Genomic DNA, 57,671 nt, shown 5'->3' with positions numbered 1-57,671 from the left:
TCTGAACTCCGTCTTCGTACCGCAGCTCGTGCGCGCCATGAAGGACGACGACGACGGCGGTGAGGCGTACGCGAACCGGCTGCTGACCCTCGTCATGGTCGCGCTCGCGGCGCTCACCGCGATCGCCATGTTCGCGGCGCCGCTCCTGGTGCGCGCGCTGTCGAATCCCATCGCGACCAACCCGGCAGCCAACGACGTCGCCGTCACCTTCACCCGCTACTTCCTGCCCTCCATCTTCTTCATGGGCATTCACGTGGTGATGGGGCAGATCCTCAACGCCCGCGGCAGATTCGGCGCGATGATGTGGACCCCGGTCCTGAACAACATCGTGATCATCGTGACGCTGGGGATGTTCCTCTGGGTGTACGGCACCGCCGAGCACTCCGGCCTGAGCGTCACGAACATTCCGGCGGAAGGTCAACGGCTCCTCGGTGTCGGCATCCTGCTCGGGCTCGTGGTGCAGGCCCTCGCGATGATCCCGTACCTGCACGAGACCGGGTTCCGGATGCGGCTGCGCTTCGACTGGAAGGGCCACGGCCTGGGCAAGGCCGCGATGCTCGCGAAGTGGACCATCCTGTTCGTCCTCGCCAACCAGGCGGGCGCGCTCGTCGTCACCCAGCTGGCCACCGCGGCGGTCGCCGACACCAAGATCCCCGGCACCGGCTTCAGCGCCTACGCCAACGCCCAGCTCATCTGGGGCCTCCCGCAGGCCATCATCACGGTCTCCCTGATGGCCGCCCTGCTGCCGCGGATCTCGCGCTCGGCCGCGGAGGACGACGCCGGCGCCGTGCGTGACGACATCTCGCAGGGCCTGCGCACGACAGCGGTCGCGATCGTGCCCCTCGCCTTCGGCTTCCTCGCTCTCGGCATCCCGATGTGCACGCTGATCTTCGGATCCTCCGGCACGAGCGCCGCCACGAACATGGGGTACATGCTGATGGCCTTCGGCCTCGGCCTGATCCCCTACTCGGTGCAGTACGTCGTGCTGCGCGCCTTCTACGCGTACGAGGACACCCGGACCCCCTTCTACAACACGGTCATCGTGGCGGCCGTCAACGCCGCCGCCTCGGCCGCCTGTTACATCGTGCTGCCGGCCCGCTGGGCCGTGGTCGGCATGGCCGCCGCGTACGGTCTGGCGTACTCGATCGGCGTGGGCGTCGCCTGGCGACGGCTGCGCAAGCGGCTGGGCGGGGACCTCGACGGCGGGCGCGTCCTGCGTACTTACGCCCGCCTGTGCATCGCCTCGATTCCGGCGGCCCTGCTCAGCGGCGCCGCCTGCTACGGCATCGGACACTCACTCGGTCAGGGCGCCCTCGGGTCCTTCGCAGCGCTGATCGCCGGTGGGGCGGTACTGTTCGGGATCTTCTTCCTCGCGGCTCGCAAGATGCGTATCGAGGAGCTGAACTCACTGGTCGGCATGGTCCGCGGACGGCTGGGGCGCTGAGGCGGGGGTACGCGCACAACCATCGTCCGCCACCGTGTGTCGTGCATAGCGGCGGACTGTGGGCACAATTGGTTTCTGCGTCGCACGACGCGCAATGAATGGGGAGGCAGGGAACGACGGTGGCGGAACGGAGCACGGCTGCCGTCGACGTGGCAGACAACAGCGGTGACGAGCCGCTGACCGCCAAGGCGGACCAGTCCACGGCCGACGGGGTGGCCAAGAACCGGGAGCGGGACACGGAAGACGTCGAGGCACAGGGGAGTGGCGGGACCGAGAGTTCCGGGAAGGCCTCACCGCCGGAACTGCACAGCGGACACAAACTCGCCAGACGCTACCGGCTCGAGGAGTGCGTCACCCGTCTGGACGGATTCAGCAGTTGGCGAGCCGTGGACGAGAAACTGCGTCGCGCCGTCGGCGTCCACCTCCTGCCCGCCGACCACGCACGAGCCCGTTCGGTGCTGGCCGCCGCCCGCTCCTCCGCGTTGCTGGGTGATCCCCGCTTCGTCCAAGTCCTCGACGCAGTCGAGGAGAACGACCTCGTCTACGTCGTCCACGAGTGGCTGCCCGACGCCACCGAGCTGACGACCCTGCTCGCCGCCGGCCCGCTGGAGGTGTACGACGCCTACCAGTTGGTCAGCCAGATCTCCTCCGCCATGGCCGCCGCCCACCGCGAGGGTCTGGCCCATCTGCGCCTGAACCCCAACGCCGTGCTGCGCACGTCGACCGGACAGTGGCGCATCCGCGGCCTCGCCGTGAACGCCGCCCTGCGCGGTGTCACCTCCGAAACCCCGCAGCGTACGGACACGGAGGCGATCGGCGCCCTGCTGTACGCGGCCCTCACGCAGCGCTGGCCCTACGAGAGCGACGCGTACGGCCTGTCCGGGCTGCCCAAGGACATCGGCCTCATCGCACCCGACCAGGTGCGCGCCGGGGTCCACCGCGGCCTGTCCGAGCTGTCCATGCGGGCGCTCGCCAACGACGGTGCCACGGCGTCCCGTCACGAATCCCCGTGCACCACGCCCGAGGAGCTGGTGAAAGCCATCGGCGAGATGCCCCGCATCCGCCCGCCGGAGCCGGCGTTCACCGCCCCGCCGGACTACCAGCGCACGACGTACCAGCAGGGCACGTACGGCCGGCAGTCGCCCCATCCGGGCGTCACCCAGCCGGTGCCCACTCCTCCGTCCCCGTTGGAGAGCCGCACGGGCAGGGCGTTGAAGTGGGCCGTCTCGGGCCTGCTGATCGCCGCTCTGGGCCTCGGAAGCTGGCAGTTGGCGGACGCGCTCATGGACCAGGGCGGGAAGTCCGAGGAGACCAACCAGACGCAGACGACGGACGGGGGCGACAAGGCCCCGACGAAGCCGGCGAGCGCTCCGATCGCCATCAGGAGTGCCCAGGACTTCGACCCCTTCGGCGCCGACGGGTCCGAGAAGCCCGGCGACATAGGCAAGGTCTACGACAACTCGCCCACCACGTACTGGCAGACGGACTACTACCTGAGTTCCGACTTCGGGCGGCTGAAGTCCGGCGTCGGCGTCATCCTTGACCTCGGCAAGGTCCAGGAGGTCGGGAAGGTGACGGTGTCCTTCGTGGGCAACACATCCGTGGAGCTCCGCGCCGCTTCCGGTGACGAGGGTTCTCAGCCCACGTCCTTCGACGCCTACTCCAAGGTCACCGAAGGCAGTGGCACCACCGTGGCCCTCACCCCCGACAAGTCCCTCAAGTCCCGCTACCTTCTGGTCTGGCTGACCAAACTGCCGCAGATCGACGGCGAGTGGCGAGGTCGGGTCGCGGACATCAAGGTGACCAGCTGACGACGAGGGGAGGGGGCCCGATGGCAGATGGCACCGCGTACGGCGACACGAGCGATCGGGACCTCCTGGCCCGTCACGTCGAGGGCGATCCCGACGCCTTCGGTGAGCTCGTGCGCCGGCACCGCGACCGGCTCTGGGCCGTGGCCCTGCGGACCCTGGGGGACCGCGAGGAGGCCGCTGACGCCGTCCAGGACGCCCTGGTCTCCGCCTACCGGGCCGCCCACACCTTCCGGGGCCAGTCGGCCGTCACGACGTGGCTGCACCGGATCACGGTGAACGCCTGCCTCGATCGGGCCCGCAAGGCTGCCTCCCGCAAGACGTCTCCCGTCGACGACACCGAGCGCCTGGAGCAACTCCTGGAGCCGCACGAGTCGGCCTCGGCGCCCGCGGAACGCAACGACCTCCACCGTCAGCTGCTGGAGGCGCTCGGCACCCTCCCGCCCGACCAGCGGGCAGCTCTCGTCCTCGTCGACATGCAGGGCTACCCGGTAGCCGAGGCCGCTCGGGTGCTCGACGTGCCGACCGGCACGGTGAAGAGCCGCTGTGCCCGCGGCCGCGCCAGACTCCTGCCCCTGCTCAAGCATCTGCGGCCCGAAAACAGTGGTGTCGGCAAAGAAGAGGACGCGGGGCGGAACCGGACGCAGGGGACATCCGTCCCACCCGCAGCGGGACCCCCTCGTACGGGTCCGCCGGACACAGGTCCTAGTGATTCAGCCGCAGTGAAGGGCGGAGGTGGGCGAGCGTGACATCCACGACAGACACAGCCGGGCACCCGGATGTCGCGGAGATCTCCGACCTCACCGAAGGCCTTCTCACGCCGTCCCGGACCGCGGACGTACGGCGGCATCTGGACGAGTGTGAGCTCTGCGCCGACGTCCACGCCTCGCTGGAGGAGATCAGGGGGCTGCTCGGCACTCTGCCAGGCCCCCCGCGCATGCCCGCCGACGTCGCCGGACGGATCGACGCCGCCCTCGCCGCGGAAGCCCTGCTGCACGCCACAGCACCCGACGCCGTCGATGCACCGCTGGCGTCCGTCGCCGGCCCCACGACTACGAGCGTGACCGGTACGGACGACGACGCGCGTGTTTCACGTGAAACGTCAGCGACGGCGGACCGTCCCGTGGGTCGTGCCCGCACCTCGAACACAGGACCTGGCCGAAAGGATCGCCGGAAGAGCAACCGGCGCAGGGGCGTCGTCCTGGGCGCCGTGTTCACGGCCGCCGCGCTGGGCTTCGGCTCCGTGTTGCTGTCCTCGCTCAGCGACGGCAAGCCGCCGGGACCCGAGGCGCAGGGGCAGCAGTCCACCTCTGCGGACACCTTCTCCGAAAGCACCCTGGAGAAGGAGGTCTCCGATCTCCTTGCCAAGAGCAAGAGCGCGTCGAGCGGATCCCGCTCCCCGAACAGCCTGGGTATGGAGTCCGTCCCCGGGAGCGCCGCACCGAACAACAAGGTCCTGATCGATCCCTCGGTTCCCAGCTGTGTCCAGAAGGGCACCGGCCGCAGCGATGACGCGCTCGCGACAGCAGAGGGCATCTACAAGGGAACGGCCGCCATGCTCGTGGTGCTGCCGGACAACCCCGGCGGCACTCGGGTCACCGCCTACATCATGGACAAGACGTGTGTCACCGACCGCTCCGCCGGCCCTGCCAAGGTCCTGCTGAGGCAGTCCTACACACAGTACTGAGCCCGCACGCTTCGTCTCCTTCCTGCGTGGTATCCCGTACCGTGTCGCAACCCCGTGTGCCCGGACACAGCGGGAATGCGCGCCCCTTAGGATCCGTTGGGTGGGGTGAGAGTTCTGAAAGGAGCTCCCCCGGACCTACGACGCAGTCCAGAGACGAGGAACCAAGCCGTGAGCGACGTCCGAAACGTGATCATCATCGGCTCCGGGCCCGCCGGCTACACGGCGGCGCTCTACACCGCGCGCGCGTCGCTGAAGCCGCTGGTCTTCGAGGGCGCCGTCACCGCGGGTGGCGCGCTGATGAACACCACCGAGGTGGAGAACTTCCCCGGCTTCCAGGACGGCATCATGGGCCCGGAGCTCATGGACAACATGCGGGGCCAGGCCGAGCGCTTCGGCGCCGAGCTGATCCCGGACGATGTCGTCTCCGTCGACCTGACCGGAGAGATCAAGACCGTCACCGACACCGCGGGCACCATCCACAAGGCGAAGGCCGTCATCGTCACGACCGGCTCGCAGCACCGCAAGCTCGGCCTTCCGAACGAGGACGCCCTCTCCGGCCGCGGTGTCTCCTGGTGCGCCACCTGTGACGGGTTCTTCTTCAAGGACCAGGACATCGCCGTGATCGGCGGCGGCGACACCGCGATGGAGGAGGCCACCTTCCTCTCCCGCTTCGCCAAGTCCGTGACGATCGTCCACCGCCGCGACACCCTGCGCGCCTCCAAGGCGATGCAGGAGCGTGCCTTCGCCGACCCGAAGATCAAGTTCGTGTGGGACAGCGAGGTCGCCGAGGTCCAGGGCGACCAGAAGCTGGCCGGTCTGAAGCTGCGTAACCTCAAGACCGGCGAGCTCTCGGACCTCCCGGTGACCGGCCTGTTCATCGCGATCGGCCACGACCCGCGCACCGAGCTCTTCAAGGGCCAGCTGGACCTGGACGAGGAGGGCTACCTGAAGGTGGAGGCGCCCTCCACGCGGACGAACCTGACCGGTGTCTTCGCCGCCGGTGACGTGGTCGACCACACCTACCGCCAGGCGATCACCGCGGCCGGCACCGGCTGTTCCGCCGCCCTGGACGCCGAGCGCTTCCTCGCCGCCCTCGCGGACGAGGAGCAGGCCGAGCCTGAGAAGACCTCCGTCTGATCCCCCTCCCTCCCCCTCACCGCACCAACCAGTTAAGGAGCCCGCCGTGGCCGGCACCCTCAAGAATGTCACCGACGATTCCTTCGAGCAGGACGTCCTCAAGAGCGACAAGCCCGTCCTGGTGGACTTCTGGGCCGCCTGGTGCGGCCCGTGCCGTCAGATCGCGCCGTCCCTCGAGGCGATCGCCGCCGAGTACGGCGACAAGATCGAGGTCGTCAAGCTGAACATCGACGAGAACCCGGGTACGGCCGCCAAGTACGGCGTCATGTCCATCCCGACCCTGAACGTGTACCAGCGCGGCGAGGTCGCCAAGACCATCGTCGGCGCGAAGCCGAAGGCCGCGATCGTCCGTGACCTCGAGGACTTCATCGCCGAGTGACGTTTCACGTGAAACACGAATGGGCCGGCCCTTGATGGGCCGGCCCATTCGGTTTTCTTTCCCTGCCCGTCACAACGGGCGCAGTACCGGTTCCTTCTGCACTGCGCCCAGGAGCCGGTCCAGTGCCATCTCCACGTCCTCCTTCCAGGAGAGCGTGGTTCGCAGCTCCAGCCTCAGTCGCGGATACGTGGGATGCGGCCGCACCGTCTTGAAACCCACCGCGAGAAGATGGTCGGCGGGCAGGAGACAGGCGGGCTCCTTCCAGCGCGCGTCCCCGAAAGCCTCGATCGCCTTGAACCCGCGCCGCAGCAGATCCTTGGCGACCGTCTGGACCATCACTCTGCCCAGCCCCTGCCCCTGATAGCCCGGCATGATGAACGAGGTCATCAGCTGTACGGCGTCTGGCGAGACAGGGCTGGTGGGGAACGCCGTCGAGCGGGGCACGTAGGCCGGAGGGGCATAGAGCACGAAGCCGACCGGCACCTCGTCGACGTACACGACCCTGCCGCAGGAGCCCCAGTCGAGCAGGACTGCGGAGATCCAGGCTTCCTTCTCCAGGGCAGCGGTGCCGGCTTTTACCGCTGCTTCGCCGCTGACGGGGTCCAACTCCCAGAAGACGCACGTGCGACAGCGCGTGGGAAGGTCCTGAAGGTTGTCCAGCGTGAGCGGTACGAGCCGACGCCCCATGAAGGCTGTTCCTCGCTTCCCTCGCCCGCCGCGTCGCGGGCGGCCGTCAGAGCGCTCCGTTCCCTGAGCAGGCTGCCGACGAACCCGCCGACCGCACCCAAGCCCAGGCCCGCGCTCACCATTCCGGTGCGGCTCACCGTTCGCATAGCCCCTGCCACTCCCCTCAGAGGTGCTGCCGGGTGGATGTGCGCCATACCCGATCGCATCGTATCCACGATGCGATTCGACCGATACCGCCTGAAAGCAAAGGAGCGGGCCGTGTCCGGTACCCACCGGACACGGCCCGCTCCGACAGCCGAACGAGATTGCCCCGCCTGTCGAAGGATCAGTCCTCCGACTCCTCGGGGTCATCGTCCAGAAGGCTCTTCTGCAGGACCGGTCCCTCCCCGGGAGCGAGGCTGCTGAGGATCCGCTCAAGGTCCTCCATCGAGGCGAACTCGACAGTGATCTTGCCCTTCTTCTGCCCCAGATCGACCTTCACCCGAGTCTCGAACCTGTCCGAGAGCCGGGTCGCGAGGTCGGTCAGGGCCGGTGAGACCCTGGCGCCGGCCCTCGGGCCCTTCGAACGCTGAGCCGACTGAGGCCGAGACCCCATGAGCGTCACGATCTCCTCGACAGCCCGCACCGAGAGACCCTCGGCCACGATCCGATGGGCCAGCCGGTCCTGCTCCTCCGAGTCGTCGACGGAGAGCAGCGCCCTCGCGTGTCCGGCCGAAAGGACTCCGGCGGCCACCCGCCGCTGCACCGCGGGCGAGAGCTTCAGCAGACGCAGGGTGTTGGAGACCTGCGGGCGGGACCGGCCGATGCGGTCCGCCAGCTGATCGTGCGTGCAGTTGAAGTCCTTCAGCAACTGGTCGTAGGCGGCGGCCTCTTCCAGCGGGTTCAGCTGGGCGCGGTGAAGGTTCTCCAGGAGGGCGTCCAAGAGGAGCTTCTCGTCGTCCGTGGCCCGGACGATCGCCGGGATCGCCTCCAGTCCCGCCTCCCGGCAGGCCCGCCAGCGCCGCTCACCCATGATGAGCTCGTAGCGCGCCGGACCGAGTTGCCTGACGACGACTGGCTGGAGAAGACCGACCTCCTTGATGGAGGTGACGAGCTCCTGAAGAGCGTCCTCGTCGAACACCTCGCGCGGCTGGCGCGGGTTCGGCTTGATGGAGTCAAGCGGGAGCTCCGCGAAGTAGGCACCCGGGGGAGGCGCCGGCGCCTCCGCGGCACCGTTCGTCGACGGCTCCTCGGTTTCATGTGAAACAGGCGGCAGTGTGGCCACCTTCGCCGCGGCCACCCCGCGTTCGGAGGGAAGCATCGGTACAGCCGTCGGGGACGTCGAAGCGACACCCCCCAGCCCGGCCGGAGGCACCGTCTTCTCCGTCGGGGCAGCAGGGATCAGTGCGCCGAGCCCACGGCCCAAACCCCTCCGTCGCTCACTCACTGGATCCCCTCCACCATGCTCGGGTCGCTCTGTGCGCCGATGTGCGCGTGTGTCGCGTCGTAGGAGACGCCGACACCCTTCAACGCGATTTCTCGCGCCGCCTCAAGATAGGACAGGGCACCGCTCGATCCTGGATCGTAGGTCAGCACCGTCTGCCCGTAGCTCGGCGCCTCGGAGATACGGACCGAGCGGGGAATGCTCGTCCGCAGCACCTCGTCGCCGAAGTGGGTGCGCACCTCGTCCGCGACCTGGGACGCCAGACGCGTCCGGCCGTCGTACATGGTGAGCAGGATCGTCGATACGTGGAGGACCGGGTTGAGGTGCCCCCGCACGAGGTCGACGTTGCGCAGCAGCTGGCCCAGACCCTCCAGTGCGTAGTACTCACACTGGATCGGGATGAGGACCTCCTGGCCGGCGACCAGTGCGTTGACGGTCAACAGGCCGAGTGAGGGCGGGCAGTCGATGAGGATGTAGTCCAGGGGCTGTTCGTAGGCCTGGATCGCCCGCTGGAGCCGGCTCTCTCTCGCGACCAGGGACACCAGCTCGATCTCCGCACCGGCGAGATCGATGGTGGCGGGGGCGCAGAAGAGACCCTCGACGTCGGGGACGGGTTGGACGACCTCCGAGAGAGGCCTGCTGTCGACCAGCACGTCGTAGATGGACGGGACTTCGGCGTGGTGGTCGATCCCCAGCGCGGTGGATGCGTTGCCCTGGGGGTCGAGGTCGATCACCAGGACACGGCCACCATGCAGGGCCAGCGAGGCAGCAAGGTTGACGGTCGTCGTCGTCTTGCCCACCCCGCCCTTCTGGTTGGCGACCACCATGACCCGGGTCTGGTCGGGGCGTGGCAGACCCTCGCCGGCACGCCCCAGAGCTTCCACTGCAAGTTGGGCAGCACGACCGATCGGAGTGTCGTCCATGGGGGGCGGTGTTTCACGTGAAACATCGTCCCCCATCGATTCGGTACGGGGACCGGGGACCGGATCGGTCATCGGTCCCGCGATGTTGGCGTTGGACCGCAAGGATTCACTCTCCTCGACTTCAGGCTCGCAATGAACAGAGCCTCCCATGTCTTCGGGGTCATGAACCAGTGAGGCCTGTTGTTCTGTGGAGAAATCCACCTCTGTGGACAACTCGGTTCCCTCATCGAGTGACCCGAGAGGCTTTCGGTCGCGGGGTTCGGCCGCAGCGCGGCCCCGGCTGATGATGCCGTGTAGCAGTGAGCGACGTTTCACGTGAAACACGATGCACAGGGTCGAGGGCCGAACCGTCGCGACACTCCGGCATGCGTCGGTTTGGCAGCTTGTGTGGAGTACGTCTCGTCGTCAGGACGGATCAGCGGCGGCGGCGCGCACGTCCCGTCCTGGCCGCCTTGGCCCGCTTCGCCGCGAAGCGCACACCGCCTGGGCTTTCGCCGACCTCGACGCGCACTACTGTGGACAGCGGATCCACCACGCCCTCACCGACCTGGACGATGGACGTCTCGACGGCGCCGAGTTTGGTCAGTGCCGTCGCCGCGCTCTTGAGCTCCTCCTCCGCGGTGTCGCCCTTGAGCGCGAGCATCTCCCCGTACGGGCGCAGCAGGGGAATCCCCCAGGTCGCCAGCCGGTCCAGCGGAGCCACCGCCCGTGCCGTCACCACATGGACGGGAGTGATTTTACCCATGACTTCCTCGGCCCGGCCGCGAACGACCGTCACATGGTCCAGGCCCAGCAGCTCCACGACCTCGGTGAGGAAGTTCGTGCGCCGCAGCAAGGGCTCCAGGAGAGTGATCTTGAGGTCTTCCCGGACCAGCGCCAGGGGAATGCCGGGCAGGCCCGCGCCCGAGCCGACATCACACACCGTCACGCCCTCGGGAACGACTTCCGAGAGCACCGCGCAGTTCAGCAGGTGCCGCTCCCACAGGCGGGGCACCTCGCGTGGACCGATCAGCCCGCGCTGCACGCCCGCCTCGGCGAGCAACTCCGCATAGCGGACCGCGTCCGCGAAGCGCTCACCGAACACCTCACGGGCCTGCTCGGGCGCGGGGGGAAGCTCCGCTGCCTCCGTCACGGGGGACCGTCCTTCCGTACCGCGTGGGCGCACCGGGCGCCGACGCCAGAACCACCAGTATCAGGCTGACAAAGTTCGGCCCCGCCTGCGCAACAGACGGGGCCGGAGGAACGAACGGGCCGATCAGGCGGGAAGCACGACGACGAAGCGCTGCGGCTCCTCGCCCTCGGACTCGCTGCGCAGCCCGGCTGCCTTGATCGCGTCGTGCACGACCTTGCGCTCGAACGGCGTCATCGGCTTCAGCTTCACGGACTCACCGGTGCTCTTGACCTCGGCGGCGGCCTTGGCGCCGAGCTCGGAGAGCTCGGCACGCTTCTGGGCGCGGTAGCCCGCGATGTCCAGCATCAGCCGGCTGCGGTCCCCGGTCTCCCGGTGCACCGCCAGGCGCGTGAGCTCCTGCAGGGCTTCCAGCACCTCGCCGTCGCGGCCGACCAGCTTCTGCAGGTCGCGGCCGCCCGAGTCGCTGATGATCGACACAGCGGCGCGGTCGGCCTCGACGTCCATGTCGATGTCACCGTCGAGATCGGCGATGTCGAGCAGACCCTCGAGGTAGTCCGCCGCGATCTCACCCTCCTGCTCCAGGCGGGTCAGGGTGTCTACGCCCTCGGCAGCGGCGGAGGTGGTGCCTTCCGTCACGGGATGGACTCCTTCTTACTTCTTGGACGGGGACTTGGGCCGCTGCGGGCCCTTGCGCTGTCCGGACTGGGCCTTGCTGCGGGTGGCGCCGGGCTTCTTGGCAACGGCGGGCTTGGCGTCCTCGGGCTCGTCGGACTTGGTGAGCGACGGGCCCTCGTCGGCCGCCTTGGCACTGCCGGACTGGCGCTGGGACTTGCTCTGCCGCTTGGGCTGCTGACGCTTGGGCGCGGCAGCGCTGGTCGGCGTACCGTCCTCGTTCTGCACGGCGGCCTGTGCCTCGCCCTTCACCACGGTGCCGTCGGCCTGGGCCGCGAGGCCCGCCTTGTTCAAGCCGTTGATGAACTTGCGCTCGAACTCGTTACGGTCACGGCCCTTGGCGACGATGGCCTTGACGATGGCCTTCTCACCACGGCCTCGCGTCTTGCCATGGTGCGTGACGTGCTTGTACAGACGGTCCAGGTAGGCGGCCTGCGCCTTGGAACCCGGGGTCGGGTTGTTGCGGATGACGTACATCTGCTGGCCCATGGTCCACACGTTGGTGGTCAGCCAGTAGACGAGGACACCGACCGGGAAGTTGATGCCGAAGACGGCGAACATGACCGGGAAGACGTACATCAGCATCTTCTGCTGCTGCATGAACGGCGTCTTCACCGTGGTGTCGACGTTCTTCGTCATCAGCTGGCGCTGCGTGTAGAACTGCGACGCCGACATCAGGACGATCATGACCGCGGTCACGATGCGAACGGTGGTCAGCGAGGCGTCGAGCGCGGCGACGTCCGAGGAGCTGTCGGTGAACTTCGCGGCCAGCGGGGCACCGAAGATGTGCGCCTTCTGCGCGCTCTGCAGCAGGCTCTCGTTGATGACACCGATGGTGTCGTTGTTCGCGATGCTGTTGAGCACGTGGTACAGCGCGAAGAAGAACGGGGACTGCGCCAGGATGGGAAGGCACGAGGAGAGCGGGTTGGTGCCCGTCTCCTTGTACAGCTTCATCATCTCTTCGGACTGGCGCTGCTTGTCGTTCTTGTAGCGCTCCTGGATCTTCTTCATCTCGGGCTGCAGCGTCTGCATGGCCCGGGTCGCCTTGATCTGCTTCACGAAGAGCGGGATCAGGCAGATACGGATCAGGATCACCAGGGACACGATGGACAAGCCCCAGGCCCAGCCGGTATCAGGGCCGAAGACGGCGCCGTACACCGTGTGGAACTGGACGATGACCCAGGAAACGGGTGTCGTGATGAAGCTGAAGAAGCCGGCAATCGTGTCCACTAATCATGCTCCTTGGGCATGGGACGGGGTCTCTGCGGCCGGGCTCGTAAGAGCCTGCCCCTCGGCGGCCAGTTCGGCGGAGGAGGACCCGCCCCTGCGTGTGCGCCAGGCGCCACGCAGCATTTCGTGCCACCGCGGACGCTTGCGCGGCGGAACATGGTCCACACCGCCGAGCGACCACGGATTGCACCGCAGGATGCGCCAGGCCGTGAGTGCCGTGCCCTTGAGCGCACCATGCCGGTCGATGGCCTGGTACCCGTAGTGGGAGCACGACGGGTAGTACTTGCACACCGGCCCGAGCAGAGGGCTGATGGTCCACTGGTAGACCTTGATCAGCGCCAGCAGCGGGTACTTCATCGCGCGCCCCCTCCCAGCAGCCGCTCCAGAGCGGCATCCAGGTCTCGGGCCAGTTGTGCATGATCGGCATCACCCGAACCGGGCAACGCTCGTACGACTACCAGGCTACCGGGGGGCAAGGCGGCGACTCGATCGCGCATCAGGTGGCGAAGCCTGCGCTTGACCTTGTTGCGCACCACCGCGCCACCCACAGCCTTGCTCACGACGAAACCCGCACGCGTCGGGGGAGCGCTCTCCCCAGGCGCGTGCGGGTCCGTGGCACCGCTACGTAGATGGACGACGAGAGTCGGGCGTCCAGCCCGACGACCCCGTCGTACCGCGGTCGCGAAGTCTTCGCGCCGCCTCAGCCGATGCTCGGTAGGCAGCACGACGTCATGACCTGATCAGACTCAGGCGGACAGGCTGGCGCGACCCTTGCTGCGGCGGTTCGCGAGAATCGCACGACCGGCACGGGTGCGCATCCGCAGGCGGAAACCGTGGGTCTTCGCGCGACGACGGTTGTTCGGCTGGAAGGTGCGCTTGCTCACTAGGGGGCTCCAGAAATAAATCGTTGGTTTCGGGTGCCGTCCTGGCTGTCACCGTGCGCCCACGAGTAGCTCGCGTTACGCCCGAGTGCACCGCTGACCGATCACCCAAGTGACCTGTGCCCATCGGAGGCAGGCGGCAGCAGCCATCGACAACTCGACCTGGTTACGGTACGCGCGGCTACGCCATCCGGTCAAACCAGCGGTCACCGGGAGACACTATCCACAGGCTGGGGACAACAACTTGAACCGCACCCGTCGCCCTGACTACCGTGGCTGGACTTCCGACTCGTTCCCTTGCACCCGCCCGACCCCATCTGAATCCCGACCCGTCCCGAACCACACGTTCGTGGGACCCATGAGAGAGCGTGCCCTGTGGCTGACGTACCTGCCGATCTTGCCGCAGTGTGGCCACGAGTACTGGAGCAACTTCTCGACAACGGCCGTGGGCAGGGCGTCGAGGTCAAGGACGAACACTGGATCCGGCGCTGCCAGCCGCTCGCGCTCGTGGCGGACACCGCACTGCTCGCCGTGCCGAACGAATTTGCGAAGAACGTACTGGAGGGCCGTCTCGCCCCCGTCGTGAGCGAGACGCTGAGCCGCGAATGCGGCCGCCCGATCCGCATCGCGATCACCGTCGACGACTCCGCCGGTGAGCCCCCTGCACCGCCGAGCCCCCCGACCCGGCCCCAGCCGCGCTACGAGGAACCCGAGCTCCCCTCCGGCCAGTACGAGGGCTACGGCCGCCACCGCGCCGACGACCCCGGCCCGGGCCGCTCCGAGCAGCATCCCGGAGCCCAGGGCGACCACACGCAGCGCCCCGACCAGCTCCCGACCGCCCGCCCCACGTACCCCTCGGAGTACCAGCGCCCCGAGCCCGGAGCCTGGCCGCGCCCGCAGCAGGACGAGTACAGCTGGCAGCAGCAGCGGCTCGGCTTCCCCGAGCGCGACCCCTACGCCTCTCCCTCGCAGGACTCCTACGGCCCGCCGGCCCAGGATTCCTACGGACCCCCGTCACAGGACTCCTACGGCGGCCCCTCACAGGACTCGTACGGATCTCCGTCGAAGGACTCGTACACGCAGGACTACCGTCCGCAGCCCATGGACCGCATGGAGCGCCCGTCCTACGACTCCCAGCGCTCCGACTACGACCCGCGCTCCGACTACGACCAGCGACCGGACTACGGTCGCCACCGGGCCGACGAGGACGCGCGTGACGCCCGCCGCGAGCGTCCCGAGCCGCCCTCGGGATCCGGACGCGTGCACCGCGGCGGTCCCGTCGGATCCCCGCTGCCCACCACCGGCGCCCCCGGCCCGCTGGCCGCGCAGCCGGCGCCGGCGACCGGTCCTGGCGAACCGACCGCGCGCCTGAACCCGAAGTACCTCTTCGACACGTTCGTCATCGGCGCCTCCAACCGCTTCGCGCACGCGGCCGCGGTGGCGGTCGCCGAAGCGCCGGCGAAGGCGTACAACCCGCTCTTCATCTACGGCGAGTCGGGGCTCGGCAAAACGCATCTTCTGCACGCGATCGGCCACTACGCGCGCAGCCTCTACCCCGGCACGCGCGTGCGGTACGTGAGCTCGGAGGAGTTCACCAACGAGTTCATCAACTCGATCCGCGACGGCAAGGGCGACAGCTTCCGCAAGCGCTACCGCGAGATGGACATCCTGCTCGTCGACGACATCCAGTTCCTCGCGGACAAGGAGTCGACACAGGAGGAGTTCTTCCACACCTTCAACACGCTTCACAACGCCAACAAGCAGATCGTGCTCTCCAGCGACCGGCCGCCCAAGCAGCTGGTGACCCTGGAGGACCGGCTGCGGAACCGTTTCGAGTGGGGTCTGATCACCGACGTCCAGCCGCCCGAGCTGGAGACCCGGATCGCCATCCTCCGCAAGAAGGCGGTGCAGGAGCAGCTGAACGCCCCGCCGGAGGTCCTGGAGTTCATCGCCTCCCGGATCTCGCGCAACATCCGCGAACTGGAGGGCGCGCTGATCAGGGTGACGGCGTTCGCGTCGCTCAACCGGCAGCCGGTGGACCTGGGGCTCACGGAGATCGTTCTCAAGGACCTGATCCCCGGGGGTGAGGACTCGGCCCCGGAGATCACGTCGACGGCCATCATGGGCGCGACCGCCGACTACTTCGGTCTCACGGTCGAGGACCTGTGCGGCACCTCGCGCGGCCGCGCCCTGGTGACCGCCCGGCAGATCGCCATGTACCTGTGCCGTGAGCTGACGGACCTCTCGCTGCCGAAGATCGGTGCGCTGTTCGGCGGCCGCGACCACACGACGGTCATGCACGCGGACCGCAAGATCCGCAATCTGATGGCCGAGCGACGCTCCATCTACAACCAGGTCACCGAGCTGACCAACCGCATCAAGAACGGCTGACAGGGCACAAGACGCGGCCCCCAGACCTAGAAACACGCCTCCGAGGGCGCCCAGGGACGAGTTCCCGAGGGCGCCCTCGGTCGTTCCGGCGGCCCGCGTCGGACATCCGCTGTTCGAATACCTGCCGGGTTACGGCCTCCCTCCACAGATCAGGCGACTTTCTTCCGTCCACATCCTGGGGACTGGGAAGTTGTCCAGATCGTGTCCACAGGGCCTCCTGTTGAGGGACCATCAGACCAGGTCAGGTGGCTGTGGATTGGTGGACGAAAGATCTCCACAGACTGTGGACAGCGAGATCATCCACAGGCTGTGCATCAAGTTGTCCACCGCCTGCCCACAGGCCACGGCCGGTTGTCCCCAGCGATCTCCAGCTTCTCCACACCGCTGTCCACTGTTCGGCAACGCGACGCGCCTCCTCACCGTGTCGAGTGAAAGGCGTCACACGAAGGTGCCGGGTTGGCCTGTGGGAAACGGGGGCAAAGCTGGGGACGGCGCTGGGGAGAAGTGGCCCCAGGCTGTGCACGGAGTGTGCAGAACTTTCCGTTCTCCACAGAAGTGCCCGGTTGTCCACCGTCGTCACCCACAGGGGCAGTGGACAAAATTTCCGCTCTGAGCTGGGAAAACGCGGTTATCCACGGTATCCACAGGCCCTACTACTACTCCCAACTAGAGAGAGCTGGGAATCCGTTTCGAAGGGGGTCCTGTGCACAACTCGCTGTCCGGCTCGCGACTGCCCCTCGTCACGACTTGACCCCGAGGGGCACCGACTGTCAGTGCGGTGCGTCAGACTGGTCCCCGGTGTCCTTCACCTCACCGAGACCGACGACACCGCGACAGACGACGAAGCCAGGCAGGGCGAGAAGCGCCGGCAACAGCAGGAGGCGGCAACAGTGAAGATCCGGGTGGAACGCGACGTACTCGCGGAGGCAGTGGCCTGGGCGGCACGCAGCCTCCCGGCCCGTCCGCCGGCGCCGGTCCTCGCCGGCCTGCTGCTGAAGGCCGAGGACGGCCAGCTGAGCCTGTCCAGCTTCGACTACGAGGTCTCCGCACGTGTCTCCGTGGAGACCGAGGTCGACGAGGAGGGCACGGTCCTCGTCTCGGGCCGGCTGCTCGCCGACATCTGCCGCGCCCTCCCCAACCGCCCGGTGGAGATTTCCACAGACGGTGTACGGGCGACCGTGGTCTGCGGCTCCTCGCGGTTCACACTCCACACCCTGCCTGTGGAGGAGTACCCGGCCCTGCCGCAGATGCCGAACGCCACGGGCACGGTTCCCGGCGAGGTCTTCGCCGCGGCCGCCGCCCAGGTCGCCATCGCCGCGGGCCGTGACGACACGCTGCCCGTCCTCACCGGTGTGCGCATCGAGATCGAGGGCGACACCGTCACGCTGGCGTCCACCGACCGCTACCGCTTCGCGGTCCGCGAGTTCCTGTGGAAGCCGGAGAACCCCGAGGCGTCCGCGGTCGCGCTGGTCCCCGCCAAGACGCTCCTGGACACCGCCAAGGCCCTCACAAGCGGCGACAGCGTCATCCTGGCGCTGTCCGGTGGCGGCTCGGGCGAGGGCCTCATCGGCTTCGAGGGCGCGGGCCGCCGCACGACGACCCGCCTCCTGGAGGGCGACCTCCCGAAGTACCGCACTCTGTTCCCGACGGAGTTCAACTCCGTCGCCGTGATCGAGACCGCCCCCTTCGTGGAGGCCGTCAAGCGTGTGGCCCTGGTCGCGGAGCGCAACACCCCGGTGCGGCTCAGCTTCGAGCAGGGCGTGCTCATCCTGGAGGCCGGCTCCAGCGACGACGCACAGGCTGTGGAAAGGGTCGACGCCCAGCTCGAGGGCGACGACATCTCGATCGCCTTCAACCCGACCTTCCTGCTGGACGGCCTGAGCGCCATCGACTCCCCGGTGGCCCAGCTGTCCTTCACGACGTCCACGAAGCCCGCGCTGCTCAGCGGCAAGCCGGCCCTGGACGCCGAGGCGGACGAGGCCTACAAGTACCTGATCATGCCGGTGCGCCTCAGCGGCTGACCGACCCCTCCAGAGAACCCGCAGGTCGGGGCCTACGTTTGAGCGCGTATGCCCACAGATGTGAGCGAGCGTCCGGGTTTAGGCTCGGACGCAGGTACGGAAGTGCCGTAACGCCACGTCGCAAACCTAAGGAACACTGATGGAGCTCGGTCTCGTCGGCCTCGGCAAGATGGGCGGCAACATGCGCGAGCGGATTCGCCGCGCAGGCCACACCGTCATCGGATACGACCGCAACCCGGACCTCGCCGATGTCCACAGCCTCTCTGAGCTTGTGGGCAAGCTCAAGGGCCCGCGTGTGGTCTGGGTGATGGTCCCGGCCGGCGCCGCGACCCAGTCGACCGTCGACGAGCTCGCCGAGCTGCTCGAGCCCGGCGACGTCGTCGTGGACGGCGGGAACTCCCGGTGGACCGACGACGAGAAGCACGCCGAGGAGCTGGCAGCCAAGGGCATCGGCTTCGTCGACTGCGGCGTCTCCGGCGGCGTCTGGGGCCTGGAGAACGGCTACGCGCTGATGTACGGCGGCGACGCGGAGAACGTCGCCAAGGTGCAGCCGGTCTTCGACGCGCTGAAGCCCGAGGGCGACCTCGGAGCGGTGCATGCCGGCAAGGTCGGCGCGGGCCACTTCGCGAAGATGGTCCACAACGGCATCGAGTACGCGATGATGCAGGCCTACGCCGAAGGCTGGGAACTGCTGGAGAAGGTCGACTCCGTCACGGACGTCCGGGAGGTCTTCCGCTCCTGGCAGGAGGGCACGGTCATCCGTTCCTGGCTGCTCGACCTCGCGGTGAACGCCCTTGACGAGGACGAGCACCTGGACAGGCTGAAGGGTTTTGCACAGGACTCCGGCGAGGGACGCTGGACTGTGGAAGCCGCCATCGACAACGCCGTGCCGCTGCCCGCGATCACGGCCTCCCTCTTCGCGCGGTTCGCGTCGCGCCAGGAGGACTCGCCGCAGATGAAGATGATCGCCGCGCTGCGGAACCAGTTCGGCGGTCACGCGGTCGAGAAGAAGTAGTCCACAGGGCTGCACAGCAGTCCACAAGCTGAGTCCACAAGCTGGGGGAGGTCGGCGCACGACCATGCACGTCACGCACCTGTCGCTGGCCGACTTCCGCTCGTACGCCCGGGTCGAAGTTCCGCTCGACCCGGGCGTCACCGCCTTCGTCGGCCCCAACGGGCAGGGCAAAACGAATTTGGTCGAGGCGATCGGATACCTGGCCACCCTCGGCAGCCACCGCGTCTCCTCCGACGCCCCGCTGGTCCGGATGGGCGCCGAGCGCGCGGTCATCCGGGCCCAGGTCAAGCAGGGTGAGCGGCAGCAGCTGGTCGAGCTGGAGCTGAACCCCGGCCGCGCCAACCGAGCCCGCATCAACAGGTCCTCGCAGGTCAGGCCGCGTGACGTGCTGGGGATCGTGCGGACCGTGCTGTTCGCGCCCGAGGACCTGGCGCTGGTCAAGGGCGATCCCGGGGAGCGGCGGCGGTTCCTCGACGAGCTGATCACGGCCCGTTCTCCGCGCATGGCCGGCGTCCGTTCCGACTACGAGCGGGTCCTCAAGCAGCGCAACACGCTGCTGAAGTCGGCCGCGCTCGCCCGCCGGCACGGCGGCCGCTCCATGGACCTGTCCACCCTCGACGTCTGGGACCAGCACCTCGCGCGCGCGGGAGCGGAGCTGCTCGCCCAGCGGCTCGACCTGATCGCGTCCCTCCAGCCGCTGGCCGACAAGGCGTACGAGCAGCTGGCGCCCGGCGGAGGTCCGGTCGCGCTGGAGTACAAGCCGTCCGCGCCGGGTGAGGCACACACGCGCGAGGAGCTCTACGAGCAGCTGATGGCCGCACTGGCCGAGGCGCGTAAGCAGGAGATCGAGCGGGGAGTCACGCTCGTGGGACCGCACCGGGACGAACTGCTGCTCAAGCTCGGCCAGTTGCCGGCGAAGGGGTACGCCTCGCACGGCGAGTCCTGGTCGTACGCGCTGGCGTTGCGGCTGGCGTCCTACGACCTCCTCAGTGCCGAGGGCAACGAGCCGGTGCTCGTCCTCGACGACGTCTTCGCCGAGCTGGACACCCGTCGCCGCGAGCGCCTGGCCGAGCTGGTCGCGCCGGGCGAGCAGGTGCTGGTGACGGCCGCGGTCGACGACGACGTACCGCATGTCCTGGCGGGGACGCGGTACAGCGTGGCGGAGGGGACGGTGCAGCGGGCATGAGTACCGAGGACGGACCGGCTCCCGGAAAGAAGGCCGAGCCCTCCGGCGTCGACCTCGCGCGCGTGGCGCTCAGGGCGGCGAAGGAACAGGCACGCGCGCGTGGGGACGCGGCGCAGCAGAAGAAGCAGGCGCGACGTGGAGGCCTGCGCTCTGGAGCGCGTGCCGACGGACGCGACCCCCTCGCGCTCGGCGCCGCCATCAACCGGCTGATCACCGAGCGCGGCTGGGAGGCGCCGGCCGCGGTGGGCGGGGTGATGGGCCGCTGGCCGCAGATCGTCGGCGAGGACCTGGCCAAGCACTGCGAGCCGGAGAAGTACGACGAGGACGAGCGGGTCCTGGTCGTGCGCTGCGATTCCACGGCGTGGGCGACCAATCTCCGGCTGCTCGCCCCACAGCTGGTCGCCCGCCTGAACGAGGATCTGGGACAGGGCGCGGTGAAGCTGATCAAGGTGCAGGGTCCCGGTGGTCCGCCCCGCCGTTACGGCCCCCTGCGAGCCCCCGGCAGCACGGGTCCCGGCGACACCTACGGGTGAGCGGAGCCCCCTGGAAGACCGGCTGGGCCCACGTCTGCGCGGCCGTATCAAAAGGTGACTGACGTCACAACCGCAGGCCCCGGGTGATCGCCTCGTGTCGGTGGACGCGGTTGCGAATCCCGACGTGACTCCCAAGTAGCCAAGGGTTGACGGCCCGAAGCGCTGAGTGCCGCTGTGAGCCTCTTTGAGCCCCGTTCCGTATATGGGGACCCGGAAGAGACCGGTTGAGGGCGGCACATGCGGACTCAGGTACCGGCAAACCCCCATCACTGTCGGCGCTACCGGTAGACTGGAAGCCAATCCCGCCCCAATCGTGGGGACCGCCCGGGAAAAGCTGAGCAACGCTGAACAAGGCTTACCAACGCAACATGCCGCAGCCGCTCCGGCAACCCGCCGACGAGCCTGGCTCGTGCTGTGCCAGAAAGGGCGCTTCGTGGCCGATTCCGGCAACCCCAACGAGAACATCCCGTCCACCGACGCCGGCGTGAGCGACGAGGTCAACACCTCGAACGGCGAGGTCACCGCCTCGTACGACGCCAGCGCCATCACCGTCCTCGAGGGTCTGGACGCGGTCCGCAAGCGACCCGGTATGTACATCGGCTCGACCGGTGAGCGCGGACTTCACCACCTCGTGTACGAGGTCGTCGACAACTCGGTCGACGAGGCGCTGGCCGGCCACGCGGACACCATCGACGTGACGATCCTGGCCGACGGCGGCGTCCGCGTCGTCGACAACGGCCGTGGCATCCCGGTGGGCATCGTGGCCTCCGAGGGCAAGCCGGCCCTCGAGGTCGTGCTGACCGTGCTGCACGCGGGCGGCAAGTTCGGCGGCGGCGGTTACGCGGTCTCCGGCGGTCTGCACGGCGTGGGCGTCTCCGTGGTGAACGCCCTGTCGTCGAAGGTCGCCGTCGAGGTCAGGACCGACGGGTACCGCCACACGCAGGACTACAAGATGGGCGTCCCCACGGCGCCGTTGGTCAAGCACGAGGCCACGGACGAGACCGGCACGTCGGTCACCTTCTGGGCCGACAGCGACATCTTCGAGACCACCGAGTACTCCTTCGAGACGCTCTCGCGGCGTTTCCAGGAGATGGCGTTCCTCAACAAGGGCTTGACGATCAAGCTCACCGACGAGCGCGAGTCGGCCAAGGCCACCTCCGGGGCGGACGAGGCGGGCGCGGACGAGACCGCCGAGGTCAAGACCGTCACGTACCACTACGAGGGCGGCATCGTCGACTTCGTGAAGTACCTCAACTCCCGCAAGGGAGAGGCGGTACACCCGACGGTCATCGACCTCGAGGCCGAGGACAAGGACAAGAGCCTCTCCCTCGAAGTCGCCATGCAGTGGAACAGCGGTTACACCGAGGGCGTCTACTCCTTCGCGAACATCATCCACACGCATGAGGGTGGTACGCACGAGGAGGGCTTCCGTGCGGCGCTCACCAACCTGATCAACAAGTACGCGCGCGACAAGAAGCTGCTGCGGGAGAAGGACGACAACCTCACGGGTGACGACATCCGCGAGGGTCTGACGGCGATCATCTCGGTGAAGCTCAGCGAGCCGCAGTTCGAGGGCCAGACCAAGACCAAGCTGGGCAACACGGAGGCCAAGACCTTCGTCCAGAAGGCGGTCTACGAACACCTGAACGACTGGCTGGACCGCAACCCGGTCGAGGCCGCGGACATCGTCCGCAAGGGCATCCAGGCGGCCACCGCGCGCGTGGCGGCCCGCAAGGCGCGTGACCTGACGCGCCGCAAGGGTCTGCTCGAGACGGCGTCCCTCCCGGGCAAGCTCTCCGACTGCCAGTCGAACGACCCCATCAAGTGCGAGATCTTCATCGTCGAGGGTGACTCCGCCGGCGGCTCGGCCAAGTCCGGCCGCAACCCGGAGTACCAGGCGATCCTCCCGATCCGCGGCAAGATCCTCAACGTGGAGAAGGCCAGGATCGACAAGATCCTGCAGAACCAGGAGATCCAGGCGCTGATCTCGGCCTTCGGCACCGGAGTCCACGAGGACTTCGACATCGAGAAGCTGCGCTATCACAAGATCATCCTGATGGCGGACGCCGACGTCGACGGCCAGCACATCAACACCCTGCTGCTGACCTTCCTGTTCCGCTTCATGCGGCCGCTGGTCGAGGCCGGGCACGTGTTCCTGTCCCGTCCCCCGCTCTACAAGATCAAGTGGGGCCGGGAGGACATCGAGTACGCGTACTCCGACCGCGAGCGCGACGCGCTGATCGAGATGGGCCGCCAGCGAGGCAAGCGCATCCGCGAGGACTCGATCCAGCGCTTCAAGGGTCTCGGCGAGATGAACGCCGAGGAGCTGCGCATCACGACCATGGACCAGGAGCACCGCGTCCTCGGTCAGGTCACCCTCGACGACGCCGCCCAGGCCGACGACCTGTTCTCGGTCCTCATGGGTGAGGACGTGGAGGCGCGCCGCCAGTTCATCCAGCGCAATGCCAAGGACGTCCGCTTCCTCGACATCTGAGTCGGTCTCAGCTGACCGCACCAGGAAGGATCCCCACCAGCAATGGCCGACGAGAACACCCCTGTGACGCCTGAAGAGGACGGCGAGATCAGCCTCCGTGTCGAGCCCGTCGGGCTCGAGACGGAGATGCAGCGCTCGTACCTCGACTACGCGATGTCCGTCATCGTCTCGCGTGCGCTGCCCGACGTCCGGGACGGTCTCAAGCCCGTCCACCGTCGTGTGCTGTACGCCATGTACGACGGCGGCTACCGGCCCGAGAAGGGCTTCTACAAGTGCGCCCGTGTCGTCGGCGACGTCATGGGCAACTACCACCCGCACGGCGACTCCTCGATCTATGACGCGCTGGTCCGCCTCGCGCAGCCGTGGTCGATGCGGATGCCGCTGGTGGACTCCAACGGCAACTTCGGTTCTCCCGGCAACGACCCGGCGGCCGCCATGCGGTACACCGAGTGCAAGATGATGCCGCTGTCCATGGAGATGGTCCGTGACATCGACGAGGAGACCGTCGACTTCACGGACAACTACGACGGCCGCTCCAAGGAACCGACGGTCCTGCCGGCCCGTTTCCCCAACCTGCTGATCAACGGCTCGGCCGGTATCGCGGTCGGCATGGCCACCAACATCCCGCCGCACAACCTGCGCGAGGTCGCGGCCGGCGCCCAGTGGTACCTGGAGAACCCCGAGGCCTCTCACGAGGAGCTCCTTGACGCGCTCATCGAGCGCATCAAGGGCCCCGACTTCCCGACCGGCGCTCTGGTCGTCGGCCGCAAGGGCATCGAGGAGGCCTACCGCACGGGCCGCGGCTCGATCACCATGCGCGCGGTCGTCGAGGTCGAGGAGATCCAGAACCGCCAGTGCCTGGTGGTCACGGAACTGCCGTACCAGACCAACCCCGACAACCTCGCGCAGAAGATCGCCGACCTGGTGAAGGACGGCAGGATCGGCGGCATCGCGGACGTCCGGGACGAGACCAGCTCCCGCACGGGCCAGCGTCTCGTCATCGTCCTGAAGCGGGACGCGGTCGCCAAGGTCGTCCTGAACAACCTCTACAAGCACACCGACCTGCAGTCGAACTTCGGCGCCAACATGCTGGCACTGGTCGACGGGGTGCCGCGCACGCTGTCCCTCGACGCGTTCATCCGCCACTGGGTGACGCACCAGATCGAGGTCATCGTCCGGCGTACGAAGTTCCGGCTGCGCAAGGCCGAGGAGCGGGCGCACATCCTGCGCGGCCTGCTGAAGGCCCTGGACGCCATCGACGAGGTCATCGCGCTGATCCGGCGCAGCGACACCGTCGACATCGCGCGCACGGGCCTGATGGAGCTCCTGGAGATCGACGAGATCCAGGCGAACGCCATCCTCGAGATGCAGCTGCGGCGACTGGCCGCCCTGGAGCGTCAGAAGATCATCCAGGAGCACGACGAGCTCCAGGCGAAGATCACCGAGTACAACGAGATCCTCGCCTCGCCGGTCCGTCAGCGCGGCATCGTCAGTGCCGAACTCGCCGCGATCGTCGAGAAGTACGGCGACGACCGCAAGACCATGCTGGTGCCCTACGACGGTGACATGTCCATCGAGGACCTGATCGCCGAGGAGGACATCGTCGTCACCGTCACGCGCGGTGGCTACGTCAAGCGCACCAAGACCGTCGACTACAGGGCGCAGAAGCGCGGCGGCAAGGGCGTGCGCGGCGCGAAGCTCAAGGAAGACGACATCGTCGACCACTTCTTCGTGTCGACCACGCACCACTGGCTGCTGTTCTTCACCAACAAGGGCCGCGTCTACAGGGCCAAGGCGTACGAGCTTCCCGACGCCGGCCGTGACGCGCGTGGACAGCACGTCGCCAACCTGCTGGCCTTCCAGCCGGACGAGGCGATCGCCGAGATCCTCGCGATCCGCAACTACGAGGTGGCGCCGTACCTGGTGCTCGCCACGAAGGGCGGTCTGGTCAAGAAGACGCCTCTGAAGGATTACGATTCGCCGCGTTCCGGCGGTGTGATCGCGATCAACCTCCGCGAGACGGAGGACGGTTCGGACGACGAACTGATCGGAGCCGAACTCGTTTCGGCCGACGACGATCTGCTTCTGATCAGCAAGAAGGCCCAGTCGATCAGGTTCACCGCCACCGACGAAACCCTGCGTCCCATGGGCCGCGCCACCTCGGGTGTCAAGGGCATGAGCTTCCGCGAGAGCGACCAGCTGCTCTCGATGAATGTTGTTCGACCCGGTACGTTCGTGTTCACTGCTACGGACGGCGGGTACGCGAAGCGGACCGCCGTCGACGAGTACCGCGTCCAGGGTCGCGGCGGCCTCGGCATCAAGGCTGCCAAGATCGTGGAGGACCGCGGATCACTCGTCGGCGCGCTGGTGGTCGAGGAGAGCGACGAGATCCTCGCCATCACGCTGTCCGGCGGCGTGATTCGTACGCGAGTCAGCGGAGTCAGGGAGACGGGCCGTGACACCATGGGCGTCCAACTGATCAACCTGGGCAAGCGCGATGCCGTGGTCGGTATCGCACGTAACGCCGAGGCGGGACGCGAGGCGGAGGAGGTCGACGGCGACATCGTCGTCGACGAGACCGTCGAAGGTGCCGCGACAACCGGCACGGACGAGGGCGCGGAGCCCTCGACCGAGTAGCACGAGGAGTGAGTCATCGTGAGCGGAGCCACGGGCGCCGGTTCGGTCGGTACCTCTACCGGTACCTCTACCGGTACCTCTACCGGTAACGAATCGAACGGCGGCGGCCGTGGCTCCGCCGCGAAAGCGACAGACTCGCACACGGGCGCGGGCCCGACCGACCCGCACACGACCAACCTGCAGGCGATCAAGTCCCCAGCGACCGGCTCGCCCTCGCCTGACACGCATGGATCCCAGGGGGGAACTGTGACGGACACCCGAGGACCGCAGGCCAAGGGGCCCGCCACCGGCGCGGGCCAGGCCACGGCCGCTCCGGGCGCCCAGCCTCAGCCGTCGGCCCAGCCGACGCCGCCCGAGGCGCCCTCCCCGCTGCCGGGGGAGCGTCAGCCGCAGCAGCCCTCCGGGCCGTACCACCCGCCGCAGGCCTACCCGGCCCAGCCGACCCCGGCCGGCGCTGTGCGCCGCCCCCGCACCGGTGCGCGCACCACGCCGCGCACCCGCAAGGCGCGCCTGAGAGTGGCCAAGGCCGACCCCTGGTCGGTGATGAAGGTCAGCTTCCTGCTCTCCATCGCGCTGGGCATCTGCACCATCGTCGCGGCCGCCGTGCTGTGGATGGTCATGGACGCGATGGGCGTCTTCTCGACGGTCGGTGGCACGATCTCCGAGGCGACCGGCTCGAACGAGTCGAACGGCTTCGACCTCCAGTCGTTCCTGTCCCTCCCGAACGTCCTGACGTTCACGACGATCATCGCGGTCATCGACGTAGTCCTCGCGACCGCCCTCGCGACCCTCGGCGCGTTCATCTACAACCTCTCCGCGGGCTTCGTCGGCGGCGTCGAGCTGACGCTGGCCGAGGACGAGTGAGCGTGCCGTCCCGTTCCCGCTGACGGTCTCCGGATACCGATTTTGGGACTGCCCGCGTCGTGCGCTAATCTTCAGGAGTCAGCGCGCGGGACACACACCGCAGAGCGCGGCGGGGCTATAGCTCAGTTGGTTAGAGCGCATCCCTGATAAGGATGAGGCCACAGGTTCAAATCCTGTTAGCCCCACCAGCGAGAAGACCCCCAGTCCACAGGACTGGGGGTCTTTTGACACCACCGGGTGACACCAACACCGGCGGTCAGCCGATGAGCGGCTCTTCCAGCAGCTCGGAGAGCATCGCGAAGGCTTCCCGCTCGCTGTCGCCGACGACGTGCGTATAGCCGTCCATAGTCGTACGGATCTGGCTATGCCGGAGGATCGCCTGGGCGACCTTGGGGTGGGCCTTCAGGAAGGCGAGCAGGGTCCCACAGGTGTGCCGGGGAGCCGAACGGTGCTGCGGCGGACGCCGACCCCTTCACACGCTGCACCTGCCTGACCGGGATGCACCGCCGCCCCTCGAAGTCGACGTCGCGGCGTGCGTAGCGCGCTGCTACGTTCAAGTCGTTGTACCGGAGCAGACGAAGGAAGCGGACGTGTTGCTGCTCGGTCTTCGTCGTAGTGAGGTGCTGGGCCTGCGCTGTCAGGGCAATGCGCAGCTCAAGGCGCCGCCGAGGGAGGCGTCTGGTCCGGGTGTGGGGGCGGTGGGCGGCGGTGCACGCAGTAGAGCCCCGACCGGGGACCGGTCGGGGCTCTACATGCTGTCCGGGCGTACGCAAGTTCGCCGTTACGTGTGAGTGTGCGGTGCGGTCAGCGCAGGAGAGGGCTGAAGAGCCCGACGGAGCTGCCGGTCGCGTCGCACGGGGTCGAGGCCGGGACGGCCGAGTCCGTGTCCCTGCTCGTGTCGACGCCCATTGCCGTACTCGCTTCCGCATCGACCTCCGCATCCGCATCCGCGTCCGTGTCGGTGGGCGGGCGGTGGCGGCAGCCGGGGGTCTTGCCGTGGGCCTCGGCGCGGATGCGCTGCTTCATGGTGGGGGGCAGGTCTCTGGAGTAGGACCAGGACCACAGGGGCGTCGCCGGCGTCGTCGTGTGTGCCGTGCTGTTGCGCGTCGACTCGGTCTGCGGTACGGCCGCGGCGGCGGTCGTCGTGATCAGGCCGAGCGTCGTGCACAGCGCCAGGAAGGCAGTGACGATGGCGATCCACAGCTTCATGACCTTGTTCTGGGCCATGGCCCCTCACTTTCGGGTCGGGCGATTTGCGTACTTTCCTCATCATGTGTATGGGGACCGCGAAGTGGTGGACCGACGCCCGTGGCGCGTCGATCTTCGGATGAACACCACTCGGATGGGTGCATGAGGGCGGAAAATGGGGAAATACATGATGAAGGCGGTCAAAGTGGCCGCCCGTATGGATGTGATCACCCTCTGATCGGAGCGCCCTCGTCCGCTTCTATTGCGGTGTTCCGGGCGGGAGTTGAGGGCTCGAGGCAGGTCACCGATCGGTCTCGGTCGGTGTGTATAGTCGGGCGCCAGAGGTCCCCTACGTCAAGGAAAGACGAGGTCGCGCGGTGAAGAAGCTTCTCCTGGTCGCACTGGCCGCTATCGGCGGGCTCCTCGTGTACCGCCAGATCCAGGCGGATCGCGCCGAGCAGGATCTGTGGACGGAGGCGACTGACTCCGTGCCCACGGGTTCGTGAGTACCGACACCCGATCCTGAGCAGACCCCGGCCGCCACGCGGTCGGGGTTTTGTGTTGCAGGCCTGCGGTCCTGTGCGGAGCGGGTGCTTTGATGCGGGTGTTTCGGACGCCCGTACGGATTGCGCGGGTGGCACGCGGCGCGGCGGGGCAGGATGAGCGACAGTCCCGGTCCGGTGTACGACGAGGGGTGGCGCGTGATGGGGCGGCGTACGGCGTGGTGGCGGGCCGGGGCATGGTGTGGTCGTGGAACGGCCGTGCGGGTGGTCGCCGTGGCCGCGCTGCTGGGGACGACGGCAGGCCTGGCGGGGGCGCCCGCGAGGGCGGCCGACGCACCGGGTGCCTACGCGTTCGACGAGTACGCCCGATCGGTCACGGGCGCCACGAGCACCGCCGACGCCGAACCTCTGGAGCCCGGCACGACGTACCGCAGCTCCCTCCCCACCACCGGCCGGCTCCACTACCGCCTCGAACTCGACGTCACGTCGAACGCGTACGTCTCCGTCACCGCGGTCCCTCCCCCTGGTGCGACCGTTTCCGCCGGCGACGGCGTGAAGGTGTCCTTGCAGGACGCCGACAGCCACTCCTGCTCCGTGGACACCGCCGGCATCGGGGTCGGCCGCAGCGCGCACCCCGTCACCGCGCTCGTCGAGCGGAACGCCTCGCGCAGCGGGACCGTCTGCAAAGGGGCCGGCACGTACTACGTGCTCGTCGAGCGGGTCCGGAGAGGGGTGACCTCCTCCGTGGACGAGTGGGACATGGAGATCGCCCCGGTGTCCGAGCCGAAGCTCGAGCAGGTCGGTGACACGAGCGCACCCGAGGACTGGGACTCCGCCTCCCCCACGCCCCCCACCGGCGAGCCCGAGTCCCGCGAGGGCGGCGCGGGCTTCGACACGGCGACGTCCCTGGGCCAGGGCGTCTGGCGCGACGACATCCGGCCCGGGCAGACACTCTTCTACGAGGTGCCCCTGGACTGGGGCCTGCAGCTCTACGCCACCGCGGAACTCGGCAGCGTGAGCGGCGACGCCGGCTTCGTGCCCAGCGCGCTGAACCTCTCCCTCTACAACCCCGTGCGAGGCCAGGTCGACGACGATGGGGTCGGCTACGACGGCAGCCAACGGTCGGCGGCCCTGCGACCGCTCCCGCCCGTCGCCTACGCCAACCGTTACGCGGCCCCCGACCACGTCAGCGGCATGCGGTTCGCGGGCTCGTACTACCTTGTCGTGCACCTGGTGACGCAGATGGCCGAGGACTTCGGTGACGGGCCCTTCGACCTGACCCTGCGCGTCCGAACCGCGAACACCGTGGAAGCCGGCCCCGCCTATGCGGGCCAGTCCGAGCCACGGGGCATCTTCCAGGTCACGGCGGCACAGGATCGGGAGTCGGCGCAGGCGGGCGGGGCGTCGACGGACGCGTCGGCGGGCGGAGACGCCCTGATGAGGGTCCTCGCTGTGGGAGGCATCGGCGGCGGGACCGTGGTGCTGGTGGTTCTCGGGGTGTGGACGGGGCTGGGGCGTCGTCGGGGGCGGCCCGGCGCGAGGGCTGCCCTCTGACCGTCTGCCTTTTCGGCGCCGGTCGGTCGGTCCGGCTCAGATCTGGGCCAGTGCCCAGAAACCCACGGCATAGCAGGCCAGCGCGAGCAGCAGCAGCGGTATCGCCACCTTCGCGGGCGGGCCGGCGCGGCGTGCGGAGCGGGCTGCCCGGTGGCGCGGCTGCGACATCGCCTGCGCGGGAGGTGGAACCTGCGGGGCCTGAGCGGTGTACGAAGTAGTAGAGGGTTCAGCGCGCTGGTGCACTGCTGTTGCAGGGGCGGGAGGGGCGGTGGGAGGGATGTAAGGGGAGTGATGGGCGGCTGAGGCAGCGTGAGGCCGGGGGGAGGAGAGGACGTGGGTCGGGTCGTGGGGGGAGACGTACGGGGGCGGGGGAGTTGGGGGGTGCTGGGGCTCTGGTTGCCTCTGTGGCTGCGGGTGTTCGTGAGGGGTATGCGGGGCGGGCGTCTGACGGGCAGAGGTGGTGGTGGTCTGAGGGGGTGGCAGATGGAAGCTGCCGGTGTCCGACATGCTGAGCGGTTGCGCGGGGGTGGACGGCTGTCGCTGCGGGGGCGTTCCGTCGACCGGGGCCGATGCCGACCCGGTGCCTTGCCGGTAATCGGGGGATACGGCCCATGCGGTGGGGTGCGCGGAGCGGGCGCCGCTTGTCTCCGAGGGGGGTGCGGAGCCGGGAGCGGGGGCCGGGGAAGTCTGACCCGAGCCGGGCTGTACGGACCGCGAGGCGGGCCGGGCGGCTATGGAGCCGGGCTGAGCGGGCATGGAGCCGGTGCCGGAGGGAGCAGCCGCGGAGGACCAGCCGGGCTGCGAGGCCGTGTGCGCGTTGACCTGCGGTGCGGCCGCGGCGGATCCGCCCGACCCAGAGGCCGGATTCGCGGCTTCCGGGCCCTCTGGCTGCTGCTCCGGGAGGAAGGACGCGCCGTCTACTGCCGACAGGGAAGCTCCGTCGGTCCGCCACCGTGGGCTGCCGCTGCCGCTGCCGCTGCCGCTGCCGCTGCCGCTGCCGCTGCCGGTGCCGGCACCCGTGCTGGTGTCCACCCCCGGTGCGCGCTTGAGCGGGCCGGAAGCGGCGAAACCGGAAGGCAGGGGGCCGAGTTGGTCGAAGATCTCGATGATCTCGTCGTCGGGGCCGGGCTCGGGAAGGAGTTCAGCGGCGGAGGAGAGCGCCTTGCGCGCGCCCGTGGCCGTGCGGAAGCGGGCGTGAGGGTCTGGCTGCAGGAGAGAGGCCACGACCTGCCACAGGGGGTCGGGAATGCCCTGCGGGGCTCTCGGCGTGCCGTGCGCGGTGAAGTACTGGATGAGGGCCTTGGCGTCCGGCTTGGCGCCTTCCAGGAGGTACAGCGCGGTCAGTCCCACGGCGAACAGGTCGGCGGGGAAGTCCGGTTCAGCGCCCATCATCTGCTCGGGCGCGAGATAGCCGGGCGTCCCCACCACGAGGTTGGTCTCCGTCAGGCGCGGTTCGCCCAGCCGCATCGCGATGCCGAAGTCGGACAGCCGCAGCCGGGGCCGGTTCGTGCCCGTGGCTTCCAGGAGAATGTTGGCGGGCTTGATGTCGCGGTGGACGACGCCTTCCGCGTGCACCGCGTCGAGACCGGCGAGGAGCTGGTCGAGCAGCGTGCAGACGAAGGCGGGCGGCAGGGGGCCGTAGTCGCCGACGAGGTGGACCAGCGAGCCGCCGGCGACCAGGTCCATGGTGAACAGGACCTTGTCGTCGTCGGCGGCCCAGCTGGCCGGTGCGAGCACATGAGGGTGGTCGATCCGCAGCGCCTGTTCACGGACGAAGCGCAACAACGCGTGCGCGTCGCTCTGCTGCAGAACCTTGGCGGCGACATACCGACGACGGCGGTGGTCCCAGGCGCGCCAGACGGCACCCACTCCTCCGCGTCCGATCGGGTCGGCCAGTTCGTACCGGCCGGCGAAGACCTCACCCATGGTTGCGCGCCGCCCCTCCCCCTTCGGTGACCCCCTTGTTTCTCCTGCTTCCCCCGTGATGAGCGATACGACCCCTCTCACGCCCTCGTCGCTGCGGACACCCCCGTGTCCGTCCCGGCGAGGGGCGCGGCCCCCTCGTGTTCCTCCGCGGCCGACGGCCCGGCTGCCGAACCCCCTTCGACGACCGGGCCGCGGGGTCAGTTCTGGTGGGACTGGTAGTGCGTGACGGCGTCGGAGGTGCGGCCGGCGCCGTACACCCGGAGGAACTCTGCCAGTTCCGGGTGGGTCGGGGCGAGGGTGTCGGCCGCTTCGATGATGTCTCCCGCGGCCGCCACCGAGCGCAGCAGCGACTGGATCTCGCGGACCACCCGCTTGACCGTGGGCGCGCCCGAACTGCTGGTCGTCTGTGTGGTGTTGCTGAGCACCGAGCCCCCCTGAGACTTCTTGATCTCGTCCATGCGGTCGGTCGCCTCGGCCGCGCTGACGCTGCCGTCCGCGACCTGCCCCGCCAGGTCCTGCAGCAGTTGCACCCGCTGGACCACGGCAGGATTGCCGATCTTCGCCCGCTGGCCGCTCATCAGCTGCGACAGCATCGGTGCGGACAGTCCCAGTACCCCCGCGAGACGAGCCTGGTTCAGACCAAGATCGTCGATGAGCTTACGGAAGAGCGCCCCCAGTGGCTCCCCGTACCAGTTCCGCTGCAGTTCCCGCGCTCTTGCGGTTGCTTCCTGCTGTGCGGCGTCCATTGCGTCTCCCCATCGCTTTCCCCAAAAACGGTGGTTCGCTGTAGCGAACCACGCCGAGCATCTTACGGAGAGTGGTCGTTCACGGGGACCCCCCATCTTTTTGCGAGATCCAGGGGGTGACCCGGTACTCTGGTCTGCGTCGCCTCCCGGTACGCGGTACTTCCGGGGGGACGGCCATCTTCGGGGCCTTAGCTCAGTTGGTAGAGCGCTGTCTTTGCATGGCAGATGTCAGGGGTTCGACTCCCCTAGGCTCCACAGGAAAAAGTGCCCTCTGAACTGCGGAAACGCAGTTCAGAGGGCACTTTTGGTCAGCCGGTCGTTTCACGTGAAACGCCTGCTGACCGCAGCGCGCAAGACGTTGAGGGACGGAAGGCCACCGGCCCTCCGCCCCTCAACGGGAGTCTCAGTCAGCCGCGTTCGTCGCGGTGCGCAGCCTCCTCCTCGGCCTGCTTGGCCTGTACCTCCGGGTCCAGCACGGACTGGCCGGTACCGTCGACCGAGCTCAGACGGCCCGACTCGGGTACCTCCGTGGCGGCCGGCGGCTCGACCAGCCAGTCCGGGTTGGCCTGCTTGTCCCACCACTTCCAGGCGGCGAAGGCGCCGCCCGCGACCAGGCCCGTCACCGCCAGCGCCTTGGCCAGCCGACCGGCTCGCGCCCGCCGCTGGTGCTTGCGGACCAGCTTCTGGATCTCCTTCGGCGTGACCTGGCCCCGCAGGGCGGCCAAGGCGGCCACACTGCGAGCGGTGGCCTCGTCGCGGACGGGGCCGGTCGCGGCCACCGCCTGCTCCAGCCTGGGCAGGGAGTAGTCGGCGGCCTGCTTGGCGGCCTTGCGGGTACGGGACGCGGCCTCATGGGCGGCCTGGTCGACCTTCGGCGGGACATGGGCAAGGGCCTGCGAACGGGCCTGCTCCAGACGCGGCGCGAGATGGGCGTCGTACTGGACACGAGCCTGGTCGGCGGCCTGCGACACCTTCGGTGCCAGCCGTACGCGTGCCTCCTGCGCGTAGTGCGCGGCCCTGTCCTTGGCGGTGTCGGCGTAGGGCGCCACCACTTCCGCGGCGTGCAGCACGCTGTCCTTCGCCGAGCCGGTCGCGGCGCGCACGCTGTCGATGCGGGTCACGGGTTCCTCCTCCTCGGTGGCGTACGGTATTTCGACTTTCCACCCTTTTACGGATCATGCCTGTCGGGGAGCCTTCGGGCATGTGCGGGCGGGCATCCGGGTCACGGGCACGGACTCCGGACCATCTCCGATCAAGAACTCCTCAAGAACCGATCACGTGTAATAGCGGATGAATACCGGGCAACAGGAGCTTGTCGTCGACAATGCCACGGATCGTCGCCCCGCGCCCCCGCCCCGCGACCACTCGACTGGATTTCTGCGAGGGATTCCGTGCGTCGTCCGGCTCGCAGGCGGGTGCCGGGCGACGCACGGAACGAACCGTGCAAGGATCGGAAAGCACCGAAGGACGACGGAAGGCAGATCGTGGCCGAGCAGCTCTACGCCACCCTCAAGACGAACCACGGCGACATCGAAGTCCGGCTCCTGCCGAACCACGCCCCGAAGACGGTCCGTAACTTCGTCGAGCTCGCCCAGGGTGAGCGCGAGTGGACGCACCCCGCCACCGGTGAGAAGTCCACCAAGAAGCTCTACGACGGCACGATCTTCCACCGCGTCATCAGCGGCTTCATGATCCAGGGCGGCGACCCCCTCGGCACCGGCATCGGCGGTCCGGGCTACGAGTTCGAGGACGAGTTCCACCCGGACCTGTCCTTCAACAAGCCCTACCTGCTGGCCATGGCCAACGCCGGCCCGGGCACCAACGGCTCGCAGTTCTTCGTCACCGTCTCCCCGACGGCCTGGCTGACCCGCAAGCACACCATCTTCGGCGAGGTCACCGACCCCGCCAGCCAGAAGGTGGTGGACGCCATCGCCGCCGTTCCCACCACGCGTCCCAACGACCGGCCGGCCAACGACGTGGTCATCGAGTCGGTCGTCATCGAGACCCGCCAGGGCTGACAGCGCACGGACTCGCGTCCGGGAGTGACCACAGAGTTTCGCGTGCGGGCCGAGACCGCTCCGGCCCGCACTGAGGGAACCAAACGCCCCGCTCATCCGTAAGGATGGGCGGGGCGGTGCACGTGTGTACGACGACTTAGGGGATGTCATGGACCAGGCGGCGAGCAGTTCGCGGGACGCTCAGGGCCTGCCCGGCTGTTACCGGCACCCGGACCGCGAGACCGGCATCCGCTGCACCCGCTGCGAGCGGCCCATCTGCCCCGAGTGCATGGTCAGCGCCTCCGTCGGCTTCCAGTGCCCCGACTGCGTCCGGGGCGGCTCGGGCACCGGTCACGCCCCCACCGCCTCCCAGCCCCGCACCATCGCCGGCGGCACCATCGCGGCCGACCCCCGCCTGCTCACCAAGATCCTCGTCGGGATCAACCTCGCGGTGTTCATCGCCGTCCACGTCCGGACCTCGCTGCTGAACGACCTGGTCCTCATCGGCGCCTGGCCGCCGGCCCCCTTCGAACCCACCCAGGGCGTCGCCGGCGGCGAGTACTACCGCCTGGTCACCTCGATGTTCACGCACAACGAGGTCTGGCACATCGGTTTCAACATGCTCAGCCTCTGGTGGCTCGGCGGCCCTCTCGAAGCCGCTCTCGGACGGGCCCGCTATCTCACGCTCTACTTCGTCTCCGGCCTCGCGGGCAGCGTCCTCGCCTACCTACTCGCCTCGCCGACCACGGCCACCCTCGGCGCCTCGGGCGCCATCTTCGGCCTCTTCGGCGCCACCGCCGTCCTGATGCGCCGCCTCAACTACGATCTGCGGCCGATCATCGCCCTGCTGGTGATCAACCTGATCTTCACGTTCAACCCGGGCTTCAACATCTCCTGGCAGGCCCACATCGGCGGCCTCGTCGCCGGTCTCGTCACGGGCTATGCCATGGTGCACGCGCCGCGCGAGCGTCGCGCGCTGATCCAGTACGGCACCTGTGCGCTGGTCCTGGCCGTGATCGTGATCGTGACGCTGGTGAGGACCGCTCAGCTCACCTGAGCCCCTCGTTCTCCCAGCTGAGCGGATGTTGTCCACAGTGCGTGGCGAATCTTGTGCATAGTGTGCGGGAAAGCAGGTGCCCCCTGCCGCTGGCCCACGTTTCCGCAGGTCGGGCAGGGGGCGAACAGGCTTTCGGTTGCCGGTGTGTCAGTCGTACCGGCGTCAACACCCGATGGGTTATCCACAGATCGTCGTCTTTTCCCCAGCTCGCTGTGGAAATTTGCACGGGCCTGTGGATAACTCAGTGGATAGCCCTGGGCAGAGCTACTTCCACTGCGTGGAGACACCGAATCCGGCGGCGATGAAGCCGAAGCCCACCACGATGTTCCAGTTGTCCAGCGAGTCGATCGGCAGTGAACCGTCCGTCACGTAGAAGACGACGATCCAGGCGAGGCCGATGAGGAACAAGGCCAGCATCACCGGGGCGACCCAGGAGCGGCTGGTCAGCTTGATGGTGGTCGCCTGCTTCGCCGGGGGCGGCGTGTAGTCGGCCTTCTTGCGGATACGTGACTTCGGCACGAGGGTCTCTCCTGTCGATGCGCTGCGTGGCCGCGCAGGGAACTGGGGCGGGCTCCGGGGCAGCGTACAAGGGGACACTTAGTGCTCCCCCGGGCGTCCGTTAGCGTAGTGCTTCCGCGGCGCCGAAGGAGATAAGGGTACGTTGAGCAATTCTGCCGACTCCCCCGGGACGGGATCCAGCCCTGCCGGCCGACGAGGTTTTCGGCCTGTGCGTGTGCTCACGGCAGGCGTCTTCGCTCTCGCGGGGCTCATTTTCTTCACCAGCTTCGATACCGCCAAGGGCACCAACATCCGGACGGACACCTCCCTGCTGAAGCTTTCGGACCTCATCCACGAGCGCAGCCACAAGAACGGCGAGCTCGACGAGTCCAACGGCGCCCTGCGCCGCGACATCGAGTCGCTCGCCGAGCGGGACGACGGCAGCACCAAGGCCGAGGACGACAAACTCGCGGCCCTGGAGAAGAACGCCGGCACCCAGAAGCTCACCGGGCAGGCGGTCTCCGTCACCCTCAACGACGCCCCGCCGGACGCGACGGCCAAGCTCCCCGGCTACCCCGAGCCGCAGCCCGACTACCTGGTCATCCACCAGCAGGACCTCCAGGCCGTGGTGAACGCGCTGTGGAAGGGCGGGGCCAAGGGCATCAAGGTCATGGACCAGCGCCTGATCTCCACCAGTGCCGTGCGCTGCGTGGGCAACACGCTGATTCTTCAGGGCCGGGTCTACTCGCCGCCGTACAAGATCACCGCGGTCGGCGACCCGGAGGCACTGCAGAAGGCGCTCGCGGCGAGTCCGGCCATCCAGAACTACATGGTGTACGTCAACGTGTACGGACTCGGATGGAAAGTCGAAGAGGACGGGGCGGTGACTCTTCCCGGCTACTCGGGCACAGTGGATCTGCAGTACGCCAAGCCCGTGGAGTAGTCGGTCCCTTCTGGAGCTGCCGGTGCGTGTTGTCGTCAGGACCGTCAGCGAGATGTGCATCACCCTCGGCGCCCTGATCGTACTGTTCGTCGTCTATGTGCTGTTCTGGACGGGTGTGAAGGCCGACCACGTGATGGACGACCAGATCGACCGGTTACAGAGGCAGTGGTCGCAGGAGCCCGTTCGGCCCGCGGCGACGTCGGGGGCGCCCGGGAGCCCGCTGAGCCCGCCCGAGCCGGTGGCCTACAAGGCGGGGAAGCCGTTCGCGATCATGTACATCCCGCGTCTTGGTTTCACGTGGAACAAGCCGGTGCTCGAGAACACCGCCACCGGCACGCTGAAGAAGGGCCTCGGCCACTACGCGGGCAGCGCGCAGCTCGGCCAGACGGGCAACTTCGCGGTCGCCGGCCACCGGCGTACCTACGGCGACCCGTTCAAGGACTTCCCGCGGCTGCGACAGGGCGATGCGGTCGTGCTGACGGACGGCACCACCTGGTTCACGTATCGGATCGACAAAGGCCCTTACAAAACCGTGCCCTCCGACGTCGAGGTGATCGACGCTGTGCCACGTAAGTCGGGGTATACGCGTCCGGGCCGCTACCTCACACTGACCACGTGTGATCCGGAGTGGGGGCACAGCCACCGGCTGATCGTCTGGGCGCATCTCGACTCCACACAGCCTGTGGAGGCAGGGAAACCACCGGCTCTGCGCCGTTAGTCTGGTGCGGTACGGCGTGAGTCTGGTGCCGTGGTGCGAGGGAAGGGACGGCATGTACGGCTGGATCTGGCGGCATCTGCCGGGGAACGCGTGGGCGAAGGCGTTGGTCTCGCTCCTGCTGGTCGTTGCTGTGGTCTACGTCCTGTTCCAGTACGTCTTCCCGTGGGCCGAACCGCTGCTGCCCTTCAACGATGTGACGGTGGACAACCAGTGACTGCGCGGATTCTCGTCGTCGACAACTACGACAGCTTCGTCTTCAACCTGGTCCAGTACCTGTACCAGCTGGGCGCCGAGTGCGAGGTGCTGCGCAACGACGAGGTGTCGACGGCGCACGCCCAGGACGGCTTCGACGGCGTGCTGCTGTCGCCCGGTCCCGGCACGCCCGAGGAGGCCGGGGTCTGCATCGAGATGGTGCGGCACTGCGCCGGCACCGGGGTGCCCGTCTTCGGTGTCTGCCTGGGCATGCAGTCCATGCAGGTGGCCTACGGCGGTGTCGTGGACCGTGCGCCCGAGCTGCTGCACGGAAAGACCTCGCTGGTCGGGCACGAGGGCAGGGGCGTCTTCGCGGGCCTGCCCACGCCCTTCACGGCGACCCGGTACCACTCGCTGGCGGCCGAACCGGCGACGGTGCCGGCCGAGCTGGAGGTCACCGCCCGCACCCACGACGGCATCGTCATGGGCCTGCGCCACCGTGACCTGCCCGTCGAGGGTGTGCAGTTCCACCCCGAGTCGGTGCTGACGGAGCACGGGCACCGCATGCTGGCCAACTGGCTGCTGGAGTGCGGGGACCAGAACGCGGTGGCGAGGTCGGCGGGGCTCGCCCCGGTGGTGGGCAGGGCCACGGCGTGACCGCGCTGCGCCCCGAGCGCGAGGACGCGTACGGCGGGATGCCGTACGAGTCGTACGACTCGGTGCCCTACGACGCGGCCGCCGGCCACGAGGAGCCCTACCGGCCACCCCTCGACGACGAGACCGTGGCGTTGCGGATACCCGAGCCGCCGGCGCGCCCGGTCGGCGGCGAGCCCCTGTCCGCTTCTGACGCCTCAGCCGCCTCCTCCGCCACAGGAACCACCTCGGGTGGCCGTGCGGCCCGCAGGAAGGCCGCCAAGCGCCGTGGCGGGCGTCATGGTGCCGCCGTGGGGCCGGCGTCGGAGTCGCCGGAGGCTCCGGAGTCCTCGGAGGAGGGCAGGCCGCTCTCCCGGGTGGAGGCGCGGCGCCAGGCGCGGGCGCGCAAGCCCGGTGCGGCGGTCGTCGCGAGCCGGGCCGTGGGTGAGGTGTTCATCACCACCGGCGTGCTGATGCTGCTGTTCGTCACCTACCAGCTGTGGTGGACGAACGTCCGGGCGCACGCGCAGGCGGACCGGGAGGCGAGCAGCCTCCAGGACGACTGGGCGAACGGCAAGCGCAACCCGGGGGCGTTCGAGCCGGGTCAGGGCTTCGCCCTCCTGCACATCCCGAAGCTGGACGTCGTGGTGCCGATCGCGGAGGGCATAAGCAGCAAGAAGGTGCTGGACCGCGGCATGGTCGGCCACTACGGCGAGGAGCCGCTGAAGACGGCGATGCCCGAGGCCAAGACCGGCAACTTCGGACTGGCGGGCCACCGCAACACGCACGGCGAACCGTTCCGGTACATCAACAGGCTGCAGCCGGGCGACGCGATCGTCGTGGAGACGCAGGACGACTACTTCGTCTACAAGATGGCGTCGATGCTGCCGGTGACGTCGCCGAGCAACACGAGCGTGCTGGATCCGGTGCCGCCGGGGTCGGGCTTCACCAAGACGGGGCGCTACATCACCCTCACCACGTGCACCCCGGAGTTCACCAGCAAATACCGGTTGATCGTCTGGGGCAAGATGGTCGAGGAACGGCCGCGCAGCAAGGGCAAGCCGGATGCGCTCGTCGAGTAAGGGCAGATGACAAGTGGCAGCGACCACCGAAGGCACCGCAGAGCAGACCGACCCCTCCCAGCCCGCACCCGCGCCGCGTCGCCGCGGCATGGGCCGGATCGCGACGGCGGTCAGTGTCTTCGGCGAACTCCTCATCACGGCGGGCCTCGTTCTGGGCCTGTTCGTCGTCTACTCGCTGTGGTGGACGAACGTCCTGGCCGACCGCAAGGCGGATCAGCAGGGCGACAAGGTTCGTGACACCTGGGCTCACGAGAACCGTGGCCCCGGTGCACTGGACACCGGGGACGGCATCGGGTTCCTGCACGTGCCCGCGATGAAGAACGGCGAGGTCCTGGTCGAGAAGGGCACCTCCTCGAAGATCCTCAACGACGGTGTCGCCGGCTACTACACCGACCCGGTCAAGTCCGCGCTCCCGACCAGCGGCAAGACCGGCAACTTCTCCCTGGCCGCGCACCGGGACGGCCACGGCGCGCAGTTCCACAACATCGACAAGATCAAGAAGGGCGACCCGATCGTCTTCGAGACGAAGGACAAGTGGTACGTCTACAAGGCGTACGCGGTCCTTCCCGAGACCTCGAAGTACAACGTCAAGGTCCTCTCGGCGATCCCCAAGGAGTCCGGCAAGAAGAAGGCCGGCCACTACATCACCCTGACGACCTGCACGCCGGTGTTCACGAGCCGGTACCGGTACGTCGTCTGGGGCGAACTGGTCCGCACGGAGAAGGTGGACAGCGACCGGACGCCGCCCAAGGAACTCGGCTGACAGAGGCCCTTGAGGCACGAGTATCGCGGCACGACAGCACGACAGCACGACAGCACGACAGCACGACAGCACGACAGCACCGCGGCACGAAGCACCGCAGCACGACAGCACCGCAGCACGAAGCCCCGGCATCCTCCAGGTGAGGGTGCCGGGGCTTCGTCCGTGCTCAGCGGTGGGGGATCAGCTTTCCGTGCGGGCCGCTGTTCCCGTGGCGCCTCCGAAGAAGCCGCCGTTGTTCCCGCCGTTGTTGCCACCGTTGTTGCCGACGCCGATGGTCGTCAGAGTGATCTTGGTGCCGGCGGGGTCGTCGACCTCGCTGTTCGCCTGCGGGTCCTGCTGGCTCACGAACGCGGTGTCGCTCTGGTCGCTGCCGTTGGCGAACTGGATGTTGGTGAAGCCCGCGGCGTTCAGCGTCTGCTTGGCCTGGCCGACGGTCTGGCCGACGACGCTCGGGACCGGAGTCTTCTCCGCTGCCGCCTTGCCGACCTGGATGTTCACCGTGGAGTTCTTGTCGACTGAGGAACCCGCCTGCGGCGAGGTCTGGATGACCTTGCCGTTCTGGTTCTGGTCGTCGGTCTCGACCTCGGTGCAGTTGCCGACCAGGTTGTTGGCCGTCATCTGTGCCTTGGCCTCGTCACAGGACTTGCCGAGGACGTCGGGGACCGTGGACTTCTCCTCGGCCTTGGCGACGACGAGGGTGATCGTCGTGCCCTTCTCCACTTCCTCGCCCTTGATCGGATCCTGGTCGAGGACGGTGTTCGGGTCGTCGGCCGAGGACTCGCGGGACTCCGTCTTGATCTTGAAGTCGTAGTCCTCGCCCTCGAGCTTGTCCCTGGCCTCATCGACGTTCAGGCCGATCACGCTCGGGACGGTCACCTTCGGGGCGCCGGTGGAGATCACCAGGTTGACCGTGGAGTTCTTCTCGACTTCCTGGCCGGCGGCCGGATCCTGGTCGCAGACGTTGCCCTTGGCCTCGGTCTCGCAGGCCTTCGGTGTGGTCGTGACCGCCAGCCCGGCGTTCTTGGCCAGTCTCTTGGCGTCTGCCTCCGACTGGCTGACGAAGCTGGGCACCTTGACGGTGTTGTTGCTCACGCCGCCGCTGTCGAAGATCCACTTGCCGATGAGGATCGCGCCCACGAGCACCAGGACACCGGCCACGACCAGCAGGATCGTCGAGGTGCTCGACTTCTTCTGGCGGCGCCGGTCGGGGCGGTCGTCGTAGCCGTAGCCGCCGTCGTCCGGGTTCATGGGCGGCAGCATCGTGGTGGCGCCCGCGTCCGCGCGCAGGGCCGTCGTCGGCTGGTCGTCGGGGTAGCCGCCGTAGCCCACGGAGCCCATCGCCGCCGTCGCCGCGACCGGCTGACCGTCGAGGCAGGCCTCGATGTCGACGCGCATCTCGTCGGCCGACTGGTAGCGGTAGTTCGGGTCCTTGACCAGTGCCTTCAGGACGATGGCGTCCATCTCGGGCGTGATCTCGGGGTCGAAGACGGACGGGGCCTGGGGTTCTTCCCGTACGTGCTGGTACGCCACCGCCACCGGGGAGTCGCCCACGAAGGGCGGCCGGACCGTCAGGAGCTCGTAGAGCAGACAGCCCGTCGAGTAGAGGTCGGACCGCGCGTCCACCTGCTCGCCCTTGGCCTGCTCCGGGGAGAGGTACTGGGCGGTGCCGATCACGGCGGACGTCTGCGTCATCGTCATGCCGGAGTCGCCCATGGCGCGGGCGATGCCGAAGTCCATCACCTTGACCTGGCCGTTGCGCGTCAGCATGACGTTGGCGGGCTTGATGTCGCGGTGGACGATGCCGGCGCGGTGCGAGTACTCCAGGGCCTGGAGGATGCCGATGGTCATCTCCAGCGTGCGCTCCGGCAGCAGCTTGCGGCCGCTGTGGAGAAGCTCACGGAGGGTGGAGCCGTCGACGTACTCCATGACGATGTACGGGATCGAGACCCCGTCGATGTAGTCCTCGCCCGTGTCGTAGACCGCGACGATCGCGGGATGGTTGAGCGAGGCGGCCGACTGGGCCTCCCGGCGGAACCGGGCCTGGAAAGACGGGTCGCGCGCGAGGTCCGCGCGCAGCGTCTTCACCGCCACGGTGCGGCCGAGACGGGTGTCATGTGCGAGGTATACCTCCGCCATGCCACCACGACCGAGCACCTGGCCCAGCTCGTACCGGCCGCCGAGGCGACGCGGCTCTTCCATAGCTTCCTACCAGCCCTCTCCGTCGGTCCCGACCGGCACACGCGTGCGGTCGGTGGCTGCCGTCCGGGCCTACCGTACCCGGATAGCTTTGTGTGACCTGGCCAAGCCCGTCACCCGATACAGGACCGGTATCGCAACGTGCACCGATGTGAAGGGGACGTGATCGGGGTCACTTCTTGCTGTTGATGACCGCCTCCATCACGCTCTTCGCGATGGGCGCCGCGAGGCCACCGCCGGAGATGTCGTCACGCACGGCGCTGTCGTCCTCGACCACCACGGCCACCGCCACCGGCGAGCTGCCGTCGGCGAGCTTGGCGTACGAGAGGAACCAGGCGTACGGCTTCTCGCTGTTGTCGACACCGTGCTGGGCGGTACCGGTCTTGCCGCCCACGGTGACGCCGTCGATCTGCGCGTTCTTGCCGGTGCCGTCCTTGACGACCGTCTCCATCATCGACTGGAGGATCTGGGCGTTCTCCGACGACAGCGGCCGGCTCATCGCCTCCGGCTCGGTCGTCTCGATCGGGTCGAGGTTCGGAGCCTGGAGCTTGTCGACCATGTACGGCTTCATCAGCTCGCCGCCGTTGGCGACCGCCGAGGCGACCATGGCCATCTGCAGCGGAGTCGCGGCGGTGTTGTACTGGCCGATGGAGGACAGCGCGGTCTGCGACTCGTTCATGTCGTCGGAGAAGACCGAAGCGTTGGCGCGGACCGGCGTGAACTGCTCTGAGTTGAAGCCGAACTTCTCGGCCTCGGCGAGCATCTTGTCGTTGCCGAGGTCGGAGCCGATCTTGCCGAAGACGGTGTTGCAGGAGTACTGGAGGGCGACCCGCAGCGTGGCGTTCTTGCAGGGGATGTTGCCCTCGTTCTTCAGCTCGGTCGTGGTGCCGGGCATGGTCCACGGCAGAGGCGTGTCGGTCTTCTGGTCCGCTTCGCTGTAGAGGCCGTCCTCCAGCGCCGCGGCCGCGGTGACCACCTTGAAGGTGGAACCCGGCGGGTAGGTCTCGCGCAGCGCCCGGTTGAGCATGGGGTCGTCCGGGTTGTTCTTCTTCATGAGCTTCTTCCAGGCCTCCCCGTCGTTCGACCCGGCGATCGTCGAGGGGTCGTACGACGGGTAGGAGGCCAGGGCCAGGATCGCGCCGGTGGACGGGTCGATCGCGGCGACGGCGCCCTTGCCGCGTCCCTTGAGGCCGTCGTAGGCGGCCTTCTGGGCGGCGGAGTTGAGGGTGGTCACGACGTTGCCGCCCTGCTTCTTCTTGCCCGTGATCATGTCCAGGGTGTTGCGGAAGAAGAGGGTGTCGTCGGTACCGGTGAGGATGCCGTCCTCGAGGTTCTCGATCTGGCTGGTGCCGTAGGCCTGCGAGGCGTAGCCGGTGACGGGCGCCCACATGGCGCCGTCCTTGTAGGTCCGGACGTACTCGAAGTCGCCGCTGGAGACCTCCTTGGAGCCGGTGATCTCCTTGCCGTCGACGATGATGTCGCCGCGCGGGGTGGCGTACCGCTCGATGGCGACGCGGCGGTTGGCGGTGTCGGTCCTGAGCTCGTCCGCCTTGACGTACTGGAGCCAGTTGTCGCGGATGAGCAGCGTGAGGACGAGGAGTCCGCAGAAGATCGCGATCCGGCGCAGGGGCTTGTTCACGGGCGGACCACCTGGGTCATCTCGGCGTCGGGGTTCGGGGCGGGGGCGGGCGCCGGGCGGCGTGCGGTGTCGCTGATGCGTAGCAGGATGCCGATGAGAGCCCAGTTGGCGATGACGGCGGAGCCGCCGGAGGCCAGGAACGGCATCGTCATACCGGTCAGCGGGATGAGGCCCATCACGCCGCCCGCGACGACGAAGACCTGGAGCGCGAAGGCACCGGACAGACCGACGGCGAGCAGCTTGCCGAAGGGGTCACGGGCGGCGAGGGCGGTGCGCACGCCGCGCTCCACGATCAGGGCGTAGATCACCAGGATGGCCATGACGCCGGCCAGGCCGAGTTCCTCGCCGAAGGTGGCGAGGATGAAGTCGGAGTTGGCGGCGAACCGGATGAGGTCGGAGTGGCCCTGGCCGAGGCCGGTGCCGAGGGTGCCGCCGGAGCCGAACGCCCACAGGGCCTGCATGGCCTGCTCGGAGTGGCCGCCGACGCCCTGTCGGGAGAGCGTGTACTCCTTCATCGGGTCCAGCCAGGCCTGGACGCGCTGCTGGACGTGCGGCTCGAAGCTGGCCACACCGACCGCGCCTACGCCGGACATCAGCAGACCGAAGACGATCCAGCTGGTCCGCTCGGTGGCGACGTACAGCATGATGACGAACATTCCGAAGAACAGCAGCGAGGTGCCCAGGTCGGTCTCGAAGACCAGGATCAGGATCGAGATGAACCAGACGACCAGGATCGGGCCGAGGTCACGGCCGCGCGGCAGGTACAGGCCCATGAAGCGGCGGCTGGCCAGGGCGAGCGCGTCCCGCTTCACCATCAGGTAGCCGGCGAAGAAGATCGCCAGGACGATCTTCGCGAACTCACCGGGCTGGATGGAGAATCCGGCGACCGAGATCCAGATCTTGGCGCCGTAGATCGAGGTGCCGAGGCCCGGGACCAGCGGCAGGAGCAGCAGGATGAGCGCGCCGACCATCGAGATGTAGGTGTAACGCTGCAGGACGCGGTGGTCCTTGAGGAAGATCAGCACGGCGATGAAGAGCGCGATGCCCATGGCCGTGTAGAGCAGCTGGCGGGAGGCCGCGTTGCCCGCCTGGTTGATCGACTGCAGCAGTTCGGACTGGTCCAGTCTCCAGATGACGACCAGTCCCAGCCCGTTGAGCAGCGTGGCCAGCGGCAGCAGCAGCGGGTCGGCGTACGGCGCGAACTTGCGGACGACGAGATGGCCGATGCCGGCCAGCAGGCCGAGACCCAGGCCGTAGCTGAGCAGGCCGGCCGGGACCTTGTCGTCGATGGCCAGGCCCACGTTGGCGTAGGCGAACACAGGGATCACCACGGCGAAGACGAGCAGCGCGAGCTCGGTGTTGCGTCGGCTCGGGGTGCCGATGGCGCCGATGGTTGACGTGTGGTGCGTCGATGTGTTGGTAGTACTGCTCATCGTGTGACAGGGCCTCTCACGGCTCGGCTACTGCTTGTCGCACTGCGAGACGACCTTCTGCTCCTGGTCGGAGAGGCTGGGGCCGGGGGTGGGCGTGGGCGCAGTCGGGGACGGGGTGGGCGAGTTCGACGCCGACGGGTTCGGAGTCGGTGTGGCCTTGGACGTCAGTGAGACGGGTGTGGTTCCCGTGGTGCCGCCGGCCTCGCCTTCGCCGGTCTTGGCGTTGTTCTCCGCCTCGGCCTGCTCGCGCGCGGCTTCCTTCTTGCACGCGGAGGCCTGGAGGGCCAGAGAGTCGATCTTCGTCTGGGCGTCCTTCAGACCGCCCTCGGTGATCGTCGCCTTGACCTGCTTCTGCATGTACGTCGGCAGGTACTTGAGTTCGATCTCGGGGTGGTCCTTGTGCACCTTGGACAGCGAGACCCAGGCGAGATCCTGGCTGATGCCCTGGTAGAGGGCGACGTGCTCGCCGTTGGCGCCGACGTAGTACTGCGTCTGCGTCCAGCGCCAGCCGCCGTAGAGGCCGCCGCCGACGACGGCCAGCGCCAGGGCGATGTAGAAGGATCTCTTCAGCCACCTGCGGCCCTTGCGGGGCTTGACGAAGTCATCGTCGTCGTAGTCGCCGAAGCCGGCGGTGGAGATGAAGCCGGTGGTGTCGCCGGAGCCGGGCGGGCCGAACTCGCCGCCGCCCTGTCCGGGCACCTGGCGGCCGAGCCCGGAGGCGCGGCCGGCGGGGGTCTGCATGATGCCGTTGTCGTGCAGCTGGAGCTGGTTCTCGGCGACCGCGCCGACCACGACCGGGGTGTCGGACAGCTGCCCGGCGAGGGTGTCGCCGGTGTCGAGGTCGAGGACGTCGGCGACGATCACGGTGATGTTGTCGGGGCCGCCGCCGCGCAGCGCGAGCTGGATGAGCTCCTGCACGGTCTCCTGGGGGCCCTGGTAGCTGGCGAGGGTGTCCTCGAGGGTCTGGTGGGACACCACCCCGGACAGACCGTCGGAGCAGATCAAGTAGCGGTCGCCGGCGCGGACTTCACGGATGGAGAGGTCGGGCTCGACGTGCTCGCCGCTGCCCAGCGCGCGCATCAGCAGGGAGCGCTGCGGGTGGGTGGTGGCCTCTTCCTCGGTGATCCGGCCCTCGTCGACCAGCCGCTGCACCCAGGTGTGGTCCTGCGTGATCTGGGTGAGGACGCCGTCGCGGAGCAGGTAGGCGCGCGAGTCGCCGACATGCACCAGGCCCAGGCGCTGGCCGGTCCACAGCAGCGCGGTGAGCGTGGTGCCCATGCCCTCCAGCTGCGGGTCCTCCTCGACCATGGCGCGCAGCTGGTCGTTGGCGCGCTGCACGGCGGTGCCGAGCGAGGTGAGGATGTCGGAGCCGGGCACGTCGTCGTCGAGGGCGACGATGGTGGAGATGGCCTCGGAGGAGGCGACCTCGCCGGCCGCCGCGCCGCCCATGCCGTCGGCGATGGCGAGCAGGCGGGGCCCGGCGTATCCGGAGTCCTCGTTGCCCTCCCGGATCATGCCTTTGTGCGATCCGGCGGCGAAGCGCAGTGACAGACTCATGCGCACCTCGCCCGTCGGCTCCGGGTACATCCGCACGGTGCCCACCCTCCGGTCGGGAGCGCGCCGGGGCCCGGGGTGCCGGGCGCCGCTGCGTGCTCGCTCCGCTCGCGCTCATTCATGACGTGGCACTACTTCCGCAGCTCGATGACGGTCTTGCCGATGCGGATCGGCGCGCCCGGTCCGATCGGCGTCGGGGTCGTCAGCCGCGTTCGGTCGAGATACGTGCCGTTGGTGGAGCCCAGGTCCTCGACGATCCACTGGCCGTCGCGGTCCGGGTAGATCCTGGCATGGCGGCTGGAGGCGTAGTCGTCGTCCAGCACGATGGTGCTGTCGTGCGCCCGGCCCAGGGTGATGGTCTGGCCCTGGAGCGCGACGGTGGTGCCCGTGAGTGTGCCCTCGGTCACCACCAGTTTGGTGGGTGCGTTACGACGCTGGCGGCCGCCGGCGGCCTGCTGGCGCTGTTGCGGAGGCGCGGCCGCCTGGCGGGCGGCGGCCTGCTGCTGCCGTCCGCTCTCCCGGCGCGAACCGCGCTGGGTGACACGCGTACCGAACAGGTCGCTGCGGATGACCTGCACGGCCACGATCACGAACAGCCACAGTACGGCCAGGAAACCCAGCCGCATGACCGTGAGGGTCAGCTCTGACATTGCCCCCGCTTCACCCTTCGGCTTGCCGGTAAATGATGGTGCTGCTGCCCACGACGATCCGCGAGCCGTCGCGGAGCGTAGCGCGGGTGGTGTGCTGCCCGTCCACCACGATGCCGTTGGTGGAGCCGAGATCCTGGATCGTCGAGGGCGTTCCGGTCCGGATCTCGCAGTGCCGGCGGGAGACGCCGGGGTCGTCGATCCGCACGTCGGCCTCGGTGCTGCGACCCAGCACCAGCGTCGCGCGGGAGATCTGATGGCGGGTGCCGTTGATCTCGATCCAGTGGCGCATTCGACCGCCGGCCGCGGGTGCCGGGGCGGCCGGGGACCGCCCTGCGCCGCCTGCGGGCTGCGGGTAGCCGTACCCTCCGCCGCGGCCGCCGGGCGGCGGTGCCGCCGGCATGGGCGGGGCACCGGCGGGCGCGGCGGCCGGCGGGTAGCCGTAGCCGCCGGGGGCCCCGGGGGCGCCGGCGGAGGGTCGTCCGGCCGGAGCGGACGGGGCCGCCGGCCCGGAGGCCTGCTGGTTGGTGGAGGAGGCGAGCGTACGGCTGCGGACCCGGTACAGGCCGGTGTCGAGGTCGTCCGCCTTCTCCAGGTGGACCTTGATGGAGCCCATGAAGCTGTAGCGCTGCTGCTTGGCGTAGTCGCGCACCATGCCGGCGAGCTCGTCGCCGAGCTGACCGGAGTAGGGGCTGAGCCGCTCGAAGTCCGGCGTGCTCAGCTCCACGATGAAGTCGTTGGGGACGACCGTACGGTCGCGGTTCCAGATGGTCGCGTTGTTGTCGCACTCGCGCTGGAGCGCTCCCGCGATCTCCACGGGCTGCACCTCGGACTTGAACACCTTGGCGAAGGTGCCGTTGACCAGACCTTCGAGGCGCTGCTCGAACTTCTTCAGGACTCCCATGGGGCACCTCCTCCGTAGCTGCTGCCGTCCTGTGTCCCGCTGAGCGGGCACTGCCGTGCCGGGTACTGCTGGTACTGCTTACTGATCGTATCCACGCGCCGGTAAATCGGCTGGTTCCCCCTGTCGGACCGGTCGACGGGTGTCGACGCCTCCGAAGTTCCCTCCGGAGCTCCCCTTCGAACTCTTCTCGGACGTAGTCCTGTCCAGGATCGTAGAGGCGGCCGTAGACCAGTGTCCCGCACCGGACTGTGGACCCGGACCGGCTCCTGGGGAGACGGCCGCTACCGGTACGAGGTTGATACGTGAACCGGTCGACGTTGATACGTAGTCGAAGGGCACGAGGACGGGTGACAGGGGAGGGGACGACGACCGTGCTGGTGGGCGGCTGCCCGGCCATAAGGGATGTGAACCCACCCCTTCCAGCGTGCTAATGTTCTGCGTGTCGGAAGGCGCCGGACCCCAAGGGGGAAGGGCCCGAGGACACACCCAATGCGCGGGTGGCGGAATAGGCAGACGCGCTGGATTCAGGTTCCAGTGCCCGAAAGGGCGTGGGGGTTCAACTCCCCCCTCGCGCACAGCGAACGGGTCTTCACCAGTGACGAAAGTCACGGTGAGGGCCCGTTTCTCGTGGGACAGAGGCAGGGCCCCGGCGGTGAGGTATCTCACGGTCGGGGCCCTGCCGTCGTTCCGCGTCGCTCGTCCCGGTCACGGAGCGGGCGGAAGTGGCCGGCGGGCCACCTCGTCGGCCTCCTGGGGGGTCAGGCCGGGCATGCGCAGCACCAGGGCGGCCATCTGCTCGCCGGCCCGCGGGCCGGCCACCTCCGGGTGTACGGCTTCGAACACCTCGGCGTCGAACACCTCGGCCGGATTGTCGACGGCCTCCACGATGTGGTCGATCAGCTCCCCGTACTCCTCCAGCGCGTCCGTGACGGCCGCGTCGAAGGGGGGCGGTCTTGCTGTCGCGTTCTTTGCTGTCGGTGGACTTCTGCGCGGGCACGGGCTCAGCGTGGGACAGGCGTTACATGGATGCGCAGTATTGAGCTGATCATCAGGATTGATCAGCTGTGTTAGGGATGGGTTCGACCTCAGGTGCCGGTACGGTACGCAGGTGTCGAAGGGTGGCTTCCGCCTCCGTGCGGGTCCTTCCGACGGCCAGCAGGACCGCGGTCACGGCGGCGGAGGCGGAGCCTTCCCATGTCTCGTCGTTCACCGACTCCAGCATCGACACGACGACCGACTCCACTACGTGGGCCAGGACCGGCGCTGGGAGATGGTCGGCGAACACTCCGTCCCGCTGCCCCCGCGCGAGCAGTTCCCCGGCCAGATCCCGTACGGGGGTCAGCGCGCCGCGGATGTCGCCGTCCAGGTTGCGGCGGCCGAGGGTGATCAACATGCGGAAGCGGTCGCCGATGCCCCAGACGGCAGTGATGTAGCGGGCCAGGGCCAGGTCGGAGGACTCGACGGGGTTCTGCTCCGCGACGAACGCCTGGCGTAGCGTCTCCACGGCGTCGTCCGCCAGGGCGTTGAGGAGGACCTCCCGGCTGGCGAAATGGCCGTAGAGCGTGCGGCGGGCGATTCCTGCCGAACGGGCGATGTCGTCGATGGTCGTTTCCGGATCCTGGCTCAGCGTCTCGCGGGCGGCGTCCAGGATGCGCCGCCGGTTCGCCTGCGCGTGCCGCCGCCGCGGCGCCGCCTTCGCGCTCTCAGTCATCGCCTGCTCCTCGTGTTGCTCTGGCGAAGACTTGCATATGGGCGGGAGGCGGGGTGGGGGGTGGTCAGGGGCCTCGTCCGGTTGCTGTCCGGTTGCTGTCCGGGTGGGGGCGGGCGGTGGGCGCTCGGTCGGCGCTCGGTCGGCTTCACCCGGTCGGCGGGCTGTACGCGGCGAGGCGCTCGGCTAGTGGGCGAAGGGGCATTGGCCGGAGGGGAGCGGCGGGGCGAAGGGGCATCGGCTGGAGGGGGAGCGGCGGGGCGAAGGGGCATCGGCCGGAGGGGGAGCGGTCGGCGGGCTGCTGAGGCCGGTGGCTGCGTTCGCTCGCAGTCGGTGGTCTCCCGACCGGGCGACGAGGCGGTGGCTTCGGCGGTTGCATTCGGCTGTTGCAGGGGCGGCGGAGCGTGCGGGTGGCCGTGTTTTCCACAGCCGGGGAGTCGTCCACAGGACCTGACGCGTTTCGGCCACTCGCTGTACCGTCGGCATGAGTTGATGTTCGTGCGTGAGTGCCAGTGCGGGGGAGGCGGTCGACGTGACCGAGGTCGGTGCGGAGACGGTGGCCGGAGGCGCGGTCCAGGGTCAGCAGACGACGAGTACCGGGGGTGCCCACCGGCTCCCCCGGGTCCCCGGGTTCGCCGAGTGGCCTGCCCCGGGCACGCCCAAGGAGGAGGGCAAGGCGCTGCGGCAGAGCGTCCCGCGCAGCGCGCACGCCACCCTCGACCTGGACGGTGACCGGCCCGACGCGGTGAGCGCGGTCGAGGAGTCGAGCCGAGGCCGTATCCCCGAGCTCACGCCGATACGGATCGGCAGGATGGCGGCCACCCCCTTCGCCTTCCTGCGTGGTTCGGCCGGCCTCATGGCGTACGACCTGGCACGCACGCCCATGACGAGGATCCGCGCCCAGATCTGCGGTGACGCCCACGCCGCCAATTTCGGCCTGTACGGCGACGCGCGGGGCGGCCTGGTCATCGATCTGAACGACTTCGACGAGACGGTGCACGGCCCCTGGGAGTGGGATCTCAAGCGGCTCGCCGCCTCCCTCGTGCTCGCCGCCCGTGAGGCGGGCGCCGACGAGGACACCTGCCGCAAGGCCGCGAACGACGCGGCGGGTGCCTACCGCCGCACCATGCGGCTGCTGGCCAGGCTGCCGGTGCTGGACGCGTGGAACGCCATCGCGGACGAGGAACTCGTCTCCCACACGGACGCCCACGACCTGCTCGGCACGCTGGAGCGGGTCTCCGAGAAGGCGCGGGCCAACACCAGCGGGCGCTTCGCCGCGAAGGCCACGGCGCCGACCGAGGACGGCGGTCGCGGGTTCGTCGACGCCCCGCCGGTGCTGCGCCGCGTCCCCGACGTGGAGGCCGCGATGGTGGCCGCGTCCCTGGAGGAGTACGTGACCTCGCTCTCCGAGGACCGCCTCCCGCTGCTGGCCCGCCACGCGGTGCACGACGTCGCCTTCCGCGTCGTCGGCACCGGCAGCGTCGGCACTCGTTCGTACGTCGTCCTGCTGCTCGACCACCGCGGCGAACCGCTCGTCCTCCAGGTCAAGGAGGCCCGCCCCTCGGCGCTGGTGCCGCATCTGGTGAGCGCCGGGTTCGATGAGCCGGAGACGGACCACGAGGGCCGGCGGGTGGTCATGGGACAGAAGCGCATGCAGGTGGTCAGCGACATCCTGCTCGGCTGGACCTCGGTCGACGGACTGCCTTTCCAGGTACGGCAGTTCCGTAACCGCAAGGGCAGCGTCGACCCCGCCGCCCTCGCCGCCGACGAGCTGGACGACTACGGCCGGATGACCGGCGCCCTGCTGGCCCGCGCCCACGCCCACAGTGCCGACCCGCGACTGATCGCCGGCTACTGCGGCAAGAACGAGGAACTGGACGAGGCGATCACCGCGTTCGCCGTCGCCTACGCCGACCGCACCGAGGCGGACCACGCGGAGCTGGTTGCGGCGGTGCGGTCGGGGAGGATCGCGGCGGAGATGGGGGTGTGACGGCGGGGGGACGGTGGGTGACGGCGGGCGCCGGCCCTGTGCGGCGGCCCTGTGCGGCGGCCCTGTGCGGCGGCCCTGTGCGGGTCCGACGCTGCTGGTAGCCGGGCGTCGGGAGGCGTGTCGGGCGTGGCCCTGGGCGGCGACGGCCCTCCGGTCTCCCGGCGGGATCCGAGTGCGCCGGTGCCGTGGCCTAGGCTGGTCGGGTGACGACCCCGGAAGCTGAGCAAGGTGGTGTCGCCGGTGAGGACCGGGCGACGCCCGACGGTGGTGTGCCCAGGCCCGAGGAGAGGCTGGAGCGGGCCGTACGGGCCGCGGAGCAGGCGCTGATCGAGTACGAGATCGCGGTCGAGACCTTCCGCATCGAGGTCGAGAACTTCTCGCGGCTGCATCACCAGAAACTCGGCCCGATGTACACCCGCCTCGACGAGCTGGACGCACAGATCGCCGAGGCCAGGGCCGCCCGCACCGGCGACCCCGAGGATCGGCGCAAGGCGGACGAGGCACGGGCCCGGGTCATGCCGATGCCAGGTGTCGAGGAACTCTTCCACGGCTGGATGGACGGCGAGGGCCTGTCCCCGGAGGCCGAGGCGATGCTCACCGATCGGCAGGTCCGGCCCCCGCAGCGGGTACGACCCAGCGAGGAGGCCCGCAAGCTCTACCGCGAGCTGGCCCGCAAGGCCCATCCCGACCTCGCCCAGGAGGACGCGGAGCGCGAGCGCCGCGAGGAGTTCATCACCCGGGTCAACGCGGCCTACGCCCGTGGCGACGAGGCGCTGCTCGCGGAGCTGGCCGAGGAGTGGGCCGCCGGGCCGAAGCTCCCGGAGCAGGGACCGACTCCCAGCGAGGAGCTCTACGCCCGCCTCGAATGGCTTGCCCAGCGCAAGGAGATGCTCGCCCTGGTCGCGCGGGAGCTGGAGGAGAGCGCGATCGGTTCGATGCTCCGGATGGCCCCGGACGACCCGGACCATCTCCTGGACGAGGTCGCCGAGCAGCTCCTGGCCCAGCTCACGGAGCGCGAGGCGGAACTGGCGGAACTGCTCGGCTAGCCGGTGCCTGCCTGGACTCTGTGCCGGGTGCCCGCGCCTGTGCCAGGGGCTGGGTGCCGACCGCAGGGCGCCTGCTCTGGTCGTCGGCTCTGGCCGTCGTCCGCGCCCCGGGTCTCGTCAGGTAGCGTCGGACGTATGCATTTCGGAGCTGGTGTGCCCACGGTCGAGGTCACGGACCTCAAGGACGGCGACTTCCTGCTGGACGTCCGCGAGGACGACGAGTGGCAGGCGGGTCACGCCGCGGGGGCGCTGCACATTCCCATCAGTGAGTTCGTCGCCCGGTACGGGGAGCTGACCGAGGCCGCGCCGCAGGACGGCCGGGTCAACGTGATCTGCCGTTCCGGCGGTCGGTCGGCGCAGGTCGCGATGTACCTGGTCCAGCAGGGCATCGACGCCGTGAACGTCGACGGCGGTATGCAGGTGTGGGCAGCCGCCGGCCGCCCCGTCGTCACCGACGAGGGGCAGCAGGGCTTCGTCCTCTAGCGGCCGGCCGCCGACGGCCGGTCCGGGAGTTCAGGCGAGCGGATGGGCCGCCAGCAGGTCGCCCAGGGTCTCCTCGTGCGCCGCCGCCGGGCCCAGCGACAGCTCCAGGTGTTTGGCCCAGGCGTGGTACCGGTGCAGGGGATAGTCGACGTCGGCGCCGAACCCGCCGTGCAGGTGCTGCGCGGTCTGCACGACCCTCCGTACGCCCTCCGAGGCCCAGATCTTGGCCACGGCCACGTCACCGGAGGCGGGCAGCGGCCCCGGTGCGCCCGCGGCGATCCGCCACGCGGCCTGCCACATGGTGACCTCCATGGCCCGCAGGTCGATGTAGCGGTCGGCGGCCTGCACGGCGACGGCCTGGAAGGTGGCGACCGGGAACCCGAACTGCTCCCGCTTGCTGGTGTATTCGCCGGTCATCCGCAGCACCCGCTCCCCCAGGCCGAGCGCCAGCGCGCACGTCCCGGTGGTCAGCAGATCCCGCAGCCACTGCCACGCCCCGGGGGCGTCGATGACGTCCCGGTCCGCGATCCGTACGCCGTCCAGGCGCAGTTCGCCGAGCCGTTCGCCGGTGGTGGAGATCTGCTCGGCGAGCCCGACCCCGGGGTGAACGCGGGGGACCAGCGCGAGCAGGGTCCGGTCGGCGGTGGTGTGCGCGGGGACGAGCACGAAGTCGGCGGAGTGTGCCCAGGGCACCGCCGTATGCACTCCGTCCAGCACCCAGGCCTCCGACTCCTGCCGCGCGCTCACCGCGAGTTCGGCCGGGTCATGTCCGGTGCGCCCGTTCGCGGCAACGGTCAGGACCACCTCGCCACGGCCTGCCCGGGCCGCCAGGCCGGCCTTCAACTCCGCTCCGCCGAAGGTCTGTACGGCGGCGAGCGCGGCGCTGCTCTCCAGCAACGGAACCCGCGCCAGCACCCGCGCCGCCTCCCGAAGCACCAGGCACAGGGCGACGGCGTCCAGGCCCGCCCCGCCGAACTCCGGGTCCAGCAGCAGGCTCAGCAGGTCGGCGTCGGCGAGCTTGGCCCACAACGCGCGGTCGAAGTCGTCCGCGACGGCGCCCGGGGTGAGGGCGGGACTGGGCACCGCGTCCGGGGCGACACCGGCGAACACCCCGCGCGCCGCCTCGGCCGCCGCCTGCTGCTCCTCGCTGAAGGTGAAGTCCACGGTCCCTGCCCTCCCACCCGCACACCGGCCCACCGGCCGGGCGGACAACCCGATCTGACGATCCGTCAAGATAGAACAGGTTCTAGAAGAAGGGAACGCAAGAAGCGAGGCGATCGGGAGGGGACTGATTGGGAAGGGACTGATCGGGAAGGGACTGATCGGGAAGGGACCGATCAGGGAAGACGGTTGGTCCTACCTGTCGAAGTCCAGTTCCACCCGCTCCGTCACCGGATGCGACTGGCACGCCAGCACGTAGCCCGCCTCCGTCTCCTCCGGTTCCAGCGCGAAGTTGCGGTCCATGCGCACCTCGCCGTCGACCAGGAAGGCCCGGCAGGTCCCGCACACCCCTCCCTTGCAGGCGTAGGGCGCGTCGGGCCGGTTGCGCAGCACGGTCTCCAGGAGCGACTCGCCCTGCTGGACCGGCCAGCTCCCGCCGCGGCCGTCGAGCCTCGCCGTCACGGTGCTGTGCGCGGGAGCGGGCGCTGTGGTCACGGGGGCGGTGGCGTCCACATGGAAGATCTCCTCGTGGATCCGGGCGCGGGAGACGCCGAGCTCCCGCAGCGCCCGCTCGGCGCCCTGGACCAGCCCGTACGGTCCGCACAGGAACCATCCCGCCACGTCCCCCACGGGCAACATCGCTGGCAGCAGGCCGCCGAGCCGCTCCTGGTCGAGCCGCCCGGACGGCAGTCCTGCCTGCTGTTCCTCCCGGGACAGCACCGTGACCAGGTGCAGCCGCTGCGGATAGCGGTCCTTGAGGTCGGCGACCTCCTCCAGGAACATCGTCGAGGCGGACGTGCGGTCGCTGCGGATCAGGCAGAACCGGGCCTCCGGCTCACGCGCCAGCAGCGTCGACACGATCGACAGCACCGGGGTGATGCCGCTGCCGCCCACGACGGCCGCGTACAGACCGGGTGCCGGGTCGAGGGTGAAGCGTCCCGCCGGGATCATCACCTCCAGCTCGTCGCCGATGTTGATCTCCTTCAGCGCGTACGTGGAGAACGCGCCGCCGTCGACCAGCCGCACCCCGACGCGCAGGCTGCGCGGGCCCGCGCCGTCCGGTGCCGGTGCGGGCGAGCAGATGGAGTAGGTGCGCCGGATCTCCGTACCGTCCACCGTGCGCCGCAGGGCGAGATGCTGGCCGGGGGCGTGCCGGTACTCCTCGCGCAGTGCCTCCGGCACGCTGAAGGTCAGGGCCACGGAGTCGTCGGTGAGCCGGTCGACCGCGGCCACGGGGAGCGCGTGGAAGCGGGCCATCACAGCTCCTTGAAGTGGTCGAAGGGTTCACGGCACGACAGACACCGCCGCAGCGCCTTGCACGCGGTGGAGGAGAAACGGCTGAGCAGTTCGGTCTCGGCGGAGCCGCAGTGTGGGCAGCGGACGGGGTCGGCTGCTTCCCCGGCCTCCTGGGCGAGCGTGCGGGTCGGACCCAGCCGCAGGCCCACCGGCTCCGCCACCCGGCCGGCGCGCGGCGGGGCGATGCCGAACTCCCGCAGCTTGCGGCGGCCTTCGTCGGTGATGTCGTCCGTCGACCAGGCGGGTGCCAGAACCTTGCGCACGGTGACGTCCCGGACGCCGTGTTCGTGCAGGACCCGCTCTATGTCCAGGGCCATCGCCTCGACGGCCGGGCAGCCGGTGTACGTAGGGGTCAGCTCGACCTCGACCGAGTCGGGGCCGTGGGCGTGCACCGCGCGCAGCACGCCCAGCTCCAGGAGGGTGAGCACGGGCAGTTCGGGGTCGGGGACCGCACCGGCGACCTCCAGGAGCTCCGCCTCCAGTGCGGTGGTGGTCACCATGACGCCCCCGGATGGCTGCGGTGCAGGTGCTGCATCTCGGCGAGCATCCGCCCGAAGGACTCGGTGTGCAGGCCCTGCCGGCCCGCCCCGGCCGCCCACGCACCGGACCGCGGTCCCTCCGGAACGGCGAGGGTGGCGCGGCGCAGCACGTCCGTGACAGACGCCGCCCAGGCCGACTCCAGAGCCGGCAGGTCGACGTCGAGCCCCGCCACCGGCTGGAACATCTCCCCGGTGAACCGCCACAGAGCCGCGCACGCCCGCTGCATCCGCTGATGGCTGACGTCCGTGCCGTCACCGAGCCGCAGGGTCCACTGTTCGGCGTGGTCGCGGTGGTAGGCGACCTCCTTGACGGCCTTGGCGGCGAGCGGCGCGAACAGGCCGTCGCCGGCGGCCAGTTCGGTGTAGAGCAGGTACTGGTAGGTGGAGAAGTACAGCTGGCGGGCGATGGTGTGGGCGAAGTCGCCGTTGGGCTGCTCCACCAGTTGGAGGTTGGTGAAGGCGCGCTCCTCGCGCAGATACGCCAGTTCGTCCTCGTCGCCGACCAGCGACAGCAGCACGCGGGCCTGGCCGAGCAGGTCCAGGGCGATGTTGGCGAGGGCGACCTCCTCCTCGAGGACGGGGGCGTGGCCGGCCCACTCGCCGAGGCGGTGCGAGAGCACCAGCGCGTCGTCGCCGAGGGCGAGGGCGGCCGAGGTCACGGTCGCATCCGTGGTCACGTCCGTGCTCACAGGTGCTTCACCCCCTCCGGGATCTCGTAGAACGTCGGGTGC

General features: G+C 69.0%; 54 protein-coding genes and 3 tRNA genes (2 of these 57 cut by a window edge). 30 read left to right on the top strand and 27 right to left on the bottom strand.

The window, feature by feature from the left end; translation table 11 throughout:
* The 6 genes from murJ to trxA all read left to right on the top strand — a co-directional run.
* Positions 1–1,444: the 3' portion of a murein biosynthesis integral membrane protein MurJ gene (murJ, locus tag AQJ84_RS16915; protein ID WP_030042235.1), read on the top strand. It extends 833 nt beyond the left edge of the window; 1,444 of the gene's 2,277 nt are visible here — the last part of the coding sequence; the start codon falls outside the window, past its left edge; its stop codon occupies positions 1,442–1,444.
* 119 nt (positions 1,445–1,563) lie between these two features.
* Entirely contained in the window at positions 1,564–3,255 is a 1,692-nt protein-coding gene (locus AQJ84_RS16910; RefSeq protein WP_053191936.1) for a protein kinase family protein, read from the top strand.
* A gap of 20 nt (positions 3,256–3,275) precedes the next feature.
* Positions 3,276–4,001 carry an RNA polymerase sigma factor SigM gene (gene sigM, locus AQJ84_RS16905; RefSeq protein WP_030042233.1) on the top strand — a complete coding sequence of 242 codons (726 nt, stop codon included), beginning with the start codon at positions 3,276–3,278 and terminating at the stop codon, positions 3,999–4,001.
* Positions 3,998–4,939, top strand: a complete 942-nt coding sequence (locus AQJ84_RS16900) for an anti-sigma factor family protein (RefSeq protein ID WP_030042232.1) — start codon at positions 3,998–4,000, stop codon at positions 4,937–4,939. The genes sigM and AQJ84_RS16900 overlap by 4 nt, the downstream gene beginning before the upstream one ends.
* Positions 4,940–5,107: 168 nt before the next feature.
* Entirely contained in the window at positions 5,108–6,076 is a 969-nt protein-coding gene (gene trxB / locus AQJ84_RS16895) for a thioredoxin-disulfide reductase (protein WP_030042231.1), read from the top strand.
* 46 nt (positions 6,077–6,122) lie between these two features.
* A complete protein-coding gene (trxA, locus tag AQJ84_RS16890; protein ID WP_030042230.1) occupies positions 6,123–6,455 on the top strand; it encodes a thioredoxin in 333 nt (110 codons plus the stop codon).
* Positions 6,456–6,524: 69 nt separating this feature from the next.
* On the opposite strand, the gene AQJ84_RS16885 is transcribed toward trxA, so the two are convergent.
* From AQJ84_RS16885 to rpmH, 9 genes are all read right to left on the bottom strand, one after another.
* A complete protein-coding gene (locus AQJ84_RS16885; RefSeq protein ID WP_030042229.1) occupies positions 6,525–7,142 on the bottom strand; it encodes a GNAT family N-acetyltransferase in 618 nt (205 codons plus the stop codon).
* Positions 7,143–7,467: 325 nt separating this feature from the next.
* On the bottom strand, positions 7,468–8,568 hold the full coding sequence (locus AQJ84_RS16880; RefSeq protein ID WP_030042228.1) for a ParB/RepB/Spo0J family partition protein: 1,101 nt from the start codon (positions 8,566–8,568) through the stop codon (positions 7,468–7,470).
* Positions 8,565–9,638, bottom strand: coding sequence for a ParA family protein (locus tag AQJ84_RS16875; protein WP_078632112.1), 1,074 nt, complete (start codon positions 9,636–9,638; stop codon positions 8,565–8,567). The genes AQJ84_RS16880 and AQJ84_RS16875 overlap by 4 nt, the downstream gene beginning before the upstream one ends.
* Before the next feature lie 265 nt (positions 9,639–9,903).
* Entirely contained in the window at positions 9,904–10,620 is a 717-nt protein-coding gene (gene rsmG, locus AQJ84_RS16870) for a 16S rRNA (guanine(527)-N(7))-methyltransferase RsmG (RefSeq protein ID WP_030042226.1), read from the bottom strand.
* 123 nt (positions 10,621–10,743) lie between these two features.
* Positions 10,744–11,256 (bottom strand): Jag family protein, encoded by a 513-nt coding sequence (locus tag AQJ84_RS16865; RefSeq protein ID WP_030042225.1) that lies wholly within the window; start codon positions 11,254–11,256, stop codon positions 10,744–10,746.
* Between the two features lie 15 nt (positions 11,257–11,271).
* Positions 11,272–12,522, bottom strand: coding sequence for a membrane protein insertase YidC (yidC, locus tag AQJ84_RS16860; protein ID WP_030042224.1), 1,251 nt, complete (start codon positions 12,520–12,522; stop codon positions 11,272–11,274).
* A 3-nt stretch (positions 12,523–12,525) separates the two neighbouring features.
* Positions 12,526–12,879, bottom strand: coding sequence for a membrane protein insertion efficiency factor YidD (gene yidD / locus AQJ84_RS16855; RefSeq protein ID WP_030042223.1), 354 nt, complete (start codon positions 12,877–12,879; stop codon positions 12,526–12,528).
* Positions 12,876–13,247 carry a ribonuclease P protein component gene (rnpA, locus tag AQJ84_RS40990; RefSeq protein WP_078632110.1) on the bottom strand — a complete coding sequence of 124 codons (372 nt, stop codon included), beginning with the start codon at positions 13,245–13,247 and terminating at the stop codon, positions 12,876–12,878. The genes yidD and rnpA overlap by 4 nt, the downstream gene beginning before the upstream one ends.
* Positions 13,248–13,268: 21 nt before the next feature.
* The gene (gene rpmH / locus AQJ84_RS16850) at positions 13,269–13,406 is read right to left on the bottom strand and encodes a 50S ribosomal protein L34 (RefSeq protein WP_005482975.1); all 138 of its coding nucleotides are present in this window, start codon (positions 13,404–13,406) and stop codon (positions 13,269–13,271) included.
* Positions 13,407–13,778: 372 nt separating this feature from the next.
* Here rpmH and dnaA point away from each other — a divergent pair, with 372 nt between their 5' ends.
* From dnaA to AQJ84_RS16805, 9 genes are all read left to right on the top strand, one after another.
* Positions 13,779–15,794, top strand: coding sequence for a chromosomal replication initiator protein DnaA (gene dnaA / locus AQJ84_RS16845; RefSeq protein ID WP_079022697.1), 2,016 nt, complete (start codon positions 13,779–13,781; stop codon positions 15,792–15,794).
* An 890-nt stretch (positions 15,795–16,684) separates the two neighbouring features.
* Positions 16,685–17,815 carry a DNA polymerase III subunit beta gene (gene dnaN / locus AQJ84_RS16840; RefSeq protein WP_053191945.1) on the top strand — a complete coding sequence of 377 codons (1,131 nt, stop codon included), beginning with the start codon at positions 16,685–16,687 and terminating at the stop codon, positions 17,813–17,815.
* Positions 17,816–17,954: 139 nt separating this feature from the next.
* Entirely contained in the window at positions 17,955–18,830 is an 876-nt protein-coding gene (gnd, locus tag AQJ84_RS16835) for a phosphogluconate dehydrogenase (NAD(+)-dependent, decarboxylating) (protein WP_053191932.1), read from the top strand.
* Positions 18,831–18,894: 64 nt separating this feature from the next.
* Entirely contained in the window at positions 18,895–20,016 is a 1,122-nt protein-coding gene (gene recF, locus AQJ84_RS16830) for a DNA replication/repair protein RecF (RefSeq protein ID WP_030042218.1), read from the top strand.
* A complete protein-coding gene (locus AQJ84_RS16825; protein WP_030042217.1) occupies positions 20,013–20,549 on the top strand; it encodes a DUF721 domain-containing protein in 537 nt (178 codons plus the stop codon). The genes recF and AQJ84_RS16825 overlap by 4 nt, the downstream gene beginning before the upstream one ends.
* 433 nt (positions 20,550–20,982) lie before the next feature.
* Positions 20,983–23,043 (top strand): DNA topoisomerase (ATP-hydrolyzing) subunit B, encoded by a 2,061-nt coding sequence (gene gyrB, locus AQJ84_RS16820; protein ID WP_198536336.1) that lies wholly within the window; start codon positions 20,983–20,985, stop codon positions 23,041–23,043.
* Between the two features lie 42 nt (positions 23,044–23,085).
* Positions 23,086–25,680 (top strand): DNA gyrase subunit A, encoded by a 2,595-nt coding sequence (gene gyrA, locus AQJ84_RS16815; protein ID WP_030042215.1) that lies wholly within the window; start codon positions 23,086–23,088, stop codon positions 25,678–25,680.
* A gap of 18 nt (positions 25,681–25,698) precedes the next feature.
* Positions 25,699–26,544 carry a DUF3566 domain-containing protein gene (locus AQJ84_RS16810; protein WP_053191929.1) on the top strand — a complete coding sequence of 282 codons (846 nt, stop codon included), beginning with the start codon at positions 25,699–25,701 and terminating at the stop codon, positions 26,542–26,544.
* A 111-nt stretch (positions 26,545–26,655) separates the two neighbouring features.
* A tRNA-Ile gene (locus AQJ84_RS16805) sits at positions 26,656–26,732 on the top strand.
* Positions 26,733–27,348: 616 nt separating this feature from the next.
* Here AQJ84_RS16805 and AQJ84_RS16795 read toward each other — a convergent pair.
* The gene (locus AQJ84_RS16795; protein ID WP_220450765.1) at positions 27,349–27,771 is read right to left on the bottom strand and encodes a DUF6344 domain-containing protein; all 423 of its coding nucleotides are present in this window, start codon (positions 27,769–27,771) and stop codon (positions 27,349–27,351) included.
* A 338-nt stretch (positions 27,772–28,109) separates the two neighbouring features.
* Between AQJ84_RS16795 and AQJ84_RS40980 the strand changes: the two genes are divergently transcribed.
* Entirely contained in the window at positions 28,110–28,238 is a 129-nt protein-coding gene (locus AQJ84_RS40980; protein WP_003999697.1) for a DLW-39 family protein, read from the top strand.
* Positions 28,239–28,391: 153 nt separating this feature from the next.
* Positions 28,392–29,789, top strand: coding sequence for a hypothetical protein (locus tag AQJ84_RS16790; RefSeq protein WP_225877321.1), 1,398 nt, complete (start codon positions 28,392–28,394; stop codon positions 29,787–29,789).
* A 36-nt stretch (positions 29,790–29,825) separates the two neighbouring features.
* On the opposite strand, the gene AQJ84_RS16785 is transcribed toward AQJ84_RS16790, so the two are convergent.
* Both AQJ84_RS16785 and AQJ84_RS16780 read right to left on the bottom strand, forming a co-directional pair.
* Positions 29,826–31,715, bottom strand: a complete 1,890-nt coding sequence (locus AQJ84_RS16785; protein ID WP_059198832.1) for a serine/threonine-protein kinase — start codon at positions 31,713–31,715, stop codon at positions 29,826–29,828.
* Positions 31,716–31,912: 197 nt separating this feature from the next.
* Positions 31,913–32,461, bottom strand: coding sequence for a helix-turn-helix domain-containing protein (locus AQJ84_RS16780; RefSeq protein WP_030042209.1), 549 nt, complete (start codon positions 32,459–32,461; stop codon positions 31,913–31,915).
* Positions 32,462–32,643: 182 nt separating this feature from the next.
* Between AQJ84_RS16780 and AQJ84_RS16775 the strand changes: the two genes are divergently transcribed.
* A tRNA-Ala gene (locus AQJ84_RS16775) sits at positions 32,644–32,716 on the top strand.
* A gap of 152 nt (positions 32,717–32,868) precedes the next feature.
* Here AQJ84_RS16775 and AQJ84_RS16770 read toward each other — a convergent pair.
* Positions 32,869–33,582 carry a DUF5324 family protein gene (locus AQJ84_RS16770; RefSeq protein WP_053191488.1) on the bottom strand — a complete coding sequence of 238 codons (714 nt, stop codon included), beginning with the start codon at positions 33,580–33,582 and terminating at the stop codon, positions 32,869–32,871.
* Between the two features lie 363 nt (positions 33,583–33,945).
* Between AQJ84_RS16770 and AQJ84_RS16765 the strand changes: the two genes are divergently transcribed.
* On the top strand, positions 33,946–34,479 hold the full coding sequence (locus AQJ84_RS16765) for a peptidylprolyl isomerase (protein ID WP_030042207.1): 534 nt from the start codon (positions 33,946–33,948) through the stop codon (positions 34,477–34,479).
* Between the two features lie 148 nt (positions 34,480–34,627).
* Entirely contained in the window at positions 34,628–35,515 is an 888-nt protein-coding gene (locus AQJ84_RS16760; RefSeq protein WP_030042206.1) for a rhomboid family intramembrane serine protease, read from the top strand.
* Positions 35,516–35,779: 264 nt separating this feature from the next.
* On the opposite strand, the gene crgA is transcribed toward AQJ84_RS16760, so the two are convergent.
* Positions 35,780–36,034, bottom strand: a complete 255-nt coding sequence (gene crgA, locus AQJ84_RS16755; RefSeq protein WP_030042205.1) for a cell division protein CrgA — start codon at positions 36,032–36,034, stop codon at positions 35,780–35,782.
* Positions 36,035–36,176: 142 nt separating this feature from the next.
* Between crgA and AQJ84_RS16750 the strand changes: the two genes are divergently transcribed.
* The 6 genes from AQJ84_RS16750 to AQJ84_RS16730 are packed head-to-tail and all read left to right on the top strand — an operon-like array spanning position 36,177 to position 40,344.
* Positions 36,177–36,956, top strand: coding sequence for a DUF881 domain-containing protein (locus AQJ84_RS16750; protein ID WP_030042204.1), 780 nt, complete (start codon positions 36,177–36,179; stop codon positions 36,954–36,956).
* Between the two features lie 22 nt (positions 36,957–36,978).
* A complete protein-coding gene (locus AQJ84_RS16745; RefSeq protein ID WP_030042203.1) occupies positions 36,979–37,674 on the top strand; it encodes a class E sortase in 696 nt (231 codons plus the stop codon).
* 16 nt (positions 37,675–37,690) lie between these two features.
* Positions 37,691–37,888, top strand: coding sequence for a hypothetical protein (locus AQJ84_RS40975; RefSeq protein WP_198536320.1), 198 nt, complete (start codon positions 37,691–37,693; stop codon positions 37,886–37,888).
* Positions 37,885–38,523 (top strand): aminodeoxychorismate/anthranilate synthase component II, encoded by a 639-nt coding sequence (locus AQJ84_RS16740; RefSeq protein WP_030042201.1) that lies wholly within the window; start codon positions 37,885–37,887, stop codon positions 38,521–38,523. Before AQJ84_RS40975 ends, AQJ84_RS16740 begins: the two co-directional genes overlap by 4 nt.
* Positions 38,520–39,581, top strand: a complete 1,062-nt coding sequence (locus AQJ84_RS16735; RefSeq protein WP_053191483.1) for a class E sortase — start codon at positions 38,520–38,522, stop codon at positions 39,579–39,581. Before AQJ84_RS16740 ends, AQJ84_RS16735 begins: the two co-directional genes overlap by 4 nt.
* A 13-nt stretch (positions 39,582–39,594) precedes the next feature.
* Positions 39,595–40,344: a class E sortase gene (locus tag AQJ84_RS16730; protein ID WP_030042199.1), complete on the top strand. Its 750-nt coding sequence runs from the start codon at positions 39,595–39,597 to the stop codon at positions 40,342–40,344.
* 180 nt (positions 40,345–40,524) lie between these two features.
* On the opposite strand, the gene pknB is transcribed toward AQJ84_RS16730, so the two are convergent.
* The 6 genes from pknB to AQJ84_RS16700 all read right to left on the bottom strand — a co-directional run bounded on the left by pknB (position 40,525) and on the right by AQJ84_RS16700 (position 48,717).
* The gene (gene pknB / locus AQJ84_RS16725) at positions 40,525–42,543 is read right to left on the bottom strand and encodes a Stk1 family PASTA domain-containing Ser/Thr kinase (RefSeq protein ID WP_053191481.1); all 2,019 of its coding nucleotides are present in this window, start codon (positions 42,541–42,543) and stop codon (positions 40,525–40,527) included.
* A 169-nt stretch (positions 42,544–42,712) separates the two neighbouring features.
* Entirely contained in the window at positions 42,713–44,179 is a 1,467-nt protein-coding gene (locus tag AQJ84_RS16720) for a peptidoglycan D,D-transpeptidase FtsI family protein (RefSeq protein ID WP_030042196.1), read from the bottom strand.
* A complete protein-coding gene (locus tag AQJ84_RS16715; RefSeq protein WP_053191479.1) occupies positions 44,176–45,612 on the bottom strand; it encodes an FtsW/RodA/SpoVE family cell cycle protein in 1,437 nt (478 codons plus the stop codon). The genes AQJ84_RS16720 and AQJ84_RS16715 overlap by 4 nt, the downstream gene beginning before the upstream one ends.
* A 27-nt stretch (positions 45,613–45,639) precedes the next feature.
* Positions 45,640–47,199 carry a Stp1/IreP family PP2C-type Ser/Thr phosphatase gene (locus AQJ84_RS16710; protein WP_053191477.1) on the bottom strand — a complete coding sequence of 520 codons (1,560 nt, stop codon included), beginning with the start codon at positions 47,197–47,199 and terminating at the stop codon, positions 45,640–45,642.
* A 98-nt stretch (positions 47,200–47,297) separates the two neighbouring features.
* Positions 47,298–47,816 carry an FHA domain-containing protein FhaB/FipA gene (locus AQJ84_RS16705; protein WP_053191475.1) on the bottom strand — a complete coding sequence of 173 codons (519 nt, stop codon included), beginning with the start codon at positions 47,814–47,816 and terminating at the stop codon, positions 47,298–47,300.
* Between the two features lie 10 nt (positions 47,817–47,826).
* Positions 47,827–48,717, bottom strand: a complete 891-nt coding sequence (locus tag AQJ84_RS16700) for an FhaA domain-containing protein (RefSeq protein ID WP_053191473.1) — start codon at positions 48,715–48,717, stop codon at positions 47,827–47,829.
* A gap of 491 nt (positions 48,718–49,208) precedes the next feature.
* Between AQJ84_RS16700 and AQJ84_RS16695 the strand changes: the two genes are divergently transcribed.
* Positions 49,209–49,292: transfer RNA gene (locus AQJ84_RS16695), tRNA-Leu, on the top strand.
* 130 nt (positions 49,293–49,422) lie between these two features.
* Here the strand turns inward: AQJ84_RS16695 and AQJ84_RS43065 are convergent.
* Positions 49,423–49,602, bottom strand: coding sequence for a hypothetical protein (locus AQJ84_RS43065; RefSeq protein WP_030042192.1), 180 nt, complete (start codon positions 49,600–49,602; stop codon positions 49,423–49,425).
* Positions 49,603–49,765: 163 nt separating this feature from the next.
* Entirely contained in the window at positions 49,766–50,428 is a 663-nt protein-coding gene (locus AQJ84_RS16685; RefSeq protein ID WP_051870064.1) for a TetR/AcrR family transcriptional regulator, read from the bottom strand.
* 553 nt (positions 50,429–50,981) lie between these two features.
* Between AQJ84_RS16685 and AQJ84_RS16680 the strand changes: the two genes are divergently transcribed.
* The 3 genes from AQJ84_RS16680 to AQJ84_RS16670 all read left to right on the top strand — a co-directional run bounded on the left by AQJ84_RS16680 (position 50,982) and on the right by AQJ84_RS16670 (position 53,944).
* On the top strand, positions 50,982–52,415 hold the full coding sequence (locus AQJ84_RS16680) for a DUF2252 domain-containing protein (protein WP_053191497.1): 1,434 nt from the start codon (positions 50,982–50,984) through the stop codon (positions 52,413–52,415).
* Between the two features lie 203 nt (positions 52,416–52,618).
* Positions 52,619–53,461, top strand: coding sequence for a J domain-containing protein (locus tag AQJ84_RS16675; RefSeq protein ID WP_078632104.1), 843 nt, complete (start codon positions 52,619–52,621; stop codon positions 53,459–53,461).
* Positions 53,462–53,614: 153 nt separating this feature from the next.
* Positions 53,615–53,944, top strand: a complete 330-nt coding sequence (locus AQJ84_RS16670; protein WP_053191471.1) for a rhodanese-like domain-containing protein — start codon at positions 53,615–53,617, stop codon at positions 53,942–53,944.
* A gap of 30 nt (positions 53,945–53,974) precedes the next feature.
* Here AQJ84_RS16670 and AQJ84_RS16665 read toward each other — a convergent pair whose 3' ends face one another.
* The 5 genes from AQJ84_RS16665 to paaB form a co-directional block, all read right to left on the bottom strand.
* A complete protein-coding gene (locus AQJ84_RS16665) occupies positions 53,975–55,108 on the bottom strand; it encodes an acyl-CoA dehydrogenase family protein (protein ID WP_053191470.1) in 1,134 nt (377 codons plus the stop codon).
* Between the two features lie 192 nt (positions 55,109–55,300).
* Positions 55,301–56,362 carry a 2Fe-2S iron-sulfur cluster-binding protein gene (locus AQJ84_RS16660; RefSeq protein WP_053191468.1) on the bottom strand — a complete coding sequence of 354 codons (1,062 nt, stop codon included), beginning with the start codon at positions 56,360–56,362 and terminating at the stop codon, positions 55,301–55,303.
* On the bottom strand, positions 56,362–56,901 hold the full coding sequence (paaD, locus tag AQJ84_RS16655) for a 1,2-phenylacetyl-CoA epoxidase subunit PaaD (RefSeq protein ID WP_030042182.1): 540 nt from the start codon (positions 56,899–56,901) through the stop codon (positions 56,362–56,364). Before paaD ends, AQJ84_RS16660 begins: the two co-directional genes overlap by 1 nt.
* Entirely contained in the window at positions 56,895–57,629 is a 735-nt protein-coding gene (paaC, locus tag AQJ84_RS16650) for a 1,2-phenylacetyl-CoA epoxidase subunit PaaC (protein ID WP_053191466.1), read from the bottom strand. The genes paaD and paaC overlap by 7 nt, the downstream gene beginning before the upstream one ends.
* On the bottom strand, positions 57,626–57,671 hold the end of the coding sequence (gene paaB, locus AQJ84_RS16645) for a 1,2-phenylacetyl-CoA epoxidase subunit PaaB (RefSeq protein WP_030042179.1). Its footprint extends 242 nt past the window's final position; 46 of the gene's 288 nt are visible here — the last part of the coding sequence; the start codon falls outside the window, past its right edge — the gene reads right to left on this strand; the stop codon is at positions 57,626–57,628. Before paaB ends, paaC begins: the two co-directional genes overlap by 4 nt.

Origin of the sequence: Streptomyces resistomycificus, assembly GCF_001514265.1 — a bacterium.
Taxonomy (GTDB): domain Bacteria; phylum Actinomycetota; class Actinomycetes; order Streptomycetales; family Streptomycetaceae; genus Streptomyces; species Streptomyces resistomycificus.
This window is presented reverse-complemented; position numbering and strand designations above follow the sequence as displayed.

Coding starts and splice junctions, on each gene's coding strand:
- sigM (WP_030042233.1), top strand. CDS start 3,276: ATGGCAGATGGCACCGCGTACGGCGACACGAGCGATCGGGACCTCCTG.
- AQJ84_RS16885 (WP_030042229.1), bottom strand. CDS start 7,142: ATGGGGCGTCGGCTCGTACCGCTCACGCTGGACAACCTTCAGGACCTT.
- AQJ84_RS16875 (WP_078632112.1), bottom strand. CDS start 9,638: ATGGGAGGCTCTGTTCATTGCGAGCCTGAAGTCGAGGAGAGTGAATCC.
- yidD (WP_030042223.1), bottom strand. CDS start 12,879: ATGAAGTACCCGCTGCTGGCGCTGATCAAGGTCTACCAGTGGACCATC.
- gnd (WP_053191932.1), top strand. CDS start 17,955: ATGGAGCTCGGTCTCGTCGGCCTCGGCAAGATGGGCGGCAACATGCGC.
- recF (WP_030042218.1), top strand. CDS start 18,895: ATGCACGTCACGCACCTGTCGCTGGCCGACTTCCGCTCGTACGCCCGG.
- AQJ84_RS16825 (WP_030042217.1), top strand. CDS start 20,013: ATGAGTACCGAGGACGGACCGGCTCCCGGAAAGAAGGCCGAGCCCTCC.
- gyrA (WP_030042215.1), top strand. CDS start 23,086: ATGGCCGACGAGAACACCCCTGTGACGCCTGAAGAGGACGGCGAGATC.
- AQJ84_RS16795 (WP_220450765.1), bottom strand. CDS start 27,771: ATGGCCCAGAACAAGGTCATGAAGCTGTGGATCGCCATCGTCACTGCC.
- AQJ84_RS16790 (WP_225877321.1), top strand. CDS start 28,392: ATGAGCGACAGTCCCGGTCCGGTGTACGACGAGGGGTGGCGCGTGATG.
- AQJ84_RS16785 (WP_059198832.1), bottom strand. CDS start 31,715: ATGGGTGAGGTCTTCGCCGGCCGGTACGAACTGGCCGACCCGATCGGA.
- AQJ84_RS16780 (WP_030042209.1), bottom strand. CDS start 32,461: ATGGACGCCGCACAGCAGGAAGCAACCGCAAGAGCGCGGGAACTGCAG.
- AQJ84_RS16760 (WP_030042206.1), top strand. CDS start 34,628: ATGGACCAGGCGGCGAGCAGTTCGCGGGACGCTCAGGGCCTGCCCGGC.
- pknB (WP_053191481.1), bottom strand. CDS start 42,543: ATGGAAGAGCCGCGTCGCCTCGGCGGCCGGTACGAGCTGGGCCAGGTG.
- AQJ84_RS16715 (WP_053191479.1), bottom strand. CDS start 45,612: ATGAGCAGTACTACCAACACATCGACGCACCACACGTCAACCATCGGC.
- AQJ84_RS16710 (WP_053191477.1), bottom strand. CDS start 47,199: ATGTACCCGGAGCCGACGGGCGAGGTGCGCATGAGTCTGTCACTGCGC.
- AQJ84_RS16705 (WP_053191475.1), bottom strand. CDS start 47,816: ATGTCAGAGCTGACCCTCACGGTCATGCGGCTGGGTTTCCTGGCCGTA.
- AQJ84_RS16700 (WP_053191473.1), bottom strand. CDS start 48,717: ATGGGAGTCCTGAAGAAGTTCGAGCAGCGCCTCGAAGGTCTGGTCAAC.
- AQJ84_RS16685 (WP_051870064.1), bottom strand. CDS start 50,428: ATGACTGAGAGCGCGAAGGCGGCGCCGCGGCGGCGGCACGCGCAGGCG.
- AQJ84_RS16660 (WP_053191468.1), bottom strand. CDS start 56,362: ATGGCCCGCTTCCACGCGCTCCCCGTGGCCGCGGTCGACCGGCTCACC.
- paaD (WP_030042182.1), bottom strand. CDS start 56,901: ATGGTGACCACCACCGCACTGGAGGCGGAGCTCCTGGAGGTCGCCGGT.